Genomic DNA, 57325 nt, shown 5'->3' with positions numbered 1-57325 from the left:
CGGCTCCGCATGGCGCGCATTCCCGAGGGTGCGATGCTCATCGACAATCCGATTTCCGCCGCGCCGGGCTTCACGCTCGAAAATGTTCATGTGATGGCCGGCGTGCCCACGATCTTCCAGGCCATGGTCGCCTCGCTCCTGCCCCGCCTCACGGGCGGCAGGCCGCTTCTGTCGCAGACCCTGCGGGTGATGCGCGGCGAAGGCGTGATCGCCGAACCCCTGCGCGCGCTGGCAGAGGAATTTTCCGACCTCTCCTTCGGCTCCTACCCGTTCGTGCAGGACGGTGTCTATGGCACCAACCTCGTCGTCCGTGGTCAGGATGCCGCGCGGCTTGATGCGGCCATGCTGCGACTCGCGGCGCTTGTGGGCGGCGCGGCTGCATGACCGATCTTCTCGCCGCCCTCGACAGTACCTGGCCCGCCGCCTCGATGCACCGCGCGGGCGGCTGGCTGGTGCGCGAGGGCCGGGGCGGCGGCAAGCGCGTATCGGCGGCCACCGTCGCGGGTGAGGACGCGAGCGCGACCATCGACATGGCAATCGAGGCGCAGGCCGCTCTCGGTCAGCCACCACTCTTCTCACTACGCGACGGCGATGTGGCAGAAGACGAGGAACTCGCACGCCGGGGCTTCCGCATCGTCGATCCGACCGTGCTCTACGAGGCGCCGCTCGATGCTCTTACGGCAGAACCGCCCCGCCACATGACCAGCTTCCCGATCTGGCCGCCGCTCGCCATCATGGCCGATCTCTGGGCCGAGAGCGGCATCGGCGCAGCGCGGCAGGCGGTGATGGCGCGCTGCACGCTACCCAAGACCGCGATCCTCGGCCGGGTCGAGGATCGCGCGGCGGGGGTCCTATACATTGCCATCGATGGCGATCTGGCGATGCTTCATGCGCTGCATGTGGCACCCGATTTCCGCCGCAAGGCGCTGGCCCGGAACCAGATGCGCGCGGCGGCAGCCTGGGCGCGTGACGCGGGCGCCCTACGTCTTGGCCTTGCCGTTACCGAAGCGAACGTCCCGGCCCGCGCGCTTTACGAACGGCTCGGCATGGGTCCCGTCGGCCGATACCATTATCGCGCCGGATGAGACGCACGCTCCTCATAGCCGTTGCCACGGCCCTTCTCGCCGCCGCGGCACAGGCCGCTCCGCCCTTGTTGCCGGGCCTCGACGCAGGCCTGCAAACGACCTCGCGACCCGCCGAAGGCGCCGCCTATGACCTGCCTGTCGGCGCCTGGGAAGGCGGGCGCATGCCGAAGGTCGTGCTTGCGGGCACCATCACCCGCACCGCCTGGCGCCTGCCCGAGGGGACGGGCACACTCCAACGCGCGGAAAGCCTGAGGCAGGCCCTCACCGATCAGGGCTATGGCGTGATTTTCGCCTGCGCCACCGATGCCTGCGGCGGCTTCGATTTCCGCTATGATCTCGCGCTCTTTCCCGAACCCGACATGCATGTCGATCTCTCGGACTTCCGCTACCTTTCTGCGGTCAAGGGTGTCGGCCCCGGCGCCGATTATGTCGGCCTGATGATCAGTCGCGCCGGGGCAACGGATTTCGTCGAGATGGTCCATATTTCCGGCAGCGGCACGCCGGGCGCGCCGCCACCGCCACCGCCGCCCAACCCTGCACAAACCGGCACAGCGCAACCCACTCCCGCTCAGCCGCCGCCCGAACCGTCCCTGTCCGTCGCCAGCGATCTGGCCGCCGCGCTGCTTGCGGACGGTCACAGCGTTCTGGACGGGTTCAGTTTCGCCTCCGGCTCGGCAGAGCTTCAGGTGACCGCACCGGGCGAGTTGGCGGCTCTCGCGCAGTTCCTCGCCGACAATCCCGAAGCGAAGATCGCCATCGTCGGCCATACCGATGCCTCGGGCAGTCTCGATGCCAATATCGCGCTCTCGCGCCGCCGGGCCGAGGCGGTCGCGGCGCGTCTGGTGTCCGAATTCGGCGCCGACCCCGCGCGGATCGAGGCGCAGGGCGCGGGTTATCTGGCGCCGCGCGCCAGCAATCTGACCGAAGAGGGCAGGCAGAAAAACAGACGGGTCGAGGTGGTGCTTACCTCGACCCGCTGATGATCCGGTGGCAGCCGGTCAGACGCCCCAAACTGGCGGTCTGGGGGGCGTGTGGCTTACCAGGCGTCCGGGCCCTTGTCGACAAAGGCCTGGGCGAGAAAGTCGATGAAGGCGCGCACCTTCGGCTGGGTGAAACGGCCCGGCGGATAGACGGCATAGATGCCCAAGGTCTCTACCGGCAGATCGGAAATCGCCTCTTCCACCAGCCCCTGCTTCATCGCATCGGCGTAAAGGAACGACGGCAGATAGGCGATGCCAAGACCCGAGATCGCCGCGTTCAGAAGCGACTGGCCATCGTTCACCGTCAGCCAGCCCGCCGTGCGGATCTGCCGCTTCTCGCCCGAGGGCGCGGTGATCTTCCAGACGTTGCCAGAGGCCTGATTCGAGTAATGCAAAAGCTTGTGCTCGTTCAGATCGTCGATCTTCTGCGGACGGCCGTAGCGCGAAAAATAAGCGGGCGAGCCGATCATGCGCTTGGCTGTGTCGGTCAGCTTGCGCGCACGCAGGGTGGAATCCTCAAGCTCGCCCACCCGAATGGCCATATCGAACCCTTCAGAGATGAGTTCCACATAGCGGTTGTTCAAAACCATGTTCACCGTGATCTCGGGATATTCCAGCAGGAAGTCCCCCAGAATCGGCGAAAGCAGATTGACGCCAAAGTCAGTGGCGACCGATATCCGCAGAAGCCCGGATGGTGCAGATTGCATCGAGGTGACAAGGGCATCCGCTTCGCCCGCATCGTTCAGAACGCGGCGGGCTCGGTCGTAATAGGCCAGTCCAATCTCGGTCGGCGAAACGCGCCGGGTCGTACGGTTCAAAAGACGTGCGCCGAGGCGGGCCTCAAGCGCGGAAACGTGTTTGGAGACAGCGGATTTCGAAATCCCCATCTTCTTGGCCGCGTCGGTAAACCCCCCCTGGTCTACGACGGTGGCGAAGGCCTCCATTTCTGTAAGTCGGTCCATTGTGCACCCTGAATAGACATTGCCCGCCGCGGACCGGTATCGACGCCAATTTGGGCAAGAATGCGGAAACGACCCGACAAGACTAGGGTATTGTTCGGAACCGATAGGCCCAATTTTGCCCCGAAGGGTTCCAAATGGTTTACACCGGGGCGCCCGCTCGGGCGGCCCCGCCCAACAATTTAAGGAAAATCAGAGGATTGCTGCCAGCCGCGTGCCCTGATCGATCGCCCTTTTTGCGTCAAGTTCGGCCGCCAAATCGGCGCCACCGATCACATGAACCTTGCGGCCCTGCGCGATCAGAAGGTCGGCAAGACCGCGTTCGCTTTCCTGTCCGGCGCACAGAACGACTGTTTCCACCGGAATAAGGCGGCCGTTCTCACGCTCCGGGCCAAAGGAAACCCGCAGGCCCGTCATCGCGATCCGTTCGTAATTAACCCCGCCCAGCATCTCGACGCCCTTGGCCTGCAAGGTGGCGCGGTGGATCCAGCCCGTGGTCTTGCCCAGATGGCGACCGGGCCGTTCCGGCTTGCGCTGCAACAGGACGACCTGCCGCGCCGCGGGTTCGGGCGCCGGGCGGCCAAGCCCGCCTGCGCGGTCCGCCGGATCGGCAACGCCCCATTCATGGCGCCAGTCTGCCGGGCGCACCGTCGGGCTCGGATGCGGCTCGACCAGAAATTCGGCCACATCGAACCCGATGCCGCCCGCGCCGATCACCGCGACCTTCTCGCCCGCAACCACGCTGCCGGTCAGGATATCGGCATAGCTCGCCACCTGCGCACCCGCGCAGGTCTCGATCCCCGGATCGCGCGGCCGCACGCCGGTCGCGATGATCACCTCGTCGTACCCGGCCAGATCCTCGGGCCGGGCGAGGCTGTTCAGCCTGAGATCGATTCCGCTAAGGCCGACGCGGGTCCGGAACCAGTCGACGAAACCGTGAAACTCCTCCTTGCCCGGCACGCGCTTGGCAAGGTTCAGCTGCCCGCCGATCTCGCTCGACCGCTCGAACAGGGTCACAGCATGGCCGCGCTCATCCAGCGCCAGCGCCGCCGCCAGGCCGGCGGGACCGGCGCCCACCACGGCAATTTTCTTCACCTCGGCGGCAGGCGGCATCACCAGTTCCGTCTCATGGCAGGCACGCGGATTGACAAGGCAGGATGTCAGCTTGCCCGAGAATGTGTGATCCAGACAGGCCTGGTTGCAGGCGATGCAGGGCGCGATCTCGGCCGCCCGTCCCGTCGCCGCCTTCCGCACGAAATGCGGATCGGCGAGGAAGGGCCGCGCCATCGACACCATGTCGGCGCATCCCTCGGCCAGCACCTGTTCGGCCACCTCGGGGCTGTTGATCCGGTTCGAGGTGATCAGCGGGATCTTCACCTCGCCCATCATTTTCTTCGTCACCCAGGCGAAAGCCGCGCGCGGCACCGATGTGGCGATCGTCGGAATGCGTGCCTCATGCCAGCCGATGCCCGTATTGATCATCGAGGCGCCCGCCGCCTCAATGGCCTTTGCAAGCGTCACCACCTCGTCCCAGGTCGAGCCTTCGGGCACCAGATCGATCATCGACAGCCGATAGATCAGGATGAAGTCATTGCCCACCGCTTCACGGACCCGGCGCACCACCTCGACCGGCAGGCGCATGCGGTTCTCGTATGACCCGCCCCAGCGGTCGGTGCGCTTGTTGGTGTGGGCGACAAGAAACTGGTTGAGGAAATAGCCCTCCGACCCCATTACCTCCACCCCGTCATAACCCGCCTCGCGGGCGCGGGTAGCCGCGGTGACGATATCCGCGATCTGCTTTTCGATCCCGGCCTCATCCAGTTCCTTCGGCGGGAAGGGAGAGATCGGCGACTTGATAGGCGATGGCGCCACGCATTCCGGCCCGTAGGCATAGCGCCCGGCATGCAGGATCTGCATCGCGATCCGCCCGCCCGCCTCCTGCACGCGCGCCGTCACCGTCTGGTGGTTCGCGATATCCTTGTCCGAGAAAAGGCCCGCTGCACCCGGAAACACGCCCCCCTCGCGGTTCGGCGCCATGCCGCCGGTGACCATCAGCCCGACACCGCCGCGCGCCCGCTCGGCATAGAATTCCGCCACCCGGTTCCAGTCGCCCACCTCTTCCAGATTGGTGTGCATCGACCCCATCAAGACCCGGTTCGGCAGGGTCACATGCCCAAGGTCGAGCGGCGAAAGAAGGTGGGGATAGTCAGACATGCGCCCTCCGGTCAGCGGCAGGACCCTGCCCCGGAATCGGCCCCTATGTCACGGAAGACGCTGCGTCACATCGGGCATTTTGGGCGTTGCTCAACCCTCGCGACAGTGCTGCCTGAAGGCCCGCGCCAGCAAGTCCAGATCGGCGCGCAAGAGCGCGATCTCGGCGACAAGATCGGTGCCGTCCGGCGTGCCCGCGCTGATCGCGAAATGGCCAAGCCGCACGCCAGATGCGCGGTCGATCACCTGAAAGACCTGCACACCTTCCTCAATGGCCGCCGCCGGTATCGGGGCGATGAGGCGCCAGTGCCCCGCTGCCCCTGTGGCAGCCTCAACCGACAGGTCCGCCAGCCGTTCCTCGCCCCACCAGATCTCGATCCCGGGCGCGGCACCGGCCTTGACCAGCCCGTGCCAGATGCCCTTGGCGATCCTGCTTTCCAGAAGCTCCATTCCCATCCCCTCAGATCGGCGCCCGCGGCCGGCGCGAGACCACGAAGTCAGCGATCGCGATCCGGTTCATCGACGGGCGCTCGACGAAAAGGTCGATCCATATTCGCTCGATTCGCTTGTCGTTCAGATGCAGGGCCGCAAGGTCGAATTCCGCCAGGGCGCGGTCGCCCTGCCGGTTGAGCCCGGCAGTCGTCTGTGCCGTGGTGCCAGCGTGAGTGATATTCAACCGCGCGAGAAAGGATTGCGGCGCCTCGGACCTCAGCGTCAGATCGACCGCGATCACATGCTGGCTTCCGGTCAGCGCGAACCTGTCAGGCGGTACCTGCAATGACAGCGACAGATAGCTGCCCTGAAAATCATAGACTGTCAGGACCAGCCCGAAGGGCGCCCGATCCTCTGACCCGTTCGGCCGCTGGCGCAGCGACAAAAGCCCGAGCGGACAGTCATGATAAAGCGTCAGCTCCTCGCCGATCTTGCGCCCCTGCGGCCCGCTCTCGCTTATCCGGGTGGCGGTAGACCAGGCCTCCGGCCGCCAGGCAACGTCCGACATGGGCGGCGCATGAACCGGCCCGGCGCCGACCCCGAGATGGCGCACCATCTCGCTCTCCGCACGCCGCGCCAGCTGGCCCGCCGCACGGCCAAGGCTCTTGGCCGACGCCCGGAGTTCCATCAGCTCCGCCGCCTCCATGCCGCCCGCAGCCCCGGCCCAGCGCCGCCAGCGCGCCAGTTCGCGCTTCAATCGCCACCTGTCCAACCTGCCGATCGCCATCCGTGCTGCGCCCGTCCTCTTCAACGGTTCTCCGACCGCACCTTACTCACAAACTTTTCCAAAAGGCTGCGCTTTTCGTCCGAAGACAGCGGCTGCTTCGTCAGGCCCAGCACCGAAAGCGTCACGATCTGACCATCGAGCGCGAAAAGCGCCCGCCAATAATCCGGCTCGACATCCTGCCCCTCCAGCCGCGCGCTGTCGGTCGCGAGGATATAAAGCACATCCTTGGCCGACACGATCCGCTGGATCGTCACCGTCTTTGCCTTGCCCGCCCGGCTCAGCGCCTTGCGGCCCGGGTCCGAGGCCAGGAATTTCGCCATCGAGGGGAAAGACGCGGCAAAGACATCGCCCTCGGGCGCCCCAGGCGTCACATAGGCGGTCAGGATCGCCGCTTTCTTCGGCTTCGACGCCAAGCTCGACTGCCCCAGCGCCGCGCAACTGCCGAAAAGGACGAAGGCCCCGGTCTCCAGATTATGGCTGGCCTTGGTATCGACGCAAAAGCCCGGCGGCGCCGCGATGGTCAGGGCGCCCGGCCCGATCTTCATCTTCGACGGCGCGGCCTTCGCACCAGCATCGCCCGCGCCGCAGACCAGGGCGAGCATCACGACAAGCGGCGCCAAGAATCCGCGCAGACGCCAGACTGAACCTATCACCGATGCCCTGCCTTTCTCCCCCCCGCCCCTGAATAGTCCGCGGCACCCGCGCGATACAAGCCGGATTGCACCTTCCCCCCGGCCCCGCATAGGCTCACCCCGATGAAAGACCTCGGCCCCCACTACCGCCCGCTCCGCGCCTTCACGGCCCCCGTCGCTGCCCAGCGTCAGCCGCTCTGGCGACCGCTCCTCGGCGCGGTCTCGGTGGTCGTCCTCTATCTCGCCTTCCTCTTCTGCCTCGGCATCTTCCTGCAGCAGCGCTACGGCACCCTCCTCGCCGCCGGCATCGCCCAGGCGATGCTCCGCGCCACGACGCCCGGCGCGGCACTTCTTCTGCTCTATTCCTTCACCGGCATGGCCCTTGCGGTCCTGATCACGGTGCGCCTGATCCACGGCCGCAGCGCCGCGACGCTCTTCGGCAACCACCGCGCCGCGCTGGCCGATTTCCGCACCGCAGCCCGCGCCGTCCTCGCCGTCACCATCCTGGCTCTCCTCGTGGCACTCGCCACCGAACGGCCGGACACCGGCCTCGTGCTGGCGACCTTCCTTCTCTACCTGCCCGCCGCCCTTCTCGGCATCCTCCTGCAGGTGACAGCCGAAGAACTCGTGTTCCGCGGCTACCTGATGCAGGAACTGGCGGCGCGTTTCCGCTCGCCCCTCGTCTGGGCAGGCCTCTCCTCACTCCTCTTCGGGCTTGGCCATTATCAGCCGGGGCCCTATGGCGCGAACGCCTGGCCCATCGTCCTCTGGGCCACGCTCTTCGGCCTCGCCGCCGCCGACCTCACCGCCCGCACCGGCACGATCGGCGCCGCCGTGGGCCTGCATTTCGCCAACAATCTCGCGGCCTTCCTCTTCATCGGCGTCCGGGGCGACATGGACGGGCTCGCCCTCTGGACCAGAACCATCGACCTCTCGTCCCCCGACGACGTCCTGCCGATCCTCTTCGTCGACTTCCTCACCATCCTGCTCGCCTGGCTTGCCGTCCGCCTCGCGCTCCGAATCTGAGCGGCGGGTCTGACCGGCCCGGGAACCCGCACCCGACATTGCATTTCACCCCGCCCGGGCTTAATTGGGAGGCTCCGACCAGAGACGAAGGCGAACGACCATGAACTGGATCACCAACTATGTCCGGCCCAAGATCAACTCGCTCTTCTCGCGCCGCGAGGTGCCGGACAATCTCTGGACCAAATGTTCCGAATGCGGAACCATGCTCTTCCACCGCGAACTGGCCGACAATCAGAACGTCTGCACCAACTGCGACCATCACATGGCGATCACACCGCGCGAACGGTTCGCCGCCTTCTTCGACGGCGGTATCTTCACCGAGATCAAGGTGCCGGAACCGATCGCCGATCCCCTCCATTTCCGCGACCAGAAGAAATATCCCGACCGGATGAAAGCCGCGCAGAAATCGACCGGCGAGAAGGATGCGATGCTGGTGGCCGAGGGCGAGATCGGCCGCACCCGCATCGTCGCCGCCGCGCAGGATTTCACCTTCATGGGCGGATCGATGGGCATGTATGTCGGCAATGCCATCATCGCCGCCGCCGAACAGGCGGTGAAGAAGAAACTGCCGCTCATCCTCTTCTCCGCCGCCGGTGGCGCTCGGATGCAGGAAGGCATTCTCTCGCTCATGCAGATGCCGCGCACCACGGTGGCGGTCGAGATGCTGAAGGAAGCGGGGCTGCCCTATATCGTCGTCCTCACCCACCCGACCACCGGCGGCGTCACCGCCTCCTACGCGATGCTCGGAGACGTCCAACTGGCCGAACCGAACGCGCTCATCTGCTTTGCCGGCCCCCGCGTGATCGAACAGACGATCCGCGAGAAACTGCCCGAAGGCTTCCAGCGCGCCGAATATCTCCTCGACCATGGCATGCTCGACCGGGTGACCCACCGCAAGAAACTGCGCGAGGAACTGATCTCGATCCTGCGCATGCTCACCCGCCAGTCGCCCCCGGTGAAGGGCGACCTGCCCGCTCCCGTCAGCAAGGCCAGCGAAACCGCCTGATCCCCTCTTCTGTTTCCAAATATCCTCGGGGGGTCCGGGGGGCAGACAGCCCCCCGGCCTCCGCCCCGGGAAACAGGCCGCAAAGGTGCAGCATGACCGAAGGCTCAGATCTCATCCTCGCCCGGATGATGTCGCTTCACCCCAAGATCATCGACCTCACGCTCGACCGGATGCACCGGCTCCTCGCCGCGCTCGGCAACCCCGAACGCCGCCTGCCGCCGGTGATCCATATCGCGGGCACCAACGGCAAGGGCTCGACCCAGGCGATGATCCGCGCGGGGTTGGAGGCCAAAGGCGACAGGGTCCATGCCTATACCTCCCCCCATCTCGCCCGCTTCCACGAACGGATCCGGCTGGCCGGAGAGCTGATTTCCGAACCCGACCTCAGCCGCATCCTCGACGAATGCGACCGCGCAAACGGCGGGACCTCGATCACCTTCTTCGAAATCACCACCTGCGCCGCCTTCCTGGCCTTCGCCCGCACGCCCGCCGACTGGACATTGCTCGAGGTCGGCCTCGGCGGGCGGCTTGATGCGACGAACGTGGTCGATGTGCCGCGCCTCACCATCATCACCCCAGTCTCGATCGACCATCAGCAGTACCTTGGCGAAACGCTGGCAGAAATCGCAGGCGAGAAGGCCGGAATCCTCAAGCGCGGCGTGCCCTGCGTCGTTGGCCCGCAGGAAGAAGCGGGGCTAGAGGTGATCGAGGCGAAAGCCGCGCGCCTTGGCTGCCCGCTCCTCGTCCATGGCCAGCACTGGCGCGCGTGGGAGGAACGCGGGCGGCTGATCTTTCAGGATGAAAACGGTCTTCTCGACCTGCCCCTCCCCAACCTCCCCGGCCCCCACCAGATCGACAATGCGGGCGCGGCACTCGCGGCGCTGCGCCATCTCGGCGCCGACGAGGCCGCCTACGAGGCAGCGGTGACGAAAGCCTACTGGCCCGCGCGGATGCAGCGCCTGAGCCACGGCCCGCTTGTCGAGGCAGCGGGCACTTGCGAACTCTGGCTCGACGGCGGCCATAATCCGGCGGGCGGCCATGCGGTCGCGGCGACGCTCGCCCGCATGGCTTTGAGGCCCACCTACCTCGTCTGCGGCATGCTCAACACCAAGGATGTCGCGGGCTACATGCGCCCGCTCGCGCCGCTGGTGCGGCACCTTAGCGCCATCTCGATCCCGGGCGAGGCGAACACGCTTGCCGCCGAAGCCACCCGCGACGCCGCCCTCGGCGCGGGCATCGAAGCGGAGACGGCAGAGACTGTTTTTTCGGCTATTCAGAAAATTGCGAAACAGGCGCCCGGCGCCCGCATCCTGATCTGCGGCTCGCTCTATTTGGCGGGCGCGGTCCTGCGCGAAAACGGCTAGGTGCCGGCCTCAGACGGGAGGGTCCGCGCGTCCTGAACACCCGTTCCTTCAATGTGGCCCAAGTATCCCGGGAGGGTCCGGGAGGGCAGAGCCCTCCCGGCTCCGCCACTCAGGGCGCGCACCGCCCGCCGGGTCGCGCCGGACCATCATCCGGGCGCCTCTTCAGGCCCACGCGCAGGCATACGTGCAGACATACGTAAACTACACCTGAACTTCCGGCGAATTTCCTTGCAAAACAGCCCCTTCGCCTCAGCGAAGGTCCTGTCCTTAACCCCTTCTTAACGACGTCATCCCAGTCGCGCCATGCTACGATAGAGCGTCTCGAACTGCGGGTGGATCCAGTCGGGGTCGAAGCGGTCCTCGCCCGCCCGCTCCAGCGCGGCTGCACTCAGCGCAAGCCGTGCCGTCTCGTCCGCCAGCACATCCTCGACCGCCCCGCAGATCGCCCCGACATCGCCCACCGGCACTATCCGCCCCACGCTCTCGTCAATCAGTTCCACAACGCCGGAACAGGCTGTCGCCACCGCCGGACACCCCGCCCGGAACGCCTCGACAATGGTGAAGGGCAAGGCCTCCCAGCGCGAGGTCAGAAGGAAAAGGTCGGCCGCCAGAAGATGCAGGTGCGGCTCCGACGTCCGGCCGATGAAACTCAGCGCCGGCAGCACGCCCCTCTCCCGCGCCAGCGCCTTCAGCGCCACCTCGTCCGGCCCGTCGCCCGCCACGACGAAGCGCCAGCCGGGGTGGTCCTTCATCAGCCGCTCCACGCACTCGATCAGGATATCGACGCCCTTCTGATGGGCCAGCCGCACCAGCGTCAGGATCACCCGGTCGCCATCGCCCATCAGCCGCGCGCGCAGTGCCGCCACCTCAGCCGCGCTGACCTCGGGCGGCGGATCAACCCCCAGCCCGATGACCTTCAGCCGCTCGCGCGGCACCCTGCCGATCGTGGCCAGATCCTCCGCACTCCGGTGGCTCGGCGTCACCGTCAGATCGCACATCCGCGCGATCCGACCGAAGCCCGCGATCCGCTCGGGCTCGGACCCGTGATAGGTCACGATCAAGGGAATATTCAGCCCCTTGCGCGCAAGCGCCGCCACCAGCGCGGGCGCGCTGTCATGGGCATGGATCACATCCACCGGATGGCGCTTCAGCCAGCGGCGGAGCCGCCAGGCCGCCCCTACCAGCGCCATCAGCCGCCGCGGGAGCGGCCCGCCGCCGCCCGCCACCCGGTTCACCGGTAATTCGAGATAGGGATGCCCCGTCCCCCCATTCACCCAGACATCCGGCGATCCGGCCAGCGTCACCTCATGACCCGCCGCCACCAGCCATTCGCGAAGCGCAAGGATATGGCGGGTGATTCCGCCCACCCCCAGCTGGGTGCCGATCTCAAGGATGCGCAATTGTTTCGGGGCCGGTTCCATTCCGCCTAGATGGCCGGGGGGACATGCCTCTGGCAAGCGAAAGTCGCGCGGGCGTTGCGGTCCGGCCGCCTTCAGGCCATGGTCCGGCGAGAGCGGCCCGATAGGTGCCGCAGCGCGATCAATGAAGGGCCGTCTGGTGATTCACGTAGGCATTGATGCGAGTTCCTGGGGCAATGAACGCGGCTTTGGCCGTTTCACCCGCTCGATGGTCTTTGCCCTTGCCGAACGCGACCGCGGCTTCCGCTACACACTTCTGTTCGACACGCCCCCCGACCGGCCGGTGCCGCCGGGGGTCGCAGTCGTGGTCGCCGGCGCGGGCCAGTCGATGGCGGCGGCAGCCAGCGGCAAGGGCGCGCGTGGCGGGGCGGACATGTGGACCCAGTCCAAAGCGGCCGCCCGTCTTGGCGCCGATGTCCTCTTCTTCCCGGCGCACTATTCCTTCTACCCGGTGCTCTCGCGCGTCCCGAAAGTGGTCTGTATCCATGACACGATCCCCGAACGCTTTCCCGACCTGATCTTCCCGACCAAACGCAACGAGCTGTTCTGGAAAGCAAAAACCTGGCTCGCGCTGAAGCAGGCGCGCCGGGTGATGACGGTGTCAGAGGCTTCTGCCGCCGACATCGCCGCGCTTCTGAAGGTGCGGCGCGAGCGGATCGATGTGGTGACTGAAGGGGCGGAAGACCTGTTCAAGCCGATCCCCGACCCCGCCCGCCGCGCCGCCGCGCGCGCGCGCCACGGCATCCCTGCGGGCGTGCCGCTCCTCGTCTATGTCGGCGGGTTCAACCGCCACAAGAACGTGCTGAAGCTGATCGAGGCGATGCCAGCGATCCTCGCCGCCTGCCCCGAAACCCGCCTCGCCATCGTCGGCCGCACGACCGGCGCCAGGTTCTGGGACAATATCGACGAGCTGAAAGCCGGGGCGAGCCGCGATGCCCGCACGTCCGACCGGATCCTCTTTACCGGCGAGATTCCGGATGAAGAGATGGCGGAGCTTCTGAACGCGGCCTCCGCGCTCGTGATGCCCTCGCTCTGGGAAGGGTTCGGCCTGCCCGCTCTGGAGGCCATGTCTTGCGGGACGCCGGTCCTTGCCGCGAACCGGGGCAGCCTGCCCGAGGTTGTGGGCGATGCCGGCCTCTATTTCGAACCCGAGGACGCCGCAGAGCTGGCCGCGCGCGCTATCGACCTCCTCGCTACGCCGGGTCTGCAGGAAAGGCTTGCAGCGCGCGCGCTGACGCGCGCGCGTCAGTTCGGCTGGGACCGCGCCGCCGATCTGGCGGAACGGTCCTTCCGCCGCGCGCTGGGCCGGTAGGACCAGCCCGGCGCTTCTCAGGCTTCCGCTTCGTCGGCGATCCGCGCCAGATAGCGGCCATATTGGGTCTTGAGGTAGGGCTTCGCCAGTTCCCGCAGCTGACCCGCATCGATCCAGCCGTTTTCGAAGGCGATCTCCTCGGGGCAGCCGACCTTGAGGTTCTGCCGCTCCTCGATGGTGCGGATGAATTCGGCCGCTTCCAGTAGGCTTTCATGGGTGCCGGTGTCGAGCCAGGCAAAGCCACGGCCGAGCTTTTCGACATTCAGCGTGCCGTCGGTCCGGTAGTGGTTCAGAAGATCGGTGATCTCCAGCTCGCCGCGCGGCGAAGGCTTGATCGCCTTGGCGCGGGCGGGCGCGGAGCCGTCGAGGAAATAGATGCCCGTGACGGCGTAGGAGCTCTTCGGCTTTTCCGGCTTTTCGACCAGTGACAGGACACGACCCTCGCGGTCAAACTCCACCACGCCATAACGTTCCGGGTCCGAGACGCGGTAGCCGAAGACCGTGCCACCGGTTCCGCGTTCATCAGCGGCGGCGAGACGCGCGGGCAGGCCCTCTCCGAAGAAGACATTGTCGCCCAGAACCATGGCCGAGGGCGCGCCGCCGAGGAAATCCTCTGCAAGGATATAGGCCTGCGCCAGCCCGTCGGGCGAGGGCTGGACGATATAGTCGAAGCGCATGCCCCAGTCCTTGCCATCACCCAGAAGTGCCGAGAACTGCGGCAGGTCGCGCGGGGTCGAGATGATGCAGACCTCGCGGATACCCGCGAGCATCAAGGCCGACAGCGGATAATAGATCATCGGCTTGTCATAGAGCGGCAGCATCTGTTTCGACACCGCATGGGTGATCGGGTAAAGTCGCGTTCCCGACCCGCCTGCGAGGATGATGCCTTTGCGGCCCGTTGTCGTCATGCGCCACTCTCCAGTTCACGAATTACGGTCTTGAGGCCGGTCCGCCAATCGGGCTGGCCGATCGAATAGATGTCACGGATTTTCGCGCAGTTCAGCACCGAATTCGCGGGGCGCTTTGCCGGAGTGGGGAACTCCGCCGTCGTGATGCGCTTGACCGCCGGTTTGCGCGGCAGCGACGAGGCCGCGAAGATCGCCTCGGCGAAGTCGGCCCAGCTGCAGGCGGGGCCGCCCGCGAAATGGAAGATGCCCGACTGTCCGCGGCCTTCGTGAAACGACAGGCCGATCGCGATCAGGGCTTTCGCGATCTCATCCGCCGCGGTCGGCCCGCCGCGCTGGTCGTCAACGACCGACAGCATCTCGCGGTCGGCGCCGAGACGGAGCATCGTCTTGACGAAATTCTTGCCATGCGCCGAAAAAACCCAGGCCGTGCGCAGGATCACATGCGGCCCGCTCGCCGCCGTTACCTGCCGCTCGCCGTCAAGCTTCGTCGCGCCATAGGCGCCAAGTGGCGCAACGGGATCTTTCTCTTCCCATGGCCGTGTGGCCGCGCCGTCGAAGACATAGTCGGTCGAGACATGCAGGAACGGCAGGCCCCGCGCCGCCGCCGCCCGAGCCATCGCACCGGGCGCATCGCCATTCACCAGCTGCGCGGTCGCGCGGTCTGCCTCGGCAGCATCCACGGCCGTATAGGCGGCCGCGTTGATAACGATGTCGGCGTCCGTGGCCGCGACCAGTGCGGCACAGGCCGCCGGATCGGTCAGATCGGCGCGGTCGCGGCCGAGCGCATCGACCTCCATCCCGACCAGTGGTGCGTTGCGGGCGATCTCGATTGCGACCTGGCCGGTGGTGCCGAAGATGAGGGCTTTCATGAGTTGGTCCCGAGCCTCTTGCCTACCCCATCCCGGTCCTGAAGCGCGCGCCACCAGTCTTCGTGGTCAAGGAACCATTGCACGGTTTTCTCCAGCCCCTCGTCGATCGTGACCGACGGCCGCCAGCCCAGTTCCTCGCGGATGCGGCCGGGATCGATCGCATAGCGCTGGTCGTGGCCCGGACGGTCGGCGACGAAGGTGATCTGTTCGGCATAGGGCGCATTGCCGGGGCGCTTTTCATCAAGGATCGCGCAGATCTTTGTCACGAGGTCGAGGTTCGACGCCTCATTCTCGCCGCCGATATTGTAGCTGCGGCCCAGTTCCCCCTTCTGCACGACGAGGAGGAGCGCGTCGGCGTGGTCCTCGACAAACAGCCAGTCGCGGACATTGTCGCCCTTGCCGTAAATCGGGATCGGTGCGCCGGCGAGCGCCTTGAGGATCACCACGGGAATGAGCTTTTCCGGGAAATGGTAGGGGCCGTAGTTGTTGGAACAATTGGTCAGGACGACCGGCAGGCCGTAGGTCTCGTGCCAGGCGCGGACCAGATGGTCCGACGCCGCCTTCGAAGCCGAATAGGGCGAGCGCGGGTCGTAGGGCGTGTCTTCGGTGAACTTGCCTGTCGGGCCGAGCGAGCCAAAGACCTCATCCGTCGAGATATGATGGAAGCGGAAGTCGGCGGGCCTGCCCTTCGCCACCCAATAGGCGCGCGCGGCCTCCAGCATCACATAGGTGCCGTTGATATTTGTCTGGATGAACGTGTCGGGTCCGTCGATCGAACGGTCGACGTGGCTTTCGGCTGCCAGATGCATGATCGCGTCGGGTTGATGCTTGGCGAGGATCGCATCGATGCGCGGCCGGTCGCAGATGTCGGCCTGCTCGAAAGCGTAGTTCGGGCTGCCCGAGACTTCGGCCACGTTCGACAGGGAACCCGCATAGGTCAGCTTGTCGAGGTTCACTACAGAATGGCCCGCGTGGATGGCGCGGCGCACGACCGCCGATCCGATGAAGCCCGCGCCGCCGGTGACGAGAAGTTTCATGCGCGGGCCTCGAAGGTGAAGGGGGACTGGAAATCCCTGAGGAAGGGGGCCGCCCGGTCCTTGTCCGACAGGATTGCCGACGCGGGGTCTACCCCCCAGTCGATGCCGATATCGGGATCGTCGAACCGAACCGCGCCATCGCAGGCAGGCGCATAGACGTCGGAACATTTATAGAGAAGCTCGCTGTCGGGCGCGCGGGTGACGAACCCGTGCAGGAAGCCCGCGGGGATCAGCAACTGGCGGCCATTCTCTGCCGAAAGCTCTGTGCCGAACCATTGGCCGAAGGTGGGCGAGCCGACGCGGATATCGACTGCAACGTCGAACACCCGGCCGCGCCCGCAGCGAACCAACTTGGTCTGCGCATGCGGCGGCGACTGGAAATGCAGACCGCGCACGGTGCCAACCTCGCTGGAGCTGGAATGATTGTCCTGCACGAAGTCGTAGTGGATACCGTTCGCGGCCAGGGTCTGCTTGTTCCAGACCTCGGAAAACCAGCCGCGTGCATCGCCAAAGCGGCGTGGCGTCAGAATAAGGCAGCCGGAAAGCGGCGTTTCTTCAATCTGCATCGGGTCATCCTCTGGTTTCGCCGGGTCTTAGACCGAACCAGGGCCGGTGAAAAGTCGCTTACAGCCGCTGATCTTCTCTCATGAGACAACCGGCAATGCCTTGCCGACGGCATCGGACAGGCTCCGTGCCCACCGAAGCTCCCTTGCGCCATGCAACCCACCGGGCCTATGATCTTGATATACAGAACTTTGTTCCGAATATCGGACCGATCCGACATGCTCATGATGCGAACCGCTCCCGATGCGCGTGTTTCCCTCGCTGCCCGGCGAATCATCACGTTCCTGACGGGATCAAGGCGCGGCGGAAGAGCGCCAACGGCGGGATTCCAGACTTGCGGCATGGACGTGGATCAGGTCCATCTAGGCGCGAACACACCCGAAATTCGGGCGTATGTCTGCGCGGGCAACGTTGTGAACTTGAGACCTTTCAGGAAAGGCGGGGCTGCCGTATGTCGCGGCACGCGTTCGCTGCGGCGGCGTCCTTCGCGCGTCGGGTCGGCGCATGCGCGCGCCGTTGTACGCCCGTCCGGAGGGCGGTCATGAGCCGCCCGATCATCGCCATCCTGCGCGGACTGACCCCGGTAGAGGCCGTGCCGGTCGGGCGCGCCCTCATGCAGGCCGGGATCGACCGGATCGAAGTGCCGCTCAACTCTCCCGAGCCGCTGCAATCGATAGCCGAGCTTGCGGCCGCCTTTGGCGACCGGGCGCTGATCGGGGCGGGCACGGTGCTGACCGAGGCGGATGTGGAGGCGGTCGCCTATGCGGGCGGGCGGCTGATCGTGTCGCCCAATTGCGATCCGGTGGTGATCGGCCAGTCCAAGGCGCACGGCATGGAAAGTTGGCCGGGCGTGATGACGCCGACGGAATGTTTCACCGCCCTGCAGGCGGGGGCGGACGGGCTGAAGCTTTTCCCCGGGTCCATGGTCGGGCCTGAGGGGCTGAAGGCAATACGCGCGATCCTGCCGCGCGGCACGCAGGTTTTCGCAGTCGGCGGCGCGGGGCCGGAGAATTTCGCAAGCTGGATCAGTGCCGGGGCGGACGGATTCGGCATCGGCAGCGCGCTCTACAAGCCGGGCATGAGCCCGGCCGAAGTCGGCACACGGGCGCGTGCGATCGTCGAGGCGTTCGACGCCACGCGTGGCGCGCATTAACGCCAGCCGACTCGCCCTGCGGCCTCTGCGGCTCCTCGCGCCGCCGCTGCCGTCGCAATCGCCCGGCGGTTGGCAGATTGATCGCAATCGCGAAACAGCACGGCAGCATCAGGCTGGATTGCTGGCCCGAACTAAGGCATCAAGATTATAGGCAGTATGTGGTTGGCTGCCGGGTGCAGAGTTTCAGCGATAGCGGTTGGTTGATGTCATTGACGGTCTGCAAGGCGGCGGGCGCTTGGCCCACAGGCAGCCGCGCGCGGATCGGGATCACCGCTGACCTTGAAATATCTGCGGGTGGCCGGGAGGAAGACAGGGAATGAGTCTGACATCGAAGCGCGTTCTGGTGACGGGGGGCGCGGGCTTTCTGGGCTCGCACCTCTGCGAACGCTTGCTGGACGCGGGCCATGATGTCCTCTGTGTCGACAATTACTTCACCGGGCGCCGCGACAATGTCGCCCATCTGATCGGCAATCCTCGCTTCGAAATCATGCGCCATGACGTGACCTTCCCGCTCTATGTGGAGGTTGACGAGATCTACAACCTCGCCTGTCCGGCGAGCCCGGTTCATTATCAGCACGATCCGGTGCAGACGACGAAAACCAGCGTCCATGGCGCGATCAACATGCTGGGGCTCGCGAAACGCCTGCGCGCCAAGATCCTGCAGGCCTCGACATCCGAAGTTTACGGCGACCCAGTCGTGCATCCCCAGACCGAAGATTATTGGGGCAACGTCAACCCGATCGGCTTCCGGTCGTGCTATGATGAGGGCAAGCGCTGCGCCGAGACGCTGTTTTTCGACTATCACCGCCAGCACAAGCTGCGCATCAAGGTCGCGCGCATCTTCAATACCTACGGGCCGCGCATGCATCCGCAGGATGGGCGCGTGGTGTCGAACTTCATCATGCAGGCGCTTGAGGGCAAGCCGATCACCATCTACGGCGAGGGGAGCCAGACCCGGTCCTTCTGCTTTGCGGACGATCTGATCGAAGGGCTGATCCGTCTGATGAACACAGGTGACGAGATCACCGGCCCGATGAATATCGGCAACCCGGTCGAGATGACGATCCGCGAACTGGCCGAACTGGTGGTCGAGCTGACCGGCTCGCGCTCGAAACTTGTCTATGAACCGCTGCCCCATGATGATCCAGTCCAGCGCCGCCCCGACATTTCCTTTGCCCGCAAGGCGCTCGGCTGGGAGCCGAAGGTCAAGCTCCGCGACGGGCTGATGCAGACCATTGCCTATTTTGACCGCCTGAGAAGCGGGGCGGCGGCGCCATGACCCAGGGGCACGAGCGGCGGATGGTGCGACGGGTGCTGTGGTTGCTGGCCGCGACGCTCGCTGTCTTCAGCGTGCTGATCGTGAACGGGCGGCCGCTCTTTTATTTCGACACGATGGGTTATTATGAACAGGGCATGGCGGCCCTGCGCAGCCTTGGCCTTCTTCCCGCGCCGGAAGCGCTCGCCAGCGCCGGTGGCAGCGGCGCAACGCCTCATACGGTCGACGGTTCGCGCTCGCCCTTCTATTCGCTGCTCGCGGGTCTATTTGCCGCTGCAGGCGCGTTCGACCTGCTGATCCTCTTCAACGTCGGCGTGCTTGTCGCGACCCTCTGGCTGGTCGCGCAGATCGTGCGCCGCCTTCACGCACCCGCGCTCGACCCGGTCGTCCTGACCGCACTCGCGATCATCGCCGGATCGCTCGGCTCGCTCCCCTTCTATGTCGCCTACCTGATGCCCGACCTGATGGCGCCCGTCCTCCTGATCGCAGTTGCCGCCATCACCGCCTTTGGGCGCGAGATGCGTCCGGGCGAACTTTTGGCCGCTTTCCTGCTCGCCTCGGTCGCCATCGTCTCGCACTTGTCGCATTACGGGATCGCCGCCGCGATGGTTCCGGCCGTGGCGCTTGTCGCTGTCCTTGCCGGGCGGCGGCGCTGGTGGCTTCCACCGCTCATCCTCCTCGCAATCGTCGCCGTCGGCTACGCCCAGCAGCAAGCCTTCCGCATGGTTGCGGCAAAGACCGTGAAGTCCGATGTGGTCATCCAGCCCTATATCACCGCCCGCCTGATCCAGGACGGGCCGGGCTACGACTGGCTTGAGGCCCATTGCCCGGACAGCGCCATCGCGACCTGCAAGCTGTGGGATGCGCTGCATATCTCTGACGATCCTTACCGCCTGACCGCCTCGCATATCCTCTTCGAAACGAGCAAGCGGCTCGGCTCCTACAGACTGATGACGCCCGAGGATCAGAAAGCCGTCGCCGACGCGCAGATCGGCTTCTTCTCGGACGTGCTGAAGGAGATGCCGTTGGCCGTCGCGGGGGCGCTCATTGCCAATACGCTCAAGCAATCGGCGATGGTAAGCGTCGACATGACCATCCCCACGGATCAGATCGTGCGGCGCAACCGCGTGGTCACGGAAACGCTGAGCGGGCCACTGTTGCGCGGCCGGCTGGCCGAAGACCGCCGCTGGATCGATACATCCGTGCGGCTGCACCGCACATATTATGCTGCGGCACTCGTCCTATCGGTCATCCTGCTTCTGGGCCCCGGCCTGCCGAAGGGGCTGCGGGTGTTCGGCGTGATGGTCCTTCTGGGCGTCCTTGCCAATGCCTTCGTCTGCGGCGGCATTTCCCAGCCCGCAAACCGCTACGGTGCACGGGTGATCTGGCTGGTGCCAATGCTTGCGGCGATGCTGCTTTACTGGTCGGCCCGCCCGCCTACCGCACGCGAGAAACTGTGATGGTCGCCGCCCCCACCATTTCCGTCATCGTCCCCGCCTATCGGGCGGAACACTTGCTACCGCGCGTACTTGAGCCGCTGATGGCCATGCATCAGCGCGGTGAGGTTCTGGAGGTGATCGTGGTGGACGACCGCTCGCCCGACCGCACAGGCGAAGTGGCGCGGATCATGGGTGCGCGGGTGATCGTGACGCCGAAGAACGGCGGCCCTGGTGTGGCGAGGAACCTTGCGGCGCGCGTGGCGGCGGGCGAGGTGCTGTGGTTCGTCGACAGCGACGTGATCGCGTGGCCCGATGGCGCACGGCGCCTTCGGGCCACCTTCGCCGACCCTACGGTCGCCGCCGTCTTCGGTTCCTACGACACGACACCGGAAGGCAACTGGTTCGCGCGCTACAAGAACCTGATGCACCGCTATTACCATCAGACCGCCCGCCGCACGGCGCGCACCTTCTGGGCCGGCTGCGGCGCCATCCGTGCCAGTTGGTTCGAGAAGGTTGGCGGCTTCGACGTGGAAACCTACCGTGTCCCCTCGATCGAGGATATCGAGCTTGGCTACCGGATCCATGCGGCGGGCGGCGTGATCTGCGTCGATCCCGCGCTTCTCGGCAAGCATCTGAAGCAATGGACGATGCGGCAGGCGATCCATACCGACATATTCCGCCGCGCCCTGCCATGGTCGCGGCTGATGATCGCGCGCGAGGGCCTGTCGGACGACCTCAACACTTCTCGGATGGAGCGCGTGCGGGCGATCCTTGCCGGGGTGTTCCTTCTGTCCGTTCTTCTCATGCCGCTGATCGGCTGGGGCTGGCCAGCAGGCCTTCTAGCCGTCGTGATCCTCGCCAACTGGCCTCTTTTTTCCTTTTTCATTGCCCATCTCGGCCTTCTCAGGGCCTTTTTGGCGATCCTCTATCATCAGGTCTATTATGTATATTCGGCGGGTGCCTTTGCCTGGTGCCTGATCGAATATCATGTCTTTGGCGTAAGGAACCGTTTGCATGTCCCCTGAAGATCAAGGCGCGAAGGTCGCCACCAAGCCCGCGGGTCGCAGCCGCGCGGCAAAGGACAGCGTGCCTGCCGTGAAAGTCGCGGACGGGTTCGAGGGGCTTTCCCTGTCGGTGGTGATCCCTGCCTATAACGAGGAAGGCGCGGTGCGCCAGACGATCGAGGATGTGCGCGTCGAAATGGACGCGACCGGGGTTCCTTACGAGATCATCGTGATCGACGACGGTTCTGAGGACCGGACGCTGGAAATCGCGCGCGCAACCGGCGTGGTCGTTGATACCAATCAGGTGAACACCGGCTACGGCGCGAGCCTGAAGCGCGGCATCAAGCACGCCCAGCACGAATATGTGGCGATCATCGACGCCGACGGCACCTATCCGGCACGCTACCTGCCCGAGATGCTGAAGATGTGCCGCGATCAGGACATGGTGGTGGGCGACCGGGGCGCTGCGATGAAGAACGTGCCCTGGATCAGGAAGCCCGCGAAATGGGTCTTGAACACCTTCGCCTCCTTCCTTGCGGAGCGGAAACTCAACGACCTGAACTCTGGCCTGCGCGTTTTCCGCAAATCGGAGCTTGTGCCCTTCATCCCGCTTCTGCCGCAGAAGTTTTCCTTCACCACAACCATCACGCTCTGCATGTCCTGCAACGGCAAGAGGATGATCTATACGCCGATCCAATATGGCAAGCGCGTGGGCAAGTCGAAGATCCGGCCGGTGGATTTCATCAACTTCATCATCCTTGTTCTGAGGATGACGGTGCTGTTCAACCCGCTTCGGGTCTTCATCCCGCTCGGCCTGGGCCTGATGGGCGTCGGCGCGATCAAGTTCTTCTATGACATCTGGATGGACAACCTGTCGGAGACCACGATCTTCGCCTTCCTGTCGGCGCTGATCATCTGGTCGCTGGGGCTCATTGCCGACATGATCTCGCGCCTGCATCTGAGGCCCTGAGGTGGGCCTGATCGCACTTTTCCCCGGCCGGGCCTCGTCGTCAGCCTTCGGCCGCTCCTCGGGTTTCGGGCCGGAGGCGCCAGCGATGAGTGCTGAAGGCATCGAAGAGCGGCCCCTGTTTGCGCGGGGGCGTCGATGAGCCGGGCCCTGCGCAAATGGCTGATCCGCGCGGCAGGCTCCTTTGGGGCCCTTGCGCTCATTTTCTGGTTCCTGCCAAAAGAGGCAATCCTCGAGGGCTTCAGCCGCCTGACGCCCGGCCTCTTCCTCGGGGTCTTTCTGGCCTTCCTTGCCGCCCATGTGGCAGCCGCCTGCAAATGGTGGCTGCTGATGGACCGCGCCCTGCCGTTCGGTCAGGCGCTCCGCGCCCATTTCGCCGGGCTTGCCGCCAATCTTGCGCTGCCCGGCGCGGCAGGCGGCGACGCGGTACGGGCAGGCCTTGCCCATGTGGCGCTGAAGGACGGGCCTAAGGTGGCCGCCGCCGCCGTGGGCGACCGGCTGATCGACATGGTGGGCCTAGCGGGGCTGAGCCTTCTTGGCCTTGCTTTTCTGGCGAAGGGCGGCAATCCCGTGCTGGCCTGGACCATGTCCGGCGTGATCATCGGCGGCGCTATCCTTGCCTTGTTCATCTTTCCGGCCGTCGCGCGCGGGCTTTGGGGGCGCTTTCCGGCGCTTCCCGCGAAGGGGCTGGCGCTCAGGCTGGCTGATGCATTCAGAAGCCTCGGACGGCGGCCCTTCCTCCTCCTCTTCTCGCTACTTTTCTCCGCCGCGATCCAGTCGCTCCTGATCTGGCTCTCGGTCCGCCTTGCGCTGCCGGTGGGCGTCGATGTACCGCTCGCCGCCTGGTTCTTCGCCTGGCCGCTGGCCAAGATCGTCTCGACGCTGCCCATTTCGCTCGGCGGGCTCGGCGTCAGGGAAAGCTCGCTTGCGGCTCTTCTCGTGCCCTTCGGCGCCAGCGCGCCTCAGGTCGTGGCCTCCGGCCTCGCCTGGCAGGGGATTCTTTATCTGACGGGCCTCCTCGGGGCGCTCGTCCTGACCTTTTCCGGCCTGCGCCTGACCGGTGCGGCCAAAGTGATTGAGGACTGAAGATGGCGGAAAAGCCGAAAGTGATCATCCTGGGCGCGGGGCCTGCCGGAATTGCGGCGGCGCATGCGCTGACCAAGGCGCAGAAGGCTGACGTGCGGGTGCTGGAGCGGGCGGACCGCGCGGGCGGCAATTCGACCAGCTTTCAGATCGAGGGCATCTGGTGCGACTATGGCTCGCACCGTTTTCACCCGGTCGCGGACCCCGCCGTCATCGCCGATGTGAAGGCGCTTCTGGGCGAGGACCTGCTGCTGCAGCCCCGCCATGGCCGCATCCGTCTTGGCGGGCGCTGGATCCACTTCCCGCTGAAGCCTTTGGACGCGCTGCTGCGTCTGCCGCCCGCTTTCGCGGTCAGGCTTTTCGGCGACATGCTTCTGAAGCCCTTCCGCAAGAAGCGCGGCGGAGCGCGGAGTTTTTCTTCCGTCCTTTATGACGGGCTTGGGCCGACGATCTCGGAAAGCTTCTATTTCCCTTACGTGAAGAAGCTCTGGGGCCTCGATCCAGACAAACTGGCCGTGACCTTGGCCGAACGGCGGGTGTCGTCGGGTTCGGTCGGCAAGATCCTTGGCAAGATGCTGAGGATGCTGCCCGGCATGAAGGGGCCGACGACTGGAAGGTTCTATTATCCGAGGAAGGGTTTCGGGCAGATTTCCGAGGCGATGGTTGCGGCGTCCAAGGCGGCAGGCGCGGACTATGCGTTTGGCGCCGATATCCTCAGGATCGAACGCACGGACAATCGCGTGACCGGCCTTGTGGTCAAGGGCCCGGCAGGTGAGGAACGGCTGAGCGCCGATCAGGTCTATTCGACCATCCCGCTGACGACGGCTGTCCGGCTGATGGATCCGCCCGCGCCCGCGGCGGTGCAGGCAGCGGCAAAGGCGATCCGGTTCCGCGGCATGATCCTTGTCTATCTGATCCTGAAGACAGACCGATTCACCGAATACGATGCCCATTACTTCCCCGAGCTTTCCATGCCTCTGAGCCGGATGTCGGAGCCGAAGAATTACAATTCCGCAACCGGGCCGAAGGGGTTGACCATCCTTTGCGGCGAACTGCCCTGCGATCCCGGCGAAAAATGGTGGGACATGTCCGACGAGGAGATCGGGCGGCATTATGTGAACTGGCTGAACGATCTGGGCCTGCCGGTCAGATGCGAGGTATTGCGCTGCGAGACAAGGCGGATCGGGCAGGCCTATCCGGTCTATGACCTCGACTATCAGCGGCATTTCGAGGCGGTCGACGGCTGGCTATCCTCGCTTGAGGGGTTCCTGTCGTTCGGGCGGCAGGGGCTTTTCGCCCATGACAATACCCATCATGCCTTCGCCATGGCCTATGGCGCGGCCGACGTGCTGACGGCGGACGGGTCGGTCGATCGTAAGGCCTGGGCAGAGCGGCGGGCGGAGTTCGAACATCACCGGGTGGAGGATTGATGGGGAGAAGGCTTATTTCGTCCCGCCTGCGGCGGGCCGACCCGCCGGGAGGGCTCTGCCCTCCCGGACCCTCCCGGAGTATTTCGGGACAGAACGTGGATATGGACTTTGGGAGAGGAACCTGAGGTGAGCTGGCGGACCTCGATCCTGATGTATCATTCGATCTCGACGGTCGGGGGTGCGACGGCAATCGCGCCTGAGGTTTTTGCCGCGCAGATGAAGCTGCTGGCCGAGGCGCGGGTGCCGGTTCTCACCCTTGATGACTGGTATGCGGCGCGGATTGCGGGCAAGTTGCCGCGCCGGTCGGTTGTGATCACCTTCGACGACGGCTTTCAGGATTTCGCCGATGTGGCCTGGCCGGTGATGAAACGGTACGGCTTTCGGCCGATCGTCTATCTGCCGACCCAGTTCGTTGGTCGCCCAGAAGGCTGGCGCGGCATCGGCGCGCCGCCGCGGGCACTGATGGACTGGGCGACGATCACGCGGCTGGCGGGGGAAGGCGTGCTTTTCGGCAGCCACACCCGGACCCATTCCGACCTGACGGAGCTTACGCCAGCGCAGCTCATCGAAGAGCTGGCGGTTGCCAAGCACGAGATCGAGGCCGAGCTTGGCTGCCCCTGCCCGCATTTCGCGCCGCCCTATGGCAAGGCGGGGCGTCAGGAGTGGGCGGCAATCCGCGGGGCCTATGAGACTTCGGTCGGCACGCGGTTGAATGAGGCGGGGCCAGGGGATGACCGTTTCGACCTGCCGCGGCTTGAGATGTATTATTTCACCGATCTCAGCAGCTGGCGCGACCATCTGGCCGGGCGGGGGAGTGCCTATCTGGTGCGGCGCCGGGCGCTTCGTTGGGTCAGGGGGCGGCTGATGGCGCCCTGGGCCGGGCTTTGATGAGCGTCAACCGGGCCTTTGGCCGCGGCGTTGCCTGGATGGCCGCGGGAAACTGGCTTGAACAGGCAGTGAATTTTGCGGTGTTCGTGGTGTTGGCGCGGCTTCTCGGCGCGCGCGACTACGGGCTTCTGGCCATGGCCTCGGTCTTCATCGTCTTATCGGAAAGCCTCGTGCGCGAAAGCCTGTCGGAATATCTGATCGCGGCGCGCGAGGCGGGCGCGCGCGAGCTGAACGCGACGTTCTGGCTGCTGGTCGGGCTTGGAGCCGGTCTTGGTCTGTCCCTCTGGGCTATCGCGCCATTCGCGGCACAGGCCTATGGCGAGCCGGAGGTTGCGACGCTCATCCGCGCGCTCGCGCCCTCGGTCCTGATCGTGGCGCTGAATGCCGTGCCGGTGGCGATCCTGAGGCGCGATCTGGCTTTCCGCATCCTGGCGATCCGGGCGGTGGCGGGGGTGATCCTTGGCGGCATCACCGGCATCGGCATGGCATTGGCGGGCTTCGGGGTCTGGAGTTTTGTCGGCCAGTGGCTGGTCCTGATCACGACGAACGCGGTGCTGGCCTGGGGGGCGGTCAGCTGGCGGCCGGGGCTGAAGGTGCGGCGCGCTGATCTGGCGCTGGCGGCCACATTCGGCGGGCAGGTTCTGGGCCTGCGCGCGGGGGAGCTGGCCGCAACGCAGGTGCCAACGCTGGTGATCGGCGCGACGCTTGGGCCAGAGGCGACCGGGCTCTACGCGGTCGCCTGGCGACTGGTGGAAACGCTGTCCTTCCTGATTGTCACGCCGCTCCGGCAGGCCTCGCAATCGGCCTTTGCGGTGCTGATGCGACAGGGGGGCGACGCGGGGGCGCTGCTTCTCGACCTCGGGCGGCTGACGGGGGCGGTCGCCATCCCGTTCTTTGCCGGGCTTTCGGTCCTGGCCGCGCCGATGATCGCGCTGGTCTTCGGCGCCGGCTGGGCGGGCGCGGCGCCGGTGCTGACCGTTCTGGCGGCGATGGGGGTCTATATCTGCATCGCGCGGGTGCAGGTCGCCTTCTGCCTGGCGGCGGGGCGCGCGGCGACGGTGGCGCTTCTGGCCTGGGGCGCGGCACTTCTGATGGCCGGGCTGATCTGGATCGCCGCCCGTTTCGGCATTGTCGCGGTCGCGGGCGCGGTGGTGGCGGCGCACCTTCTGCTCTGGCCCTTCTATTTCAGGGCGGTGGCGCAGATTGCCGGGCGCCCGGCGCTTGGCTTTGCAATGTGCCACCTGATGCCGCTGGCCGGCGCGGGTATCATGGCGCTGGCGGTCCTGGCCGTGGTGCAGCTTCCTGGCGCCACACATCCTCTGAATATGCTTGCCGCCGCGGTGCCGGCCGGCGTGGTGGTCTATCTCGGCTTCGCCTTTGCCGCGATGCGGGACCGGTTTGCGCTGTTCATGCGCGTTGTGAGGGGCGAGGGGGCGTGATGCGCAGACTGAAGATCCTGTTGTTCACCACCTTCTACCCGCCCTATTCCTTCGGCGGCGATGCGGTAGGCGTGCAGCGGATGGCACGCGCACTGGCGGCGCGTGGCCATGAGGTGACGGTCGTTCATGACGAGGACAGCTATCTGATCCTCGGCGGCAAGGTGCAGGCCGAAGGCGCGCCGGACGGGGTGCGGCGGATCGGCCTCCGCGCCCGCAGCGGGTTCTTGTCGAACCTTCTGACCCAGCAGACCGGGCGGCCGATCTGGCATGGCACGCGGATCCGCGCGCTGATCGAGGAGATGCGGCCCGATATCCTGTGGTACAACAATACCTCGCTCGTAGGCGGACCGGGGCTTCTCGACTATGGCGATGCCTTCAAGGTCTATGAGGCGCACGAACATTGGCTGGTCTGCCCGACCCATGTCCTGTGGCGGCACGGGCGGGAGCTTTGCGATGCGCGCCATTGCCTGCGCTGCGTGGCAAATTACCGCCGCCCGCCGCAGCTTTGGCGCTATTCCGGGCTTCTCGACCGGGCGCTCGACAACGCCGACCTCATCATCGCCAAATCGGAATTTTCGCGCAGGAAACATGCCGACTTCGGCCTGAAGCAGCCGATGCAGGTCCTGCCCTATTTCCTGCCCGACCTCGATCACCGCGCGGTCGAACCCTACCGGGGCCATCCGCGCCCCTATTTCCTGTTCGTGGGGCGGCTGGAAAAGATCAAGGGCCTGCAGGATGTCTTTCCGGCGATGGACAAGTACCCCGACGCCGACCTTCTTATCCTTGGCGACGGCGACTATGCGGCGGAGCTGAAGGCCCAGGCGGCGGGCAATCCGCGCATCCAGTTCCTTGGCCGCAAGAACCCTGACGAACTCAACGCCTATTACCGCGGCGCGCTGGCGCTGATCGTGCCGTCGGTCTGTTACGAGACCTTCGGGATCATCCTGATCGAAAGCTTCCGGCTGGGAACGCCGGTCATCGCCCGCAGGCTTGGCCCCTTCCCCGAGATCGTTGAAAGCGCAGGCGGCGGGCTTCTCTTCGAGACGGAGGCAGAGCTGCTGGCCGCCATGGGCCGGATGCAGTCCGATCCCGGGTCGCGCGACCGCATGGCCGCGGCCGCGCGTCAGGCCTACGAGGAACGCTGGCGCGAGGACCGGGTGCTTGCCGCCTATGGCAAGGCCTTCGCCGCATCTGCGCGCGCGCGGGGACACGAAGGCCTCGCCCGCGACCTGGACGAGGGCGCCTTCGAGTGCGGAGCACTCTCCGTCTGAGGCCTCATCTGCCCCGTCACAGGGTCACATCGCCACTCGCTGCACAAACCAGTAGGCCCCCACCGCCGCGACTACCAGTGAGCCGGGGATGACGACCCGTTGCCGGTACCAGCTCTTGTTGCCGAACCAGATGCCGACCAGCAGGAAGCAGATCGTGATGACGGTCAGCTGGCCAAGCTCGACGCCCACGTTGAAGCTCAGAAGGCCGAGCAGGAAATCATCCTTCGGGATGCCGAATTCCCGAAGGATGCCCGCGAACCCAAGGCCATGCAGCAGGCCGAAACCGAAAACGACCATCGGCCGCCAGGGGCTGAGCGTCGGGCGCAGGATGTTCTCGACCGCCACATAGACGATGGAAGCGGCGATCAGTGGTTCCACGATCGACGTGGGCAGGTTCACATATCCCGCCGACCCGAGCCCGAGCGTCAGCGTGTGGGCCACGGTGAACGATGTGACCTGGGTCAGTATCGGGCGCACCTTGATCGACAGAAGGAAGATGCCGACGACGAAGAGAATGTGATCAAGGCCCTTCGGCAGGATATGGGTGAAACCGATCGAGATGAAATCCTTCACCATGTTCCAGGCACTGCGCGTCTTCACATCGGCGATCACGATCGTCTCGCTCATCTCGCCGACAGCAATCGTCTCGACATACGGGCTGCGGGCACGCGGCGCCATGGTACGCAGGAAGATCTTGCCGAACTCCGGTTTCCAGCCGAAGGCAAAGGTCCTGGCGCTTGGCGGAAGCTGCCCCTGGAAGGTGAAGATTGTCTTGCGCACTTTGCTCAGGTCGCCGACCTCGGCAAATTCGGCCGACAAAAGCTCGGGATGGTCGGGCCTTCCGTCGATCAGAAAGGTCATTCCGGCGAGAAAGTCGGCCGATATTCGGTCGTAGGCCTTCTTCAGGTCTTCAGGTGGCATGGCCCTCAGCCGGTTGTACTCGGCCGCCTTCGGCGAATCGTTGCTGTCCTTCACCTCGGGATCGACGCCCGCGAGAATGGCTTCGATGTTGACATATAGCGCGACCGAATAGCGCTGGCCTGCCTCGTCGAAATAGACCACTGCGCCGGTCGCCTCGAAAACATGGGCACGCGCTGGTGGCGCCACGAAAAGGGCGGCCAAGGCAAGGGCGATCCGGATAAGGGCATGAACGTGCAAGGCAGAAGAAAGATGCCTTGCTGGAATGGCTGTCATGATCTTCTCCACCGAAAATACGCGGGTGACCTGAGGGCAGATGGCGAAACGGAACCAAATCTAGCGCCAGCACTCGACGAAAGCCGCGCCGCGCTTGCAATCCAACTTTAGTTCAGGACGCGGCCTACCGAGAGGCTTCGCTGGCGATCCGGTGCGCATTGGCCATTACCGGCAAGGTGATCGTCGTCGCCGGGATCGCGGGCAGGCAGGAAGCATCGATCAGATGCAGGCGAGAAAGGCTGAAAGGTCTGCCGAGCCTGTCGCTCTGCCCTGTCGTCGGCTCTGAGGCCATCGGCAGCGTCGCGCCCGCATGAAAGCTCGACCCCGGCGGGTTCAGACGCCGTGCCGCGCCGAGCGGCGCAAGGCCGAGCGCCCAGGCTGCGCCCGAGAAGCGACGCGCGGCGGCGTCGAAGGCGGCGCCGGTCTCGGCCCGTTCCTCTGTCGCGGCGACCAGACGACCGTCGCGGGCGAGTGTCAGCGAGGCCCGCGGCGACAGGTCGGAATGCAGGAAGATCTGTGCCACGATCAGACGCCGCGCCAGCGCCCTAAGGACCGGACCCGTGCCGGGCAGGCGACCGTAACGCGCCAGAAGATCGGCCTCGAAGAACTCGTTCCAGCTGTAGATCTGCGCATGGATAAGATGGTCGGAGATTTCCGGCGCGCGCAGTTCGGCGAAAGCCTGCGGCAGGGTGTGGAACGGCCCGCGATCCGGACGGCGCGGCGCGCGCCACAGATGCAGCATCGGCAGGAAGCCATGCGCGCTGTCGCGCAGCGTCAATGGCCCGAGGCCGGGCAGCGAGGCCAGCAGGATACGTGCGCTTTCCAGAACCCCGGCGCCAAGGAAAGCGCGCTCGCCGCGCACGGTCTCGCCACTTTCCAGCCGGAGCGAAATTCCGTCCGTCGCCTCCTCGAAGGCCACCACATGCGCACCTTGACGGTAGCTGAAATTCGGATCGGCTCGCAGCCAGGGCAGGTGCTGGCGCGCGCTCCAGATCAATTGCCACGGGCAGCCGTGCAGACATTGGCCGCACTGGCGGCAGCCCGGTGTGACAGCCTGCCTTGCCTGACCGAGTGTGATCCCGTCGCGGGCCAGCCGGTCTCGCACCCCCGCCGCCACGGTCAGAAGGCGTTCGGCCTGCGGCGAGGGCCTCAGGGGCGTGCTGCCCGCCATATCGAGTGTCGGAAAGACCGATGCCAGATCGTCCACGCGCCCCGAGATCGGCAAGAAGTCGGCGACGGCGCGGTAATGCGGCGCAAGGTCCGCGTCAGAGATCGGCCAGCCAGCCATGTCCGCCGCCGCATAGGGCAGGACCGCCGAGCCCCAGAGGTTCGACAGCCCGCCCACGGCGTGCGAGCCGCGCAGGTGAAACCGGTCGGCGCCCGCCGCAAAGGTGCGCTCGCCGGGCTCCATCGCGAAGTCCGACCCATAGCGGCGTATCTGCCCGCCCGCCGCCCTGAACTGCGGCGCCTGCCAGTCTGCACGCTCCTCTGCCGACCAGAGACGTGGATCGCGCGCCGCCAGCCGGTCGCGCGCGGCGAGGCGCCCTTGCTCCAGCTCCCGCCCACCGTCGAGCATCAGAACTTTTCGCCCGCGCGCCAGAAGCGCCGTCGCGGCGGCGACGCCTGCGGGACCGGAACCGATGACGAGATCGGCCATCTCTTCAATCCCGATGCAGGATCAGGACATGGCCGTCGCCCAGAGTGCCGGACAGTGCGGCGCGCTCGGTAAGCCTGCCTGCCTCAAGGTCGGCCGCGATTGCCGGATATTCGCGTAGGTTTCGCGCAGGGAAGGTCACAACCACAGTCAGCGGCCCCGGTTCAGTGGCGGCGGTACGATAGTCTTCCTCGGTCCAGATCGTGCCCCAGTCGGCACCGAAATAGCCGGTGAAGATCTCGCCGGAATAGGAAATCGCGAATACCCTCTCGCCCGGCACCCGCGCCAGTTCAACCGCGCCATAGGCCCCGGCGAGGTCCTGCTTCGGCGCGCTGTAATTGCGGGCGGCGAGCGGCGCGAGGATCGCGGCCATCACGAGGATCGCGAGCGGAAAGAGCGGCGCGCCGAGGCGGGCGGGCAGCAGGGTTGCGATCCGCCCGCAGACGAGACCGACGCCCATGACAAGCAGGAACAGAAGAAAGGGGATGTCTGTAAAGAAAAAGCGCGGCCAGATGCGCATGCCGACCGCAAGCAGCAGCACGATGGTCAGAAGGATATGGCCGACGGCGATCGGCGCGAAGAGGGGCGCGCGGCGGCGGAGCGCCAGGGCGCCGCACAAAACCAGCGTAGCCGCCAGCGCACCAACCAGCAAAGGCACCGGCCCGGCGTGGCCGAGCCCGGTCCTGAGACCTTCGTAGATCGTCCAGAGCGGGTTCTGATATTCCTGCATCGGATCGCCCGCCGAGGTCTTGGCGACGCCTGAGACCTCCGCCAGAAGGCTGGGCACCACCGGCGCGTAAAGCGACAGCGTCACAAGACCCCCGAGGAGGAAGCCAAGGAAGGGTCCGGTCACCGTCGCGCGTTCCAGTGTTCCGGTGCGGGCGTGGGCAGCGATCAGCGTCAGCCAGAGAAGTCCGAGCGTTACATAAAGGAAGGCCCCGGTCAGATGGGTGAAGATCGTTGCGGCAAGGCAGGCCGCGAACCAGAGCCAGTCGGCGCGGCGCCCCGACCGCAGCCCGCGCAGAAAATAGAAAACCCCGAGCGTCGAGAAAAGCGCAAGGCCCGTATAGCCGCGCGCATTCGTGGAAAACCAGATGTGATGGTAGAAGAGCGCCATCAGCAGCGCCGTGCCAAGCGCGGGCAACCGCCCGCCGAGGTCCAGCGCCAGCCGCCACATCGCCCAGATGCCCAGCAGCCCGAAGATCAGCGCAGGCAGGCGGATCGCCCAGGGTGCCTCGCCAAAAAGGCTCATCGACAGTTTCGCGGCAAGGTTATGCAGATAGTGGTGGTTCATCGAGTAGCTGGAGAGCATCTCACCCCAGCCCGATTTCAGATGGGTCTGAACCGTGACGATCTCGTCAAACCACAAAGGCCCGGTCATGACCGGGAGACGGAGCGCCAGCGCCAGAAGAAGTATCGCACCAAGGGCCAGCCGGTCGGCACGGGTCGGGGTCATCAATGCCCCCGCGCCGCGCGTTTTTCGGCAAGGATATCGCTGATAATCTCGGAAAGCCCGCGCGTCGGGCGGAAGCCGATGGTGCGGTGCAGCTTCGAGACGTCCGGCAGGCGGCGTTCCATATCCTCGAACCCTTCAGGATAGACCGTGTCATAGGGCACGAGCCGGATCTCCGACCGCGATCCGGTCTGGGCGATCACCCGTTCGGCCAACCCCCTGATCGACACTTCCTGATCGTTGGCCACATTGAACACCTGACCGCGCGCTTCAGGCGCGGCCATCAGCCGCATCAGCGCCTCGACCACATCGGCCACATGGCCGAAACAGCGGGTCTGCTCGCCCGTGCCGTGAACCATCAGCGGTCGGTTATCAAGCGCCGCCTCGATGAAATTCGGCACCACCATGCCATAGCGCCCGGTCTGGCGCGGGCCCGTTGTGTTGAAGAAGCGCGGGATCACGACCGGCAACCCTTCTTCGCGCGCGTAGGCCAGCGCCAGAAATTCATCGAGCGTCTTGGCGCAGGCATAAGACCAGCGCAGGTTCTTCGTGGCGCCGATCGTCAGATCGTCATCCTCGCTGAAAGGGAATTTCCGCGCCTTGCCATAGACCTCGGAGGTAGAGGCGACGAAGGTCAGGGTCTTTTTCCGCAGCGCCGCCTTCAGGACCGTCTCGGTCCCGCCGACATTCGTGAGGATCGAGCGCGACGGTTCATCCATGATCTTCTTCACGCCGACCGCTGCGGCCAGGTGAAAGATCACATCCGCCCCACGCGCGAGGTCACCCACCATGTCGGCATCGAGGATCGTGCCTTCGACGAACCGAAGCGCGTTCGACCCTTCGAGTGCGGCAAGGTTTTCCCGCCGCCCGGTCGAAAGATCGTCAAGTACTGTGACCTGATGTCCCTCGCGCACCAGACGCTCTGCCAGGTGGGAGCCGATGAATCCGGCGCCGCCGGTAATGAGTATCTGCATGCCTGAAATGCGCCCCCGTGCCGCGCGCGGAAATGTTCTAGACTATCGGGGCACGGTAGCAGCAGGCGCGGCCCCGCGCACGAGGGAAACGAAAACCTGTCGCGCATCGGGCGACAATCGTTATTTGCCGCCGATTTTGTCGCGGGGCGCCGCTTTCATGAGCCGAAGCCTATCGGGGCAGGAATTCCGCCATTTCTGAAGGGCTGCGACTCTGCTATTGCTGCGTCCAGTGGGTGGGAAGGCGACGGATATTGGCGCGGGTTTCGCGACAGTTCGCCAAGGTTTTGCCATTCGTATGACAGCGCGGGCCAATGCGTCGCCTGCGTTTGACGGTCGGGCGTGGTGCGAGGAAAGGTGCACCAATTGGTTCATAGCCCAATTTCGGGGTTTTCATGACGGCAGCATTTTCGATGTATTCTTCCCTCAAGGAAAAGATCGCAGCGCGCGAGGCACGGGTGACGACCGTGGGCCTTGGTTACGTCGGCCTGCCGCTGGCGCTGACGATCAGCGAATGCGGCTTTCCGGTCACCGGGTTCGATCTGAACGCGGCACGTGTTGCGCAGATCAACGCGGGCGAACGGGTGATTTCCTACTTCGCCGAAGACCGGATCGCCAGGGCAGTGAAGGGCGGCCGCTTCTCGGCCTGTTCGGACCCCGCGATCCTTGCTGCCGCCGATATCATCCTGATCTGCGTGCCGACACCTCTGTCAGAGACGCGCGAGCCGGACATGTCCTACGTAGTCCGCGCCGCCGAAACCGTGTCCGCGCAACTTCGGCCCGGGCAGCTTGTGGTGCTGGAAAGCACCGTCTGGCCCGGAGCGACCGCGACCGTCGTCAAACCGATCCTTGAGCGCAGCGGTTTCAAGGCCGGGCAGGATTTCTTCCTCGGCTTCTCGCCTGAGCGCGAAGACCCGGGAAATGCGAAATTTGACACCAAGTCGATCCCGAAGATCGTCGGCGCCGACGATCAGCAGTCGCGCGATCTGCTCGACCGATTCTATGCCTCGGTCGTGACCCGTACCGTGCCTGTGTCGTCACTTGCGACCGCCGAGGCGGTGAAGCTGGCAGAGAACAGCTTCCGCACCGTGAACATCGCGCTGGTGAACGAGATGAAGGTGGCGATGGAGGCGATGGGCGTCGATGTCTGGGAAGTGGTGCAGGCGGCGGCGACCAAGCCCTTCGGCTACATGCCCTTCTACCCCGGGCCCGGCATCGGCGGCGACTGTATTCCGGTGTCGCCGGTCTATCTGAGCTGGCGGGCACGCGATGTCGGGTCGGCGACGCCGATCATTGACCTTGCGCGCCGCAACAATGATGAAGCGCCCGACCTGATCGCCGGTCGTGTCGCAGTGGAGCTAGGCAAGCGCGGGCGCCCGGTGTCGGGCGCGCGGGTGCTGATCCTCGGCGTCGCCTATAAGAAGAACGTCGAAGACACGCGCGAAAGCCCCGCCCTTGCCATCCTCGGGCGGCTGGAGGCGATGGGGGCATCTTGCGACTACCACGACCCCTATTTCCCGGTGATGCCGGTCACGCGCGATCATCCGGGTCTTGCCGGGCGACGGTCGGTCGAGCTGAGCGAAGCGGCGTTGAAGGCCTATGATGCGGTGGTGGTGACGACCGATCACAGTGCTGTCGACTATGCGCTTGTCGCCCGCGCTGCGCGCCTTCTTCTGGACACGCGGAACGTGTTCTCGGCAGCGGATGCCCCGGCCATCAGCGGCGCCCTGGTAAAGATTTGAAGGTCTGACGAGCGAATCGATGCACCGTTACCATATTGGAAACAACAGATTTCAACTATCGGTTGCATCACCGGCGGCGTATCGCGCCGTTTGCGCGCAAGATGCGGAAGATGGTTGCCGTTCCAACCGGATTGGTTCCGGAATCCGTGCCGAAATGTGGCAAAAATGCGATCTCGCATTTGGTGGCCGCAGGATGGCGTAGTATGATGACCGGGCGTGGGTGGTGCATTTGTTGAGACGTTTCTTGTACTTTTTATTTCTGGCATTTCGGAAGTGGTGGTGAGCAACATGAATGACGGCAAAACGAGCCCCGTCGTGGTCATTGGCGCGGGGCCTGCGGGTCTGACTGCGGCCTATGAGCTGCAAAAGCGTAGCAAGCGCCACCGGCCGGTCGTGCTGGAAGCGTCCGACATGGTCGGCGGGATTTCCCGTACCGAATCCAACAACGGCTACCGGTTCGACATCGGCGGCCATCGCTTCTTCACCAAGGTGAAGGAAGTTGAGGAGATGTGGCACGAGGTGCTTAAGGACGACTTCATCACCGTCCCGCGCCTTTCGCGCATCTACTACCGTGAGAAATTCTTCGACTATCCGCTGAAGCTGTTCAACGCGCTGACGAACATCGGCCCGTACGAAAGCATGCGGATCATGCTGTCGTATTTCAAATGGCAGGTCCGCCCCTTCCGCCGCGAGGAAAGCTTTGAGGAATGGGTGATCAACCGTTTCGGCGGCCGCCTCTACATGCATTTCTTCCGTAGTTACACCCAGAAGGTCTGGGGGATCGACCCGAAAGAGATCCGCGCCGACTGGGCCGCGCAACGCATCAAGAACCTGTCGCTGTTCAAGGCGGTCTGGAACGCGATCTCGGGCGCCAATGACACGACGAGCCTGATCGAGGAATTCCAGTACCCCCGCCTCGGCCCCGGCATGATGTGGGAAAAGTGCCGCGACATGGTGCGCGAGCAGGGCGGCGAGGTGCAGATGCAGGCGCCGGTCGTGCGGGTGAACCGCAAGGGCAACCGCGTGACCTCGGTCGATGTGAAGCATTGGTCGAAGGACGGGTCTGCGCCGGTCGAAGAGCGGATCGAGGGCGATCACTTCATCAACACGATGGCGCTGCGCGACCTGATCCTGTGCATGGATCCGCCGCCGCCGCCGGAAGTGGTCGAGGCTGCAAACAAACTGAAGTACCGCGACTTCCTGATCGTGACGCTGGTGCTCGACCATGCCGACCCGTTCAAGGACAACTGGATCTATATCCATTCGCCCAAGGTGAAGGTCGGTCGCATCCAAAACTTCCGCGCCTGGTCGAAGGAAATGCTTCCCGACCAGAACACCGCCTCGATCGGCATGGAATATTTCTGCCAGGAAGGCGACGGCCTGTGGGAGATGAAGGACGAAGACCTGCGCACGCTCGCCTCGCAGGAGCTGGAACAGCTCGGCCTCGCGAAGGCGACCGACGTGATCGGCGCCGCGATTATCCGCCAGCCCAAGGCCTATCCGGTCTATGACGGAGAGTATCGCGAGGCGCTTGATGTGCTCGAAGACTGGATCATGGGCCTGGAAAACTTCCAGACTGTCGGCCGCAACGGCCTTCATCGCTATAACAACCAGGACCATTCCATGCTGTCGGCCATGTATGCCGCGCGTAATATCCTGGGCGCCAAGCTTGACGTGTGGAACGTGAACGTGGAACGCTCCTACCACGAGGAATTCGAGATCAAGCGCGACGAAGAATCGGCGGCCACGGGCGCATCGGCGATCGCAGCGGAATAGCAGAGGCGGATCATGGCAGGAAACGGTCGCGGAACCGGCGGCAAGGCAGGGATCTATCTGTTCTGGGCGCTTCTTGCGTTGCCCGGTCTCTGGCTGACGTACGAGCGGTTCGTCACCGACGCCAAACATGCCTATGTGCCGCTGTCAGGCGAGATCGCGGCCGTTCTCTTGTTCGTCACGCTCATGGTGACGCCGCTCATGCTGCTTCTGGGGCCCCTGCCCTGGCTCAAGGCGCGGCGGCGCAACCTTGGCGTAGCGAGCTTTCTCTACACGCTGCTCCATCTGCTCTTCTGGGTGGTCAACGCGAATCTGGCTGGCATTGCGCGCAGCTTCACGCGCCCCGAAATCGCGACCGGCTGGGTCGCGGGGGCGATTATGCTCGCGCTGGCCTGGACCTCGACCGACGCCGCCGTACGGCGCATGGGACCCGGCTGGAAACGCCTGCAACGCTGGGTCTATCCCGCGGCGATCCTGACTTTCATTCACTGGGCCACGACCGACGGCCTTGCCCCCGCGCTGCTCTGGAGCCTGCCGCTGATCCTCCTCTCGGTCTGGCGCATCATCCGCGCGCGTCGGCGCTATGGCGGCGCGTGATCGCCGGACGACCCCGCCTCGGAGGCGTGAGAAATTTACCTAGGGTTCATTACCGGCCCGTGCTAGCCTCCGCCAAACGAGGGAGGATGTAATGGGTCTGAATTCCATCATCATTATGCTGATCGTCGGCGCAGTCGCGGGCTGGCTGGCGGGCCAGATCGTCAAGGGCTATGGTTTCGGCCTGATCGGCAATATCGTCGTGGGGATCGTCGGCGCCTTCGTCGCGAGTTTCATCCTGCCCGCGATCGGGCTGGGCATGGGCGGCGGCATGATTGCCTCGATCCTCCATGCCACTATCGGCGCGGTGATCCTTCTCGTGCTTCTGCGGCTAGTGCGGGCCGGCTGAACAGGGCATCGACCAGCGCAGACACTCCGGCATGACGGGGAAGAGCAGGCGCATCGTCGCCATCGGCGAATGTATGGTGGAATTCGCGCCGACGGATGGCTCGGTGGGCGCTGGCCAGTATCGTCAGAGCTTTGCGGGCGACACATTCAACATGGCCTGGTATCTGCGCAGGCTGCTGCCACGGGATTTCGAGGTCGATTATCTTACGGCGCTCGGTGACGATCCGATGTCGGCACGGATGCGGGCTTTCATTGCAGACGCCGGGATCGGGACTGATCATATTGCCACCATCCCCGGACGGGCACCGGGTCTGTATGTCATTTCGCTCGACCGGGGCGAGCGCAGCTTTTCCTACTGGCGCGGCCAGTCGGCAGCGCGCTGCCTTGCCGCGGACCGCGCGCGGCTTGACCGCGCGTTCCGGAGTGCGGACGCGCTGGTCTTTTCCGGCATCACACTCGCGATCCTGCCGGACGGGGACCGGGACAGCCTGCTCTCGGCGCTCGCCGCCGCACGGGCGCGCGGCGCCCGGGTGGTCTTCGACCCGAACCTGCGCCCGCGCCTCTGGCCAAACACCGAAACCATGTGCCGCTGGATCAGCCGCGCGGCGGCGGGGGCGGATCTTGTCCTGCCCTCGTTCGAAGACGAAAGTGCGGCTTTCGGCGACGGTTCGCCCGAAGCAACGGCCGCACGCTACCTGCAGGATGGTGCGCGCCAAGTGGTGGTGAAGAACGGCGCTGCGGAGGTCCTCTGGCAGGGGGATGAGGGTCGCGGGCGATACCAGCCGCCTGCAATTGCCGAACTGGTCGATACGACCGCCGCGGGCGACAGTTTCAACGCGGCATTCCTGGCGGCGATGCTTGACGGCAAAGGGCCAGAGGCGGCGGTCTATGCCGCAGCCGCCGTCGCGGGCCGCGTCATTGGCAAGCGCGGCGCCCTTGTCGACATCTGAGGTCGGCGCCGAAATCTTGCAAAGATTTCGAACCGGACCCTTTGTAAGGGTCCGGCCGGATTTCGTATCGAAATCCGGACAACGGCAGCATTGATTGGGCCGTCAGCCCTCGAAACAGGCGGCGCGGCCATCGGCCGCGATCGTCTCGGCCCCCTGCACGATCTGGGCGGCGCGGCGCTTGATATAGCCCGAGTTCTTCGCCGGGTTCCGGCCCTTGGGGTCTGGCAGAACGGCCGCAAGGCGCGCGGCCTGCTGCGGGGTCACGTCCGCCGCGCCGACGCCGAAATAATGCCGGGCGGCGGCATCGACCCCGAAAAGGCCCGGGCCCGTTTCGGCCACGTTCAGATAGACCTCGAGAATGCGCCGCTTGGTCCAGACAAGCTCCACCACCGGCGTCATCAGACCCTCCAGCGCCTTCCGGAGCCAGGACCTCCCCTGCCAGAGGAAGACATTCTTGGTCACCTGCTGCGATATGGTCGAGGCGCCGCGCCCCTCACCCTCTTCGATCGCCTTGCGGATCGCCTTCACGTCGAAGCCCCAATGCTGGCAGAAATTCGCATCCTCTGCCGCCACGAAGGCGCGCGCCACGACGGGCGGCATGTCCTCAATCGCCACCCAGGTCCGTTCGATCCCGCCCAGCCGGAACCGTTCGGCAAGGATATAGGGGGTGAGACGGGGATTGACGAAAGCGTAAATCACCACCAGCGCAAGGAAAGCCCCGGTCGCATAGAGAAGCCCGCGCGCGAAAAACCGCGCGGTCATACGCGCCAGCTCGCCCCAGCTCGGAATATCCTCCTCGGGGGCGGGGCGCTTTTTCGTGGCCTTGCGGCGCGGTTTCTTGGCCGTCTCGCTCATCGCCCCAGTTAGACCGGCGCCCCCGTGCCGGGCAAGGGCCTAAAGGCGCCTCCTCGGGCACTTCGTTTCTCGTCGGGCGCCCCTCTCCGCGAGGAGCGCTCGCAGTGCGACGACGCGCCTATTCGGCCGGAACCGCCCGTGACTCCTCGGTCAGCGGATGGGGCAGATGCACCAGCATCTCCTTCGGGCAGACCTGGATGAACCTGGCCTTTTCCGTCGCCCAGTTCGCGAGGATATGCGCAGCGCGGCGGCTTCCGGTCTCGGCCAGGTGCCGTTCGATCAGGCCTTTCAGCTCGGCTTCCCAATGCGGGTGGCTGACGGGCGAGGTCACCACACTGTCGAGGTTCATCAGTTGCGCCGCATCGCCCTCCTGATCCCAGACATAGGCCATGCCACCGGTCATGCCCGCGCCGAAGTTGGCGCCGATCCAGCCAAGGATCACCGCGACCCCACCGGTCATGTACTCGCACCCGTTCGAGCCGCAGCCCTCGATCACCACCTTCGCGCCGGAGTTCCGGACCGCGAAGCGCTCGCCCGCCCGGCCGGAGGCGAAGAGATGGCCGTCCGTCGCACCGTACAGCACGGTATTGCCGATGATCGTATTCTCGCCCGCGTCCAAGGGCGATCCCATGGGCGGGCGCACGGTAATGGTGCCCCCGGAAAGGCCCTTGCCCACATAGTCGTTCGCATCCCCCGACACTTCGATCTTCAGCCCCGGCGCCGCGAAGGCACCCAAGGACTGGCCGCAGGATCCGGTCAGCTTCACCGTCAGATGGTCGGGTTGCAGGCCATTCCGCATCCCGAACTTCTTCACGATATGGCTTGACGCCCGCGTCCCGATGGTGCGGTGAGTGTTCCGGACCGCATAGGAAAGCTGCATCTTCTCGCCTTCCTCGAAGAAGCGCGCGCCATCGCGGATGATTTCCGCGTCCAGCGTATCGGGCACCACGTTGCGCGGCTTCGACCGGTCATAGACCACGCGGTCCGAGCCATCGACGGAGATCAGAAGCGGGTTGAGGTCGAGGTCGTCAAGATCGGCATGACCGCGCGAGACCTGCGTCAGAAGGTCCGCCCGCCCGATGATCTCGTCCATGGACCGCGCGCCGATCGAGGCCAGAAGTTCCCGCACCTCCTGCGCATAGAAGGTGATGAGGTTGACCACCTTGTCGGCCGACCCGGTGAACTTCGCACGCAAAGCCTCGTTCTGGGTACACACGCCGACCGGGCAGGTGTTCGACTGGCACTGGCGCACCATGATGCAGCCCATGGCGATCAGGGCAGCCGTGCCGATCCCGTATTCCTCGGCCCCCATCATCGCCGCCATCACGATATCGCGGCCGGTCCGCAGGCCGCCATCGGTGCGAAGCGTGATCCGGTCGCGCAGCTTGTTCATCGTCAGAACCTGATGCGCCTCGGTCAGGCCCATTTCCCACGGCAGGCCCGCATATTTGATCGAGGTGCCGGGCGAAGCGCCGGTGCCGCCGTTATGGCCGGAAATCAGGATGATGTCGGCCTTCGCCTTGGCCACACCCGCCGCAATCGTCCCGACGCCCGACGAAGCCACCAGCTTCACCGTCACCTTGGCGCGCGGGTTGATCTGCTTCAGGTCATAGATCAGCTGTGCGAGGTCTTCGATCGAATAGATATCGTGGTGCGGCGGGGGCGAAATCAGCGTCACCCCCGGCGTCGAATGGCGCAGTCGCGCGATCAGCGCCGTGACCTTCATCCCCGGCAACTGGCCGCCCTCACCGGGCTTCGCACCCTGGGCCACCTTGATTTCCAGCTCCTCGCAGGCGTTGAGGTACTCTGCAGTCACGCCGAAGCGGCCGGACGCCACCTGCTTGATCTTCGCCGACGGATTGTCGCCATTCGATTCCGGCAGGAAGTGCGCCGGATCCTCACCGCCTTCGCCGCTGTCGGATTTCGCCCCGATCCGGTTCATCGCCACGTTCAGCGTCTTGTGCGCCTCGGGGCTCAGCGCCCCGAGCGACATACCCGGCGTCACGAAACGCTTGCGGATCGAGGTGATGCTTTCGACTTCTTCGATCGGCACCGGACGGCCAAGCGGCTTGATGTCCAGAAGATCGCGCAGATGGATCGGCGGGTTGGCCCGCATTGCCATCGAATATTGCTTCCAGAGGTCATAGGACGCCCTATCGCAGGCCGATTGCAGCATATGCATGGTCTGCGCTTCCCAGGCGTGTTTCTCGCCTGACCGCCGCGCCTTGTAGAAACCGCCGATCGGCAGGATGTCGGCGCCGCCCTTCCAGCCTTTCGCATGGACCTCCTCGATCTTGCGCTGGATGCCCATGATGCCGATGCCGGAAATCCGGCTGTGCATGCCCGGGAAATATTCCGCGACCATGGCGCGGCTAAGCCCCACCGCCTCGAAGTTCAGCCCGCCGCGATAGGAGGAAATGACCGAGATCCCCATCTTCGACATGATCTTCAGAAGACCCGCGTCAATCGCATCGCGGTAGCGGCGCAGATTGTCCTCGAGCGCCCCATCCAGAAGCCCGCGCCGCAGCCGGTCGGCGATGCTGTCGAGCGCCAGATAGGCGTTGACCGTCGTCGCGCCGCAACCGATCAGCACCGCGAAATAGTGGGGGTCGATACATTCGGCCGAGCGGACATTCAGAGAGGTGAAGGTGCGCAGGCCCTTGCGCGTCAGCCAGCTGTGAACGGCCGATGTGGCAAGGATCATCGGCATCGGCACCTTGGCCTCGCCCTGGTGTTCGTCGGTCAGCACCAGATGCCCCGCGCCAGAGCGCACGGCATCCTCCGCCTCTGCCCGGATCCGGTCGAGCGCGCGGTGCAGCGCCTCGTCGCCGTTACTTTCGGCGAACGTGCAGTCGATGAAGGCGACCCGGTCGCCGAAGAGCCGCACCATCTCGTCGAATTCGGCATTCGCGATGAACGGGCTTTCGAGGACGAGGATTTCCGTCTGGCTTGAATCCTCGGCCAGCACGTTCGTGAGGTTGCCAAAGCGGGTCTTGAGACTCATCACCCGGCTTTCACGCAAGCTGTCGATGGGCGGGTTGGTCACCTGGCTGAAGTTCTGGCGGAAATAGTGGGAAAGCGGCCGGTACTGGCCCGACAGCACCGCGGGCGGTGTGTCGTCACCCATCGAGGCGACCATTTCCTTGCCATCCTCGGCCATCGGCGCCAGCACCTGTTCGAGGTCTTCGTGCGTATAGCCGGCCGCAATCTGGCGACGCCGCAGGTCCGCGCCTTCGAACAGCGCCCTTTCCGGCACGTCCTTCATCCGGTCATTCAGGCTGATGACCTTTGCGACCCAGTCACCAAAGGGCTGGCTTGCGGCGAGCTTGTCCTTCAGGTCCCAATCGCGGAAAAGCTTGCCCTCTTCCATGTCGACCGCGATCATCTGGCCCGGGCCAAGCGCGCCCTTCTCGCGCACCGTCATCTCGTCGACCGGCACCATCCCGGCCTCGGACCCCGCGATCAGCATCCCGTCGCCGGTCAGCACATAGCGCATGGGACGCAGGCCGTTGCGGTCCAGTCCGCCCACAACCCAGCGGCCATCGGTCATGGCAAGGGCGGCGGGGCCGTCCCAAGGCTCCATCACCGAGTTGCAATAGGCATACATGTCCTGCCAGGGCTTCGGCATCTCGACCGCCGATTTCGACCAGGCCTCGGGGACCAGCATGGTCTTGGCCATCGGAGCCGAGCGTCCCGCCCGCACCAGCGCCTCGAACACCGAATCCAGCGCGCCCGAGTCCGACGTCCCGAACGGGATGATCGGCTTGATATCCTCGGCCATCTCGCCGAAAGCTCCGCTCGCCATGCGGATCTCATGGCTGCGCATCCAGTTGACGTTGCCCTTCAGCGTGTTGATCTCGCCGTTATGGGCCAGCATGCGGAAGGGCTGCGCCAGCGACCATTGCGGGAAGGTGTTGGTCGAATAGCGCTGGTGATAGATCGCGAAGGCGCTCTCGAACCGCTCGTCCTGAAGGTCGGGGTAGAAGGTCGCGACCTGCTCGGCCAGCATCATCCCCTTGTAGATAACCGACCGGCACGAGAGCGAACACAGATACATCCCCGCCACCTGCTGCGCGATCGCCGCCTTCTCGATCCGGCGGCGGATGATGTAGAGTTCGCGCTCGAACTGGACCTGATCGATGGGCTTTTCGCAGCGGATCAGGATCTGCTCGATCTCAGGCCGCGTCGCATTGGCCTTCTCGCCCAGCACGGACGTGTCCACCGGCACATGCCGCCAGCCATAGATGTAATGGCCCATGCGCAAGACTTCGGTCTCGACGATGGTCCGGCAGCGCTCCTGCGCGCCGAAATCCGTTCGCGGCAGAAAGACCTGACCCACCGCGATCAGCTTCTTGGGGTCCGGTTCATGCCCCGTCCGCCGCACCTGATCGTAGAAGAACTTCACGGGGATCTGCACATGAATGCCCGCCCCGTCGCCGGTCTTGCCGTCGGCATCGACCGCACCCCGGTGCCAGACGGCTTTCAGAGCGTCGATGCCGTTCTGCACCACCTTGCGGCTGGCTTTGCCATTGATCGCCACCACGAGGCCCACGCCGCAGGAGGAATGTTCATCCTCCTCACGGTAAAGACCATTCTCGGCAAACCACTTGCGGCGGGCTACTTCGTCACGCTCCCAGGTCTGGCTGAAATCACTCATGGGGCGTCTCCCTCGATATGCAGGTTCTTCGCTTCATATTCCGCCCGCGTCGCGCGGCGGTGGTCGCCCGCCAGCGCAAGGCCGGGCAGGGCGCGGTCGGTGTAGATTTCGCTTTTCAGCTGGATATCCCGGGCAGCGTCAAAAAGGCCCGGCATCAGGTCATAGGGCGCATCCACCCGGTCGGTGTTGCGCATCCAGAGGTGCGAGCCGCACTTCGGGCAGAAGGCCCGCTCGGCAAAGTCGGTCGAGGCAAATCGCGCGACCTCGCCCCTGACGGTCACGTCTGCCGCGGCCGCGTTGAAGCTGACGAACAGAGCCCCCGACCAGCGCTGGCACATCCGGCAATGGCAGGCCCCGGTGAAGCCACCATGTTCGACCACCGTGACGGTGACGGCCCCGCAGAGGCAGTGCCCCTCGATCACGGCTGCCCCCGGTAGCTTGCTGGCACAAGCTGCCCATCCAGCATCGTCATCATCTGATCGCAGCCGAACTGCGGCGTGCCGGACAGGAACCCCTTGTCGCCTGGGAAGGCGAAGGTGATAGGGGTGGAGGTGCTGTCTTCGACATCGCCGAAGGCATTCTCGAAATGCTCGGTGTCGGCGAAAAAGAGGCGCCAGTCGCGGCTAATGAGCTGGCGGCCGGAACGGCGGTGCAGGAACGACCCGTCCGGGCCAAAGGTTTCCAGCGCGAACTCCGTCCGCTCCAGCGTCACGCCGTCGATGGTGACCGAGCCACCCTTCAGCGCGTCATGGCCCGCGTAACGGCGCACCTCGCCGGTGCCGCTGATCGTGGTGAAATCGAAATCGTCGCGGCCCGTGTCGATGAGCGTGGTGAAGGAGGCAGGCTCCTTCTCGCTGCCCAACCGATCGCTTTCGGGTGTTATCAGGTCATGGCTTTCCACCCAGCGCGTCTCGCGGTCGATGCGCGACATGTAATAGGGGCCATCGGGGCCCGCATAGACCGACCATTGATCGCCGTCTGGGTCACGGGAACAGGTGTAGTGATAGCTGACCTGACAATCCGCATGCTGGACGGTAACGAAGGCGTCGCAGCCGTCAGGCACGACGAACTTGCCCGCGGCGATGGCGGGGGCTGAGGTGAGAAACAGGACGCCGAGACTTGCCGCGATCTTACGCATCGACATCACTCCGCAGCCAACTGGGCGCCCTGCGCCAGATAGTCGAGGATGGCCTTCGCGGCTTCTCGCCCGTCGCGGATCGCCCAGACGACAAGGCTCGCGCCGCGCACGATGTCGCCCACCGCATAGACGCCGGGCAGCGCGGTCGCGTGCGTGGCATATTGCGCCTTGACCGTGCCCCAGCGAGTGACCGGCAGGTCGGCGACGCCCCAGAGGCTCGGCAGGTCCTCGGGCTCGAACCCCAGGGCCTTGATCACCAGATCAGCCGGTTCCACGAAATCCGCGCCCGGGATGACCTCGGGCGTCTGGCGGCCAGTGGCGTCAGGCGCGCCGAGGCGCATCCGTTCGACCAGAACGCCCTCCACAGTGGCAGTGCCGGTAAAGCCCTTGGGTGCCGTCAGCCAGACGAATTCGACGCCCTCTTCCTCGGCGTTCTGCGTCTCGCGCTGCGAGCCTGGCATGTTCGCGCGGTCGCGGCGGTAGAGGCATTTGACCGAGGTCGCGCCCTGGCGGATCGCCGTGCGCACGCAATCCATCGCCGTGTCGCCGCCACCTATGACGACGACGCGCTTGCCGGACGCGTTCAGTGTGCCCTCGTCGAAGGCCGCGACCTCGTCGCCCAGCCCCTTGCGGTTTGAGGCGGTCAGATAATCGAGCGCGGGAACGATGCCCGAAAGGCCCGCGCCCGGGCCCCCAAGGTCGCGCGCCTTGTAGACACCGGTGGCGATCAGGACCGCGTCATGCTTGCCGCGGATCGCGTCGAAGGAAATGTCCACGCCGACATTGCAGTTCAGCACGAACTGGACGCCCGCCGCTTCCAGCTGCGCGACCCGCTGCAGAACCACGTCCTTTTCCAGCTTGAAGCCGGGGATGCCGTAGACCAAAAGCCCGCCTGCCCGGTCATGGCGGTCATAGACCGTGACCTGCACGCCAGCGCGGCGCAGCGCCTCGGCGGCGGCAAGGCCGCCCGGACCGGCGCCAATGATGCCCACGCTTTCGCCCCGTTCCGCTGCGGGGGTGATGGGCTTCACCCAGCCTTCGGCCCAAGCCGTGTCGGTCAGGTATTTCTCGATCGCGCCGATCGTCACGGTGCCGTGGCCCGACTGTTCGATGACGCAATTGCCTTCGCACAGGCGGTCCTGCGGGCAGATGCGGCCACAGATTTCGGGGAAAGTGTTCGTCGATTGCGACAGCTCATAGGCTTCCTGCAACCGACCCTCGGCGGTCAGGCGCAGCCAGTCGGGGATATTGTTGTGAAGCGGACAATGCGATTGGCAATAAGGCACGCCGCACTGGCTGCAGCGCCCGGCCTGCTCGGCGGCCTTTTCGGCGGCAAACTGGCGGTAGATTTCATCGAAATCCGCATTGCGCTGACCGGCCGCCCGCTTTTCCGGCATTTCCCGGTCGCGCGTGACGAATTGAAGCATGCGGTTCTGGGCCATGGGGGATCGAGCTCCGGCGTTGCGTGGCGGAGCCCAGAGCTACAGTGCTTCTGTATCGAATAAAAGTCAGTTTTACTGACCTATATTCGGCTTTGTTGCACTTTTTCGACAATCAGGTGAGAAACGATCCGAATTTTAGGTAACTTGTACTTACCTATTATCAAAACCCCGCCCAAAGCGCCGCCCAGGCAAGGCATCCGACAATGATTCTCCACCAGCCGAACAGGGCAAACCCCCGGCGGCTGACATAGCCCAGAACCCAGCGCACGACGACAAGCGCCGACAGGAAGGCAAGGACGAAGCCGATCGCGATCTCGCCCATCGCTGACGTGTCAAGCACATCGCGGTTCTTCCACAGATCATAGGCAAACGCTGCCGACATGGTGGGCATCGACAGAAAGAAGGAAAACTCCGCCGCCGTGCGCTTGTCGGCACCGAGGAACAACCCGCCGACGATGGTGGAGCCCGACCGCGACACACCGGGAATAAGCGCGAGGCACTGGATGATGCCGATCCCCAGCGCCACGCGAAACGGCAGCGCATCAGTATCGTGATGACGCGGCCTGAGTGGCAGGCGGTCGACAACCAGCAGAACGATCCCACCCAGAACGAGCATGGTGGCAATCAGCCGCGGGCTTTCGAAGAAGACGGTCTTGATCAGATCATGGGCAAGGAGGCCGACAAGCGCCGCCGGAAAGAAGGCCAGAAGGATCGAGACGAGGAAGCGCATCTCTTTCGGATCGCGCCCGATCCCGCGCGCCATCTGCAAGAGCCGGGCGGCGTAAACCCCCATCACCGCAAGGATCGCGCCCAGCTGGATCACGACCTCGAAGGTCTTGCCTGCGCTCTCGAAGCCCAGAAAGTGGCCTGCAAGCAGGATATGTCCAGTCGAGGAGACCGGAATGAACTCCGTCGCCCCTTCGAGCACGCCAAGAAAAGCCGCGACCGGCGCGGTGTCGAGAAGGGCCGGAGCAAGCGACATGTCAGGAAGGTTTCTTCAGATTCCGCGCCGACTGCTTGATCGCCGCATATTGGCCCGAGGGCCGGAAGCGCCAGAGATAATCGGGCAGGACGGCGCCCATCGCCGTTGGCTTGATGCCAAGGTCGGCCAGGCCCATCGCGCCTTCGGCGACCACATTGTCGCGGCGGAGGCTCTTCACCTGATCCCGGGTCAGGATGCGGTTCGACACAAGGCCCAGCGTCAGCGCCGAGCCCACATCCAGGATGCCGCCGATCAGGCCGCCGACCCACAAGGGCAGGTTCACCACCAGCCTGCGACGACCGATGGCAGCCAGCATGCGCTTCATCAGCCCGCCGAGCGTGTCGACATCAGGGCCGCCAAGCTCATAGGTGCCAGAGGCGCCGCCGGTCAGACCTTTGACGGCGGCCTCAGCCACATCCTCCACGAACACCGGTTGGAACCGGGTCTTGCCGCCAGTGATGGGCAGCACCGGCCCCAGCAGGCTTTGCGCGGCAAAGCGGTTGAAGAACCCGTCGCCCGCCCCGAACATCACCGAAGGCCTGAGGATCATCGCACCCGGAAAGGCCGCGCGCACAGCCGCCTCGCCTTCCGCCTTCGAGCGTTGATAAGCGCTGTCGGATCCCACGTCCGCCCCGATCGACGAGACATGCACCAAAGCGCCGACGCCCATCGCCGCAGCGATCCGCGCGATCCGCTCCGCTCCCTCATGCTGGATGCTGTCGAAATTGTTCCGGCCGCCCTTGTCGAAGGTTCCCACACAGTTCATCACCGCATCCGCGCCCGCCATCGCCGCTGCAACAGAGGCATCGTCACGGATATTGCAGAAGACGGGCTCGACCTGTCCGACGGCGCCATAGGGCTTCACGAACAAAGCCTCGTTCGGGCGGCGGCAGGCAACCCGCACCCGCCAGCCTTCGCGCGCCATCAGCCGGGCAACCTGCCGCCCGAGAAACCCCGAACCGCCATAAATCGTGACGAGCTTCGCCATAGGCTGCGCCTCCCTGGGTATCAGACTTGGCCCCTGATTACCGTCTCGGCCCCATGGGAACAAGCCGCAATGACTCCTGCGAAAGAAAGCGGGCCGACCCCGTTGACAGTGCCCGGGCGCCCCTATACATCGCGCCTCACGACATCGGCCCAGATGGCGGAATTGGTAGACGCGCTGGTTTCAGGTACCAGTGCCGCAAGGCGTGGAGGTTCGAGTCCTCTTCTGGGCACCAGTCGTCCTCCCAATAGCAGCGCATATCCTACCAAAACCTCCGATTTTTCGGCACCTTATCCCGTACTTTCTCTTATCACCGGTACATAGGTTACCCTCGTTTCTCAGCGCGCAGGTGATATCTGTGGGGGTGCCGCCGCGGCGGAGGGGACTTGATACCCCCCAGGTGGCGCCGTCCGAATTCAGAATCAAGAAGGCGAAAAGCCGAGAGAAGCCGTACAAGCTGACCGATGGTGGCGGGCTTTCAGTCAGGGTCAAACCGAATGGTTCTAAGCTCTGGCAACAGAAGTACCGCTTCCTCGGCAAGGAGCGTCTGCTCTCGCATGGACGGTATCCTGATGTCTCGATCGACCACGCGCGCAAGAAGCGCGATCAAGCGCGCACGACGCTCGCGAACGGCACCGATCCAACAGTGCAAAAAGAAGTTGAACCAGCTTGCGGCGAAAACGCAGGCCAGAACAACCTTCAAGCTGACCGCTGAGGAATATATCGAAAGCCAGGACGAACGTGATCTGGCCCAAGCAACCATGCGCAAGACGCGGTGGTACCTGCTAGGGTTCTGTCGCAAACTTTGGCGGTTGACGGGCGCCGGCTATGTGGCTGACCGCTTTTCTGTCAAGCAAACGGAGTTGGGAGAGCTGGTCATGAGCTCGTTCAAGGGCGCCCAGTTCCCGAAAGAAGGGATCCTGTTCGCGGTATTCTTCTACGTCCGCTACACGGTGTCATACCGAGACCCGGAAGAGATCCTGGCAGAGCGGGGCGTGCAGGTGGACCACGCGACGCTGAACCGCTGGGTCGCCAATTACTCCCCTTTGATTGCCGCCAATGCGCGGCGCAGGAAGGCTCCGACAGATCGTTCCTGGCGTATGGACGAGACCTACATCAAGGTGAAGGGTGAATGGGTCTATCTCTACCGAGCTGTCGACAAGTTCGGGAGGACCTTGGACTTCATGATCGCAACGCGCCGGAACAAACCAGCCGCGACCATTTTTTTGCCAGGGCGTTGGAGGTGAACGGCCTGCCTCGCAAGATCTTCATCTATCGCAGCGGAGCCAACACGGCTGGGATCAGCGCGGTCGACCGCATGCTGCGGAGCTTTGGTTGCCTGATGTCGAGAGAGAAGGTCCGGATCAAATATCTGAACAACATCGTTGAGCAGGATCACCGTGTCATCAAGAGGCGGAACCAGCCCATGCTCGGGTTCAAGTCCTCTGTCTCGGCCTCGCCAACGCTCGAAGGGATCGAGGTGGCGAACATGATCCGCAAGCGTCAAATGACACCCGCACTCTGCCCATTTGCCCAGTTCGCCGCTCTCGCGGCCTAACAGAAGAAGATCAGGGGCTTCTGCCGATCAACGCAGAAGGTTGCGACAGAACCGTGGGCAAATGCCAGTTGTGCTACGGCTTTTCTTCACCCAGACCGGGTTTCTTTACCGCTTGTTAGCCCCGCGCACCGATCCTGTCGCCAACCGAACGGAGGTGCCATGTCCCAGCCGGTAGAAAGCGCGCGCGCGCCGGTCGAACCGGCCGATGCCAGCCCCCTGAACGCGGCCGTCACAAGCCGCGACCGCGAGGTCATGGCCATGGTCCGCAAGGCACTTGAGCGCAAGGATGTGATGCTGGCCTTCCAGCCGGTTATCAGCATCGCGCGCGCCGACCGGCCGGCCTTTTACGAGGGCTTCATCCGGCTTCTGGACGAAACGCGGCGAATCATCCCCGCGCGCGATTTCATGGGATCGGTCGAGACGAGCGAGATCGGCCGGATAATCGATTGCCTGTCGCTGGAAATGGGTCTGCAGGCGCTTGCCCGCGCGCGCGACCTCAGGATGGCAATCAACATGTCCGCCCGCTCCATCGCCTATCCGGGCTGGATGCGCACTCTCAGGCGGGGCCTGAGGGCCTGCCCGACGGCGGCAGAACGGCTGATCCTGGAAATCTCCGAGGAATCGGTGATGGTGATGCCCGATATCGTCGCCGTCTTCATGAAGGAGCTGCAGAAGCAGGGCATCTCCTTCGCGCTCGACGATTTCGGTGCGGGCATGACGAGTTTCAGATATCTCAAGCAGTTGCTCTTCGATTTCATCAAGATCGACGGCCAGTTCATCCGCGGTATCGCCGACAATCCCGACAATCAGTGCATGGCACGCGCCCTTCTGGCCGTAGCGCGGGAGTTCGACATGTTCGCCGTGGCGGAATCGGTCGAAAGCGCGCGCGATGCCGACTGTCTGGCGGCGATGGGGATGCATTGCCTGCAAGGCTATTACGTCGGCGCGCCCTCAGTGACCCCGCCCTGGAAGGCGGAAAAACCGAAGAAAAGCGCCTGAGGGTGCAATCGGTCATTTTGCGACTGCGAAATACTTGACGCACCGTCGGCATTGGTCATGCTGCACGGCGGCAAGGGGGAAGCGCCGGGTGGCGGCGGCCCATATCGCAAAGCAAAGGATAGAGCATGACCAATGTCGTAATCGTCTCGGCCGCACGCACAGCGGTCGGCAGCTTCAACGGTTCTTTCGCCAATACGCCGGCACATGACTTGGGCGCGGCGGTGCTTGAGGCGGTGGTGGCCCGCGCGGGCATCGACAAGGCCGAGGTGAGCGAGACGATCCTCGGCCAGGTGCTGACCGCTGGTCAGGGCCAGAACCCGGCGCGTCAGGCGCATATCAGGGCCGGCCTGCCGCAGGAAAGCGCAGCCTGGGGCATCAACCAGGTCTGCGGTTCGGGCCTGCGCGCCGTGGCCCTGGCCGCACAGCATGTGCAGCTGGGCGACGCCGCAATCGTCGCGGCAGGCGGTCAGGAATCGATGTCGCTGTCGCCCCATGTCGCGCATCTGCGCGCGGGGCAGAAGATGGGCGACCTGAACTTCATCGACTGCATGATCAAGGACGGCCTGTGGGACGCGTTCAACGGCTACCACATGGGCACGACCGCCGAAAACGTCGCGCAGAAGTGGCAGATCAGCCGCGAGATGCAGGATGAATTCGCGCTGGCCTCGCAGAACAAGGCCGAAGCCGCGCAGAAGGCGGGCAAGTTCGCCGACGAGATCGTCGCTTTCACCGTGAAGACCCGCAAGGGAGATACCATCGTCGATCAGGACGAATATATCCGCCACGGCGCGACGATCGACGCGATGACCAAGCTGCGTCCGGCCTTTGCCAAGGACGGGTCGGTGACGGCGGGCAATGCCAGCGGCATCAATGATGGCGCGGCGGCGGTTCTGGTGATGAGCGAGGAAGAGGCGGCCCGGCGCGGCCTGACGCCGCTGGCCCGCATCGCCTCCTACGCCACCGCCGGTCTTGATCCGGCGATCATGGGCGTAGGCCCGATCCACGCGAGCCGCAAGGCGCTGGAAAAGGCCGGCTGGAAGGCCGCCGATCTGGACCGGATCGAGGCGAACGAGGCCTTCGCCGCCCAGGCCTGTGCGGTCAACAAGGACATGGGCTGGGATTCGGCGCGCGTGAACGTGAACGGCGGCGCCATCGCCATCGGCCATCCGATCGGTGCGTCCGGCGCCCGCATCCTCAACACCCTTGTCTTCGAAATGAAACGTTCGGGCGCCAAGAAAGGCCTCGCGACGCTGTGCATCGGCGGCGGCATGGGCGTGGCCATGTGCCTGGAGCGCGCCTGATCGCGGCATCGCAGCGACATTTTGCTGCAAACGCAGAAAACCGGGCGCAACATTGTTGCGCCCGTTTTTGCATTTGGCTAACGCTGTTTCAAGCAGCACTCATTACGGGAGAGAATCATGGCACGGGTAGCATTGGTCACAGGCGGGTCGCGTGGCATCGGCGCGGCGATTTCGGTGGCGCTGAAGGCCGCAGGCTACACGGTCGCGGCGAACTATGCGGGCAATGACGAGGCGGCGGCGGCCTTCACCAAGGAAACCGGCATCCCCACCTACAAATGGTCGGTCGCCGACTATGACGCCTGCGCCGCCGGCGTCGCGAAGGTCGAGGCCGACCTCGGCCCGGTCGATGTGCTGGTGAACAATGCGGGCATCACCCGCGACGCGATGTTCCACAAGATGACGCCGCAGCAGTGGAAAGAGGTGATCGACACCAACCTCTCGGGCCTCTTCAACATGACGCATCCTCTCTGGTCCGGTATGCGCGACCGCAAGTTCGGGCGCGTGATCTCGATCTCCTCGATCAACGGGCAGAAGGGGCAGGCCGGTCAGGCGAACTATTCGGCGGCGAAGGCGGGTGACCTCGGCTTCACCAAGGCGCTGGCGCAGGAAGGCGCACGCGCTGGGATCACGGTGAACGCGATCTGCCCAGGCTATATCGCGACCGAGATGGTCAAGGCGATCGACGAAAAGGTGCTGAACGAGCGGATCATCCCGCTGATCCCGGTCGGCCGCCTGGGCGAGCCCGAGGAGATCGCGCGGATCGTCTGTTTCCTTGCGTCCGACGAAGCGGGCTTCATCACCGGCTCGACGATCAGCGCGAACGGCGGCCAGTTCTTCGTCTGACAGCATCCCGCAACCGGCGGCGCGCGCTGCGCCGCCGGGTCACAGATAGCCTTCGCTGCGAAAGCTCAACACGTTGCTGCGGCCGATGATCAGATGGTCGTGGACCACAAGGCCCAGCACCTCGGCCGCATCCCGCACCTGATTGGTGACAAGGATGTCGGCCTCCGACGGGCTCGGATCGCCCGACGGGTGATTGTGGACGAGGATCAGCGCCGAGGCATTCAGTTCCAGCGCCCGCTTCACCACCTCGCGCGGATAGACCGGCACATGATCGACCGTGCCCTGCGCCTGCTCCTCATCGGCGATCAGGATATTCTTGCGGTCGAGATAGAGGATGCGGAACTGTTCGGTCTGCCGGTGCCCCATCGCCGCCCGGCAATAATCCAGAAGCGCCTCCCATGAGGACAGGACCGGCCGATTCATCACCCGTGTCCGGGTCAGGCGATGGGCGGCGGCCTCGACGATCTTCAATTCCTGAATCACCGCCGGGCCAACGCCTGGAACCTCATCCAGCCGCGCGACGGGTGCTGACAGGACACCCTCGAACGTGCCGAACAGGTCCAGGAGCCGCCGGGCGAGGGGTTTGACATCTTGCCGCAGGATCGCGCGGAAGAGGACCAGTTCCAGAAGCTCATAGTCTGGCATCGCCGCCGCGCCGCCCGCCATGAACCTTTCGCGCAGTCTTTCGCGGTGGTCGCAGATATAGGAGGGCAGTTTGCCTTGAGAAAGCGCAAGCCCCGGCGCCTCATCGTCGCCAAAAAGCGGCAGGGGAACTTCCTCGAAGGCGGAGCGAGTCGGGCGCATGGCCCAAGGCTCGCGCGCCAAGGTGAAGGAAGGGTTAATTTCTATCCTCTTCCGTTTCCAAATATCCTCGGGGGGTCCGGGGGGCAGGCAGCCCCCCGGCCTTTCCTCAGAAATCCAGATCGGCGTAATGCGATGGCGGCGGGAAGCCAGGGATCTGGTCGGCGAGAATCGATCGGAACGAGGGGCGCGACTTGATCTTGGCATACCAGTCGCGCACGTTCTGGCTGCGGTTCCAGTCCACGTCAGAAATATAATCGAGCGCGGAAAGATGCGCAGCCGCGGTCAGATCGGCGAGCGTCATCTGGTCGCCCGCCAGCCAGCGGCGCTGATCCAGGAGCCAGCTCATGTAATCAAGATGGTATTTGATCCGGCTCGCCCCGGTCTTGACGTTTTTCGAATCCGGGTAGCCCTGCCCCATGATCTTTTTGTTGATCCGCTCGTAAAGCAGTTTCGAGGTCACTTCCTCGTGAAACTTATCGTCGAACCAGGCGCACAGGCGGCGCACCTCATAGCGTCCGTCGATATCGCGGGGCATCAGGCGCGGTTCGGGCACGGATTCTTCCAGAAGCTCGCAGATCGCCTGGCTTTCCGACAGGGTGCGGTTGTCGATCTTCAGGACCGGCACCTTCCCGGCGGGATTTCGGCGCAGGAAGTCCTGGCCCTGTTCCCAATAGCGTTCTTCCACAAGCTCCACCTCGATCTTCTTCTCGGCGAGCGTCAGGCGCACCTTGCGGCAGAAGGGCGAGAGGGGAACGTGATAGAGCCGGGCCATGTCCATCATCGGGTCTGGGATGTCCGACCCTGATAGCGGCGCGGCGAGGACCGTTCAATACGATAGTACGACAAGTGCGTCACCGGCGCGGAAATCGGCCTGCGGGCTCAGGCGAGCGTGCGGAAGCTGACGAGCCAGGCGCGGTCGTCGCGGTGGGCGGGGTCGGCGGCTGGACCGTAGATCATAACTTCCTGCCGGTCGGGCGAAGTGATGCGGCCCGCAAGTGCCTCGAACGCGGCGTCGAACCCCGCGCTGTCCCAATGTTTCACATTGACCGAAAGCACGATGAGCGCCTCTGGCGCCGCATGGGCCAGAAGCCCCGCGATCGCCCCCGGCCCAACGTGGCCAAGGGTGAAGGTCCCGGAGCTGACGATGCCCCGGTAATGCGCGTGGGGCAGGTCCATCGGCCCGGTCACGTCCGCCTCGAGAAGCCGCGCGTAAAGAGCCTTGGCCCTCGCTATGGCCAGCATATCTGGCGACAGGTCGATCCCGTCGATCGGGCCGATCCCTGCGCGCGCCAGCCCTTCCGCGCAGAGCCCGGTGCCCGCGCCCACGTCGAGGACCGGTCCCTGCCCGCCAAGATTGGCAAAATGCCGCGCCACATGGGCGGGCAGAAGATAGTCCTGCACCGCAGCAAAATCACCGTCATAGCTTGCCGCCCAGTCGCGATAGAGGCGCCGCGCGCCCTCGGCACCGTCGAGAGCATAGGCCGCGTCGAGGGAGGGATCGTCGCTCATCCCGCAAGCGGATCATGCGGCAAGAGGTCCGTCAAGGCCCGCTTGAATCCCGCGTGCGCGCCGGGGATAGTCGCGCCATGACTGGAACGCTTCTCATCCTCGGCCACGGCTATTCGGCCGCCGCCCTGTCGCGACGCTTGCTGCCGCAAGGCTGGACGGTGATCGGTACAACCCGTAGCGCAGAGAAGGCTGAAACCTTGCGCGCCACGGGCGTCGAGCCCTTGATCTGGCCCGGCGCACCGCTTCAGCCTGCGCTTGCCCGCGCCACCCATCTTCTGGCCGGGATCGGGCCGGTCCCCGAGGGCGACCCTGTGCTGGCCGCGCACGGGACAGAGATCGAGGCAGCAGCGCCGCACCTCGCCTGGGCGGGCTATCTGTCGACGACCGGCGTCTATGGCGATCATGCCGGTGGATGGGTCGACGAGGACACGCCGCTTGCGCCATCGACCGCGCGCGGGCAGGCGCGGCTGGAAGCGGAGGAGGCCTGGCAGCAGCTCGCCGCGAGGACCGGCCTTGCGCTGCATATCTTCCGGCTGGCGGGCATCTACGGCCCCGGGCGCGGGCCTTTCCGCAAGGTTATGGACGGCACGGCGCGGCTGATCATCCGCGAGAACCAGTTCATGAGCCGCGTGCATGTCGACGATATCGCGGCGGTTCTGGAGGCCTCGATCAAGGCCCCCGCACCGGGCGGGGTCTACAACGTCTGCGATGATGAGCCGACATCACCCGAGGAAGTGCTGATCCACGCCGCGCGGCTGCTTGGCCTGCCGCCGCCGCCGCGTATTCCCTTTGACGAAGCGCCGATGTCGGCCATGGCCCGCAGCTTCTATGCGGAATCGAAGAAGGTGCGGAACGACCGGATCCGTACCGAACTGGGCGTTCATCTCGCCTATCCGACCTATCGCGAGGGGCTCGCGGCCATGCGCGCTGCGATGTCCGATGGCGGGGATGATGAGGAGTGAGGGCGACCGCAGGGACTGCTGCATCGCCGGAGGCGGACCGGCAGGGCTGATGCTCGGGTACTTGCTGGCCC

At 65.0% G+C, this 57325-nt stretch carries 52 protein-coding genes, 1 tRNA gene and 1 pseudogene (2 of these 54 only partly in view); 30 read left to right on the top strand and 24 right to left on the bottom strand.

Annotation, left to right across the window (positions count from 1 at the left end; translation table 11 throughout):
* The 3 genes in view from OU426_RS07560 to OU426_RS07550 are tightly spaced (each overlapping or abutting the next) and all read left to right on the top strand, a layout consistent with a single transcriptional unit that may run on beyond the window.
* On the top strand, positions 1-384 hold the 3' portion of the coding sequence (locus OU426_RS07560; RefSeq protein ID WP_267633316.1) for a competence/damage-inducible protein A. 348 nt of this gene lie to the left of the window's left edge; only the last 384 of its 732 coding nucleotides appear in the window; its start codon lies off the left edge, out of view; its stop codon occupies positions 382-384.
* On the top strand, positions 381-1085 hold the full coding sequence (locus OU426_RS07555) for a GNAT family N-acetyltransferase (protein WP_267633315.1): 705 nt from the start codon (positions 381-383) through the stop codon (positions 1083-1085). The genes OU426_RS07560 and OU426_RS07555 overlap by 4 nt, the downstream gene beginning before the upstream one ends.
* Complete coding sequence (locus tag OU426_RS07550; RefSeq protein WP_267633314.1) at positions 1082-2065, top strand: OmpA family protein; 984 nt, start codon at positions 1082-1084, stop codon at positions 2063-2065. The genes OU426_RS07555 and OU426_RS07550 overlap by 4 nt, the downstream gene beginning before the upstream one ends.
* A 56-nt stretch (positions 2066-2121) precedes the next feature.
* Here the strand turns inward: OU426_RS07550 and OU426_RS07545 are convergent, their stop codons facing one another.
* The 5 genes from OU426_RS07545 to OU426_RS07525 form a co-directional block, all read right to left on the bottom strand.
* The gene (locus OU426_RS07545; protein ID WP_267633313.1) at positions 2122-3027 is read right to left on the bottom strand and encodes a LysR family transcriptional regulator; all 906 of its coding nucleotides are present in this window, start codon (positions 3025-3027) and stop codon (positions 2122-2124) included.
* Positions 3028-3216: 189 nt separating this feature from the next.
* Positions 3217-5238: an NADPH-dependent 2,4-dienoyl-CoA reductase gene (locus OU426_RS07540; protein ID WP_267633312.1), complete on the bottom strand. Its 2022-nt coding sequence runs from the start codon at positions 5236-5238 to the stop codon at positions 3217-3219.
* Between the two features lie 90 nt (positions 5239-5328).
* Entirely contained in the window at positions 5329-5685 is a 357-nt protein-coding gene (locus OU426_RS07535) for a hypothetical protein (RefSeq protein ID WP_267633311.1), read from the bottom strand.
* A 10-nt stretch (positions 5686-5695) separates the two neighbouring features.
* On the bottom strand, positions 5696-6478 hold the full coding sequence (locus tag OU426_RS07530) for a DUF6478 family protein (RefSeq protein ID WP_267633310.1): 783 nt from the start codon (positions 6476-6478) through the stop codon (positions 5696-5698).
* Positions 6475-7074: a hypothetical protein gene (locus OU426_RS07525; protein ID WP_267633309.1), complete on the bottom strand. Its 600-nt coding sequence runs from the start codon at positions 7072-7074 to the stop codon at positions 6475-6477. The genes OU426_RS07530 and OU426_RS07525 overlap by 4 nt, the downstream gene beginning before the upstream one ends.
* A gap of 135 nt (positions 7075-7209) precedes the next feature.
* Between OU426_RS07525 and OU426_RS07520 the strand changes: the two genes are divergently transcribed.
* From OU426_RS07520 to OU426_RS07510, 3 genes are all read left to right on the top strand, one after another.
* On the top strand, positions 7210-8112 hold the full coding sequence (locus OU426_RS07520; protein WP_267633308.1) for a CPBP family intramembrane glutamic endopeptidase: 903 nt from the start codon (positions 7210-7212) through the stop codon (positions 8110-8112).
* Between the two features lie 100 nt (positions 8113-8212).
* Positions 8213-9118 (top strand): acetyl-CoA carboxylase, carboxyltransferase subunit beta, encoded by a 906-nt coding sequence (gene accD, locus OU426_RS07515; RefSeq protein ID WP_267633307.1) that lies wholly within the window; start codon positions 8213-8215, stop codon positions 9116-9118.
* A 92-nt stretch (positions 9119-9210) separates the two neighbouring features.
* Positions 9211-10482, top strand: a complete 1272-nt coding sequence (locus OU426_RS07510; RefSeq protein ID WP_267633306.1) for a bifunctional folylpolyglutamate synthase/dihydrofolate synthase — start codon at positions 9211-9213, stop codon at positions 10480-10482.
* A 287-nt stretch (positions 10483-10769) separates the two neighbouring features.
* Here the strand turns inward: OU426_RS07510 and OU426_RS07505 are convergent, their stop codons facing one another.
* Complete coding sequence (locus OU426_RS07505) at positions 10770-11903, bottom strand: glycosyltransferase (protein ID WP_267633305.1); 1134 nt, start codon at positions 11901-11903, stop codon at positions 10770-10772.
* 136 nt (positions 11904-12039) lie between these two features.
* Here OU426_RS07505 and OU426_RS07500 point away from each other — a divergent pair, with 136 nt between their 5' ends.
* Complete coding sequence (locus OU426_RS07500; protein ID WP_267633304.1) at positions 12040-13212, top strand: glycosyltransferase family 4 protein; 1173 nt, start codon at positions 12040-12042, stop codon at positions 13210-13212.
* 17 nt (positions 13213-13229) lie between these two features.
* Here OU426_RS07500 and rfbA read toward each other — a convergent pair whose 3' ends face one another.
* Genes rfbA through rfbC form a run of 4 tightly spaced genes read right to left on the bottom strand, consistent with a single transcriptional unit; the run spans position 13230 to position 16592 of the window.
* Complete coding sequence (gene rfbA, locus OU426_RS07495; protein WP_267633303.1) at positions 13230-14120, bottom strand: glucose-1-phosphate thymidylyltransferase RfbA; 891 nt, start codon at positions 14118-14120, stop codon at positions 13230-13232.
* Entirely contained in the window at positions 14117-14989 is an 873-nt protein-coding gene (gene rfbD, locus OU426_RS07490; protein ID WP_267633302.1) for a dTDP-4-dehydrorhamnose reductase, read from the bottom strand. Before rfbD ends, rfbA begins: the two co-directional genes overlap by 4 nt.
* Positions 14986-16026, bottom strand: a complete 1041-nt coding sequence (gene rfbB, locus OU426_RS07485; RefSeq protein ID WP_267633301.1) for a dTDP-glucose 4,6-dehydratase — start codon at positions 16024-16026, stop codon at positions 14986-14988. The genes rfbD and rfbB overlap by 4 nt, the downstream gene beginning before the upstream one ends.
* Positions 16023-16592, bottom strand: a complete 570-nt coding sequence (gene rfbC / locus OU426_RS07480) for a dTDP-4-dehydrorhamnose 3,5-epimerase (RefSeq protein WP_267633300.1) — start codon at positions 16590-16592, stop codon at positions 16023-16025. The genes rfbB and rfbC overlap by 4 nt, the downstream gene beginning before the upstream one ends.
* A 539-nt stretch (positions 16593-17131) precedes the next feature.
* On the opposite strand from rfbC, the gene OU426_RS07475 reads away from it, so the two are divergent.
* The 10 genes from OU426_RS07475 to OU426_RS07430 all read left to right on the top strand — a co-directional run bounded on the left by OU426_RS07475 (position 17132) and on the right by OU426_RS07430 (position 28540).
* Complete coding sequence (locus OU426_RS07475; protein WP_267633299.1) at positions 17132-17743, top strand: 2-dehydro-3-deoxy-6-phosphogalactonate aldolase; 612 nt, start codon at positions 17132-17134, stop codon at positions 17741-17743.
* Between the two features lie 316 nt (positions 17744-18059).
* Complete coding sequence (locus OU426_RS07470) at positions 18060-19022, top strand: UDP-glucuronic acid decarboxylase family protein (protein WP_267633298.1); 963 nt, start codon at positions 18060-18062, stop codon at positions 19020-19022.
* Positions 19019-20479: a hypothetical protein gene (locus tag OU426_RS07465; protein ID WP_267633297.1), complete on the top strand. Its 1461-nt coding sequence runs from the start codon at positions 19019-19021 to the stop codon at positions 20477-20479. The genes OU426_RS07470 and OU426_RS07465 overlap by 4 nt, the downstream gene beginning before the upstream one ends.
* On the top strand, positions 20479-21483 hold the full coding sequence (locus tag OU426_RS07460) for a glycosyltransferase family 2 protein (protein WP_267633296.1): 1005 nt from the start codon (positions 20479-20481) through the stop codon (positions 21481-21483). The genes OU426_RS07465 and OU426_RS07460 overlap by 1 nt, the downstream gene beginning before the upstream one ends.
* On the top strand, positions 21473-22432 hold the full coding sequence (locus tag OU426_RS07455; protein WP_267633295.1) for a glycosyltransferase family 2 protein: 960 nt from the start codon (positions 21473-21475) through the stop codon (positions 22430-22432). Before OU426_RS07460 ends, OU426_RS07455 begins: the two co-directional genes overlap by 11 nt.
* Positions 22433-22567: 135 nt before the next feature.
* Positions 22568-23515 carry a lysylphosphatidylglycerol synthase transmembrane domain-containing protein gene (locus OU426_RS07450; RefSeq protein ID WP_267633294.1) on the top strand — a complete coding sequence of 316 codons (948 nt, stop codon included), beginning with the start codon at positions 22568-22570 and terminating at the stop codon, positions 23513-23515.
* A gap of 2 nt (positions 23516-23517) precedes the next feature.
* Positions 23518-24942 (top strand): protoporphyrinogen/coproporphyrinogen oxidase, encoded by a 1425-nt coding sequence (locus OU426_RS07445; protein WP_267633293.1) that lies wholly within the window; start codon positions 23518-23520, stop codon positions 24940-24942.
* A 126-nt stretch (positions 24943-25068) separates the two neighbouring features.
* A complete protein-coding gene (locus OU426_RS07440) occupies positions 25069-25830 on the top strand; it encodes a polysaccharide deacetylase family protein (RefSeq protein ID WP_267633292.1) in 762 nt (253 codons plus the stop codon).
* Positions 25830-27269, top strand: a complete 1440-nt coding sequence (locus tag OU426_RS07435; RefSeq protein ID WP_267633291.1) for an oligosaccharide flippase family protein — start codon at positions 25830-25832, stop codon at positions 27267-27269. Before OU426_RS07440 ends, OU426_RS07435 begins: the two co-directional genes overlap by 1 nt.
* Complete coding sequence (locus OU426_RS07430; protein WP_267633290.1) at positions 27269-28540, top strand: glycosyltransferase family 4 protein; 1272 nt, start codon at positions 27269-27271, stop codon at positions 28538-28540. The genes OU426_RS07435 and OU426_RS07430 overlap by 1 nt, the downstream gene beginning before the upstream one ends.
* A gap of 24 nt (positions 28541-28564) precedes the next feature.
* Here OU426_RS07430 and OU426_RS07425 read toward each other — a convergent pair whose 3' ends face one another.
* The 4 genes from OU426_RS07425 to OU426_RS07410 all read right to left on the bottom strand — a co-directional run bounded on the left by OU426_RS07425 (position 28565) and on the right by OU426_RS07410 (position 33815).
* Positions 28565-29734, bottom strand: coding sequence for a HupE/UreJ family protein (locus OU426_RS07425; RefSeq protein WP_267633289.1), 1170 nt, complete (start codon positions 29732-29734; stop codon positions 28565-28567).
* Between the two features lie 124 nt (positions 29735-29858).
* Entirely contained in the window at positions 29859-31391 is a 1533-nt protein-coding gene (locus tag OU426_RS07420) for a GMC family oxidoreductase (RefSeq protein WP_267633288.1), read from the bottom strand.
* Between the two features lie 4 nt (positions 31392-31395).
* Positions 31396-32844, bottom strand: coding sequence for a glycosyltransferase family 39 protein (locus OU426_RS07415; RefSeq protein WP_267633287.1), 1449 nt, complete (start codon positions 32842-32844; stop codon positions 31396-31398).
* On the bottom strand, positions 32844-33815 hold the full coding sequence (locus OU426_RS07410) for an NAD-dependent epimerase/dehydratase family protein (protein WP_267633286.1): 972 nt from the start codon (positions 33813-33815) through the stop codon (positions 32844-32846). The genes OU426_RS07415 and OU426_RS07410 overlap by 1 nt, the downstream gene beginning before the upstream one ends.
* A gap of 410 nt (positions 33816-34225) precedes the next feature.
* Between OU426_RS07410 and OU426_RS07405 the strand changes: the two genes are divergently transcribed.
* The 5 genes from OU426_RS07405 to OU426_RS07385 all read left to right on the top strand — a co-directional run bounded on the left by OU426_RS07405 (position 34226) and on the right by OU426_RS07385 (position 39219).
* Positions 34226-35554, top strand: coding sequence for a nucleotide sugar dehydrogenase (locus OU426_RS07405; protein WP_267633285.1), 1329 nt, complete (start codon positions 34226-34228; stop codon positions 35552-35554).
* Between the two features lie 288 nt (positions 35555-35842).
* Positions 35843-37330, top strand: coding sequence for an NAD(P)/FAD-dependent oxidoreductase (locus OU426_RS07400; protein ID WP_267633418.1), 1488 nt, complete (start codon positions 35843-35845; stop codon positions 37328-37330).
* A 12-nt stretch (positions 37331-37342) separates the two neighbouring features.
* Positions 37343-37924, top strand: coding sequence for a ferric reductase-like transmembrane domain-containing protein (locus OU426_RS07395; RefSeq protein WP_267633284.1), 582 nt, complete (start codon positions 37343-37345; stop codon positions 37922-37924).
* 91 nt (positions 37925-38015) lie between these two features.
* Positions 38016-38270: a GlsB/YeaQ/YmgE family stress response membrane protein gene (locus tag OU426_RS07390; RefSeq protein WP_267633283.1), complete on the top strand. Its 255-nt coding sequence runs from the start codon at positions 38016-38018 to the stop codon at positions 38268-38270.
* A gap of 31 nt (positions 38271-38301) precedes the next feature.
* Positions 38302-39219: a sugar kinase gene (locus tag OU426_RS07385; protein WP_267633282.1), complete on the top strand. Its 918-nt coding sequence runs from the start codon at positions 38302-38304 to the stop codon at positions 39217-39219.
* A gap of 102 nt (positions 39220-39321) precedes the next feature.
* On the opposite strand, the gene mtgA is transcribed toward OU426_RS07385, so the two are convergent.
* The 7 genes from mtgA to OU426_RS07350 all read right to left on the bottom strand — a co-directional run bounded on the left by mtgA (position 39322) and on the right by OU426_RS07350 (position 49281).
* Positions 39322-40074 carry a monofunctional biosynthetic peptidoglycan transglycosylase gene (mtgA, locus tag OU426_RS07380; protein ID WP_267633281.1) on the bottom strand — a complete coding sequence of 251 codons (753 nt, stop codon included), beginning with the start codon at positions 40072-40074 and terminating at the stop codon, positions 39322-39324.
* A gap of 118 nt (positions 40075-40192) precedes the next feature.
* Entirely contained in the window at positions 40193-44731 is a 4539-nt protein-coding gene (gene gltB, locus OU426_RS07375; RefSeq protein WP_267633280.1) for a glutamate synthase large subunit, read from the bottom strand.
* Entirely contained in the window at positions 44728-45153 is a 426-nt protein-coding gene (locus OU426_RS07370) for a GFA family protein (protein ID WP_267633279.1), read from the bottom strand. Before OU426_RS07370 ends, gltB begins: the two co-directional genes overlap by 4 nt.
* Complete coding sequence (locus tag OU426_RS07365; protein WP_267633278.1) at positions 45150-45869, bottom strand: hypothetical protein; 720 nt, start codon at positions 45867-45869, stop codon at positions 45150-45152. The genes OU426_RS07370 and OU426_RS07365 overlap by 4 nt, the downstream gene beginning before the upstream one ends.
* A gap of 5 nt (positions 45870-45874) precedes the next feature.
* Positions 45875-47311, bottom strand: a complete 1437-nt coding sequence (locus OU426_RS07360; RefSeq protein WP_267633277.1) for an NAD(P)-dependent oxidoreductase — start codon at positions 47309-47311, stop codon at positions 45875-45877.
* Between the two features lie 160 nt (positions 47312-47471).
* Entirely contained in the window at positions 47472-48293 is an 822-nt protein-coding gene (locus OU426_RS07355) for an undecaprenyl-diphosphate phosphatase (protein WP_267633276.1), read from the bottom strand.
* Between the two features lies 1 nt (position 48294).
* Entirely contained in the window at positions 48295-49281 is a 987-nt protein-coding gene (locus tag OU426_RS07350; RefSeq protein WP_267633275.1) for a complex I NDUFA9 subunit family protein, read from the bottom strand.
* A 147-nt stretch (positions 49282-49428) separates the two neighbouring features.
* Here OU426_RS07350 and OU426_RS07345 point away from each other — a divergent pair.
* The 6 genes and pseudogenes from OU426_RS07345 (at position 49429) to OU426_RS07320 (ending at position 53979) form a co-directional block, all read left to right on the top strand.
* A tRNA-Leu gene (locus OU426_RS07345) sits at positions 49429-49513 on the top strand.
* A gap of 165 nt (positions 49514-49678) precedes the next feature.
* Positions 49679-49993, top strand: coding sequence for an Arm DNA-binding domain-containing protein (locus tag OU426_RS07340; protein WP_267633274.1), 315 nt, complete (start codon positions 49679-49681; stop codon positions 49991-49993).
* A gap of 163 nt (positions 49994-50156) precedes the next feature.
* A pseudogene (locus tag OU426_RS07335) lies at positions 50157-50836 on the top strand (IS6 family transposase).
* 159 nt (positions 50837-50995) lie between these two features.
* On the top strand, positions 50996-51835 hold the full coding sequence (locus tag OU426_RS07330) for an EAL domain-containing protein (RefSeq protein ID WP_267633273.1): 840 nt from the start codon (positions 50996-50998) through the stop codon (positions 51833-51835).
* Between the two features lie 125 nt (positions 51836-51960).
* Positions 51961-53136, top strand: coding sequence for an acetyl-CoA C-acetyltransferase (locus OU426_RS07325; protein ID WP_267633272.1), 1176 nt, complete (start codon positions 51961-51963; stop codon positions 53134-53136).
* 117 nt (positions 53137-53253) lie between these two features.
* On the top strand, positions 53254-53979 hold the full coding sequence (locus tag OU426_RS07320) for a beta-ketoacyl-ACP reductase (protein WP_267633271.1): 726 nt from the start codon (positions 53254-53256) through the stop codon (positions 53977-53979).
* 39 nt (positions 53980-54018) lie between these two features.
* Here OU426_RS07320 and radC read toward each other — a convergent pair whose 3' ends face one another.
* The 3 genes from radC to OU426_RS07305 all read right to left on the bottom strand — a co-directional run bounded on the left by radC (position 54019) and on the right by OU426_RS07305 (position 56292).
* Positions 54019-54783 carry a RadC family protein gene (gene radC, locus OU426_RS07315; protein WP_267633270.1) on the bottom strand — a complete coding sequence of 255 codons (765 nt, stop codon included), beginning with the start codon at positions 54781-54783 and terminating at the stop codon, positions 54019-54021.
* A 106-nt stretch (positions 54784-54889) separates the two neighbouring features.
* Positions 54890-55555, bottom strand: coding sequence for an FtsZ-binding protein FzlA (gene fzlA, locus OU426_RS07310; protein ID WP_267633417.1), 666 nt, complete (start codon positions 55553-55555; stop codon positions 54890-54892).
* Positions 55556-55662: 107 nt separating this feature from the next.
* A complete protein-coding gene (locus OU426_RS07305; RefSeq protein WP_267633269.1) occupies positions 55663-56292 on the bottom strand; it encodes a class I SAM-dependent DNA methyltransferase in 630 nt (209 codons plus the stop codon).
* 77 nt (positions 56293-56369) lie between these two features.
* Here OU426_RS07305 and OU426_RS07300 point away from each other — a divergent pair, with 77 nt between their 5' ends.
* A complete protein-coding gene (locus OU426_RS07300; protein ID WP_267633268.1) occupies positions 56370-57254 on the top strand; it encodes an SDR family oxidoreductase in 885 nt (294 codons plus the stop codon).
* A protein-coding gene (locus tag OU426_RS07295; RefSeq protein ID WP_267633267.1) for an FAD-dependent oxidoreductase crosses the window boundary here: on the top strand, positions 57244-57325 show its start. Its footprint extends 1157 nt past the window's final position; 82 of the gene's 1239 nt are visible here — the first part of the coding sequence; its start codon is at positions 57244-57246; the stop codon falls past the right edge of the window. Before OU426_RS07300 ends, OU426_RS07295 begins: the two co-directional genes overlap by 11 nt.

Origin of the sequence: Frigidibacter sp. RF13, from assembly GCF_026626305.1 — a bacterium.
Taxonomy (GTDB): domain Bacteria; phylum Pseudomonadota; class Alphaproteobacteria; order Rhodobacterales; family Rhodobacteraceae; genus TMP-24.
This window is presented reverse-complemented; position numbering and strand designations above follow the sequence as displayed.

Coding starts and splice junctions, on each gene's coding strand:
- OU426_RS07405 (WP_267633285.1), top strand. CDS start 34,226: ATGTATTCTTCCCTCAAGGAAAAGATCGCAGCGCGCGAGGCACGGGTG.
- OU426_RS07425 (WP_267633289.1), bottom strand. CDS start 29,734: ATGACAGCCATTCCAGCAAGGCATCTTTCTTCTGCCTTGCACGTTCAT.
- OU426_RS07330 (WP_267633273.1), top strand. CDS start 50,996: ATGTCCCAGCCGGTAGAAAGCGCGCGCGCGCCGGTCGAACCGGCCGAT.
- OU426_RS07545 (WP_267633313.1), bottom strand. CDS start 3,027: ATGGACCGACTTACAGAAATGGAGGCCTTCGCCACCGTCGTAGACCAG.
- rfbA (WP_267633303.1), bottom strand. CDS start 14,120: ATGACGACAACGGGCCGCAAAGGCATCATCCTCGCAGGCGGGTCGGGA.
- OU426_RS07320 (WP_267633271.1), top strand. CDS start 53,254: ATGGCACGGGTAGCATTGGTCACAGGCGGGTCGCGTGGCATCGGCGCG.
- OU426_RS07510 (WP_267633306.1), top strand. CDS start 9,211: ATGACCGAAGGCTCAGATCTCATCCTCGCCCGGATGATGTCGCTTCAC.
- OU426_RS07430 (WP_267633290.1), top strand. CDS start 27,269: ATGCGCAGACTGAAGATCCTGTTGTTCACCACCTTCTACCCGCCCTAT.
- OU426_RS07355 (WP_267633276.1), bottom strand. CDS start 48,293: ATGTCGCTTGCTCCGGCCCTTCTCGACACCGCGCCGGTCGCGGCTTTT.
- OU426_RS07540 (WP_267633312.1), bottom strand. CDS start 5,238: ATGTCTGACTATCCCCACCTTCTTTCGCCGCTCGACCTTGGGCATGTG.
- OU426_RS07535 (WP_267633311.1), bottom strand. CDS start 5,685: ATGGAGCTTCTGGAAAGCAGGATCGCCAAGGGCATCTGGCACGGGCTG.
- OU426_RS07550 (WP_267633314.1), top strand. CDS start 1,082: ATGAGACGCACGCTCCTCATAGCCGTTGCCACGGCCCTTCTCGCCGCC.
- OU426_RS07420 (WP_267633288.1), bottom strand. CDS start 31,391: ATGGCCGATCTCGTCATCGGTTCCGGTCCCGCAGGCGTCGCCGCCGCG.
- OU426_RS07390 (WP_267633283.1), top strand. CDS start 38,016: ATGGGTCTGAATTCCATCATCATTATGCTGATCGTCGGCGCAGTCGCG.
- OU426_RS07305 (WP_267633269.1), bottom strand. CDS start 56,292: ATGAGCGACGATCCCTCCCTCGACGCGGCCTATGCTCTCGACGGTGCC.
- OU426_RS07470 (WP_267633298.1), top strand. CDS start 18,060: ATGAGTCTGACATCGAAGCGCGTTCTGGTGACGGGGGGCGCGGGCTTT.
- OU426_RS07555 (WP_267633315.1), top strand. CDS start 381: ATGACCGATCTTCTCGCCGCCCTCGACAGTACCTGGCCCGCCGCCTCG.
- OU426_RS07415 (WP_267633287.1), bottom strand. CDS start 32,844: ATGACCCCGACCCGTGCCGACCGGCTGGCCCTTGGTGCGATACTTCTT.
- OU426_RS07450 (WP_267633294.1), top strand. CDS start 22,568: ATGAGCCGGGCCCTGCGCAAATGGCTGATCCGCGCGGCAGGCTCCTTT.
- OU426_RS07350 (WP_267633275.1), bottom strand. CDS start 49,281: ATGGCGAAGCTCGTCACGATTTATGGCGGTTCGGGGTTTCTCGGGCGG.
- OU426_RS07300 (WP_267633268.1), top strand. CDS start 56,370: ATGACTGGAACGCTTCTCATCCTCGGCCACGGCTATTCGGCCGCCGCC.
- radC (WP_267633270.1), bottom strand. CDS start 54,783: ATGCGCCCGACTCGCTCCGCCTTCGAGGAAGTTCCCCTGCCGCTTTTT.
- rfbB (WP_267633301.1), bottom strand. CDS start 16,026: ATGAAACTTCTCGTCACCGGCGGCGCGGGCTTCATCGGATCGGCGGTC.
- rfbD (WP_267633302.1), bottom strand. CDS start 14,989: ATGAAAGCCCTCATCTTCGGCACCACCGGCCAGGTCGCAATCGAGATC.
- OU426_RS07360 (WP_267633277.1), bottom strand. CDS start 47,311: ATGGCCCAGAACCGCATGCTTCAATTCGTCACGCGCGACCGGGAAATG.
- OU426_RS07365 (WP_267633278.1), bottom strand. CDS start 45,869: ATGCGTAAGATCGCGGCAAGTCTCGGCGTCCTGTTTCTCACCTCAGCC.
- OU426_RS07465 (WP_267633297.1), top strand. CDS start 19,019: ATGACCCAGGGGCACGAGCGGCGGATGGTGCGACGGGTGCTGTGGTTG.
- gltB (WP_267633280.1), bottom strand. CDS start 44,731: ATGAGTGATTTCAGCCAGACCTGGGAGCGTGACGAAGTAGCCCGCCGC.
- OU426_RS07520 (WP_267633308.1), top strand. CDS start 7,210: ATGAAAGACCTCGGCCCCCACTACCGCCCGCTCCGCGCCTTCACGGCC.
- fzlA (WP_267633417.1), bottom strand. CDS start 55,555: ATGGCCCGGCTCTATCACGTTCCCCTCTCGCCCTTCTGCCGCAAGGTG.
- OU426_RS07505 (WP_267633305.1), bottom strand. CDS start 11,903: ATGGAACCGGCCCCGAAACAATTGCGCATCCTTGAGATCGGCACCCAG.
- OU426_RS07395 (WP_267633284.1), top strand. CDS start 37,343: ATGGCAGGAAACGGTCGCGGAACCGGCGGCAAGGCAGGGATCTATCTG.
- rfbC (WP_267633300.1), bottom strand. CDS start 16,592: ATGCAGATTGAAGAAACGCCGCTTTCCGGCTGCCTTATTCTGACGCCA.
- OU426_RS07445 (WP_267633293.1), top strand. CDS start 23,518: ATGGCGGAAAAGCCGAAAGTGATCATCCTGGGCGCGGGGCCTGCCGGA.
- mtgA (WP_267633281.1), bottom strand. CDS start 40,074: ATGAGCGAGACGGCCAAGAAACCGCGCCGCAAGGCCACGAAAAAGCGC.
- OU426_RS07460 (WP_267633296.1), top strand. CDS start 20,479: ATGGTCGCCGCCCCCACCATTTCCGTCATCGTCCCCGCCTATCGGGCG.
- OU426_RS07325 (WP_267633272.1), top strand. CDS start 51,961: ATGACCAATGTCGTAATCGTCTCGGCCGCACGCACAGCGGTCGGCAGC.
- OU426_RS07385 (WP_267633282.1), top strand. CDS start 38,302: ATGACGGGGAAGAGCAGGCGCATCGTCGCCATCGGCGAATGTATGGTG.
- OU426_RS07435 (WP_267633291.1), top strand. CDS start 25,830: ATGAGCGTCAACCGGGCCTTTGGCCGCGGCGTTGCCTGGATGGCCGCG.
- OU426_RS07410 (WP_267633286.1), bottom strand. CDS start 33,815: ATGCAGATACTCATTACCGGCGGCGCCGGATTCATCGGCTCCCACCTG.
- OU426_RS07455 (WP_267633295.1), top strand. CDS start 21,473: ATGTCCCCTGAAGATCAAGGCGCGAAGGTCGCCACCAAGCCCGCGGGT.
- OU426_RS07400 (WP_267633418.1), top strand. CDS start 35,843: ATGAATGACGGCAAAACGAGCCCCGTCGTGGTCATTGGCGCGGGGCCT.
- OU426_RS07475 (WP_267633299.1), top strand. CDS start 17,132: ATGAGCCGCCCGATCATCGCCATCCTGCGCGGACTGACCCCGGTAGAG.
- accD (WP_267633307.1), top strand. CDS start 8,213: ATGAACTGGATCACCAACTATGTCCGGCCCAAGATCAACTCGCTCTTC.